Origin of the sequence: Burkholderia sp. 9775_39 (assembly GCF_015712225.1) — a bacterium.
Taxonomy (GTDB): Bacteria; Pseudomonadota; Gammaproteobacteria; order Burkholderiales; family Burkholderiaceae; genus Burkholderia; species Burkholderia cenocepacia.
On sequence record NZ_JACCQC010000018.1, the window covers coordinates 112,991 to 157,799 of the forward strand.

The 44,809-nt window shown below is 68.9% G+C and carries 42 protein-coding genes (1 of these 42 only partly in view); 18 read left to right on the top strand and 24 right to left on the bottom strand.

The window, feature by feature from the left end:
• Positions 1-1,601, bottom strand: partial view of a 3-hydroxyacyl-CoA dehydrogenase NAD-binding domain-containing protein gene (locus H0X90_RS23670; protein WP_077189759.1) — the 5' portion only. Its footprint begins 526 nt before the window's first position; the window shows 1,601 of its 2,127 coding nt (coding positions 1-1,601); the start codon lies at positions 1,599-1,601; its stop codon lies beyond the left edge, outside the window.
• A 159-nt stretch (positions 1,602-1,760) separates the two neighbouring features.
• Here H0X90_RS23670 and H0X90_RS23675 point away from each other — a divergent pair, with 159 nt between their 5' ends.
• Both H0X90_RS23675 and ggt read left to right on the top strand, forming a co-directional pair.
• Positions 1,761-2,723 carry a LysR family transcriptional regulator gene (locus tag H0X90_RS23675; protein ID WP_006485246.1) on the top strand — a complete coding sequence of 321 codons (963 nt, stop codon included), beginning with the start codon at positions 1,761-1,763 and terminating at the stop codon, positions 2,721-2,723.
• 83 nt (positions 2,724-2,806) lie between these two features.
• Positions 2,807-4,681: a gamma-glutamyltransferase gene (gene ggt / locus H0X90_RS23680; RefSeq protein ID WP_077189760.1), complete on the top strand. Its 1,875-nt coding sequence runs from the start codon at positions 2,807-2,809 to the stop codon at positions 4,679-4,681.
• 56 nt (positions 4,682-4,737) lie between these two features.
• Here the strand turns inward: ggt and H0X90_RS23685 are convergent, their stop codons facing one another.
• The 6 genes from H0X90_RS23685 to H0X90_RS23710 form a co-directional block, all read right to left on the bottom strand.
• Positions 4,738-5,700: an ABC transporter permease subunit gene (locus H0X90_RS23685; RefSeq protein WP_034201324.1), complete on the bottom strand. Its 963-nt coding sequence runs from the start codon at positions 5,698-5,700 to the stop codon at positions 4,738-4,740.
• Positions 5,700-6,497, bottom strand: coding sequence for a taurine ABC transporter ATP-binding protein (locus tag H0X90_RS23690; protein ID WP_006499066.1), 798 nt, complete (start codon positions 6,495-6,497; stop codon positions 5,700-5,702). Before H0X90_RS23690 ends, H0X90_RS23685 begins: the two co-directional genes overlap by 1 nt.
• A gap of 38 nt (positions 6,498-6,535) precedes the next feature.
• Positions 6,536-7,552 (bottom strand): taurine ABC transporter substrate-binding protein, encoded by a 1,017-nt coding sequence (gene tauA, locus H0X90_RS23695; RefSeq protein ID WP_006485234.1) that lies wholly within the window; start codon positions 7,550-7,552, stop codon positions 6,536-6,538.
• 260 nt (positions 7,553-7,812) lie between these two features.
• Positions 7,813-8,805 carry a lipoyl synthase gene (gene lipA / locus H0X90_RS23700; protein WP_006499067.1) on the bottom strand — a complete coding sequence of 331 codons (993 nt, stop codon included), beginning with the start codon at positions 8,803-8,805 and terminating at the stop codon, positions 7,813-7,815.
• A complete protein-coding gene (lipB, locus tag H0X90_RS23705; protein WP_077189761.1) occupies positions 8,798-9,553 on the bottom strand; it encodes a lipoyl(octanoyl) transferase LipB in 756 nt (251 codons plus the stop codon). The genes lipA and lipB overlap by 8 nt, the downstream gene beginning before the upstream one ends.
• Positions 9,554-9,637: 84 nt before the next feature.
• Complete coding sequence (locus H0X90_RS23710; protein ID WP_006485239.1) at positions 9,638-9,964, bottom strand: DUF2917 domain-containing protein; 327 nt, start codon at positions 9,962-9,964, stop codon at positions 9,638-9,640.
• A gap of 102 nt (positions 9,965-10,066) precedes the next feature.
• On the opposite strand from H0X90_RS23710, the gene H0X90_RS23715 reads away from it, so the two are divergent.
• Positions 10,067-11,056, top strand: a complete 990-nt coding sequence (locus H0X90_RS23715) for a transcriptional regulator GcvA (protein WP_006485238.1) — start codon at positions 10,067-10,069, stop codon at positions 11,054-11,056.
• 23 nt (positions 11,057-11,079) lie between these two features.
• Here the strand turns inward: H0X90_RS23715 and H0X90_RS23720 are convergent, their stop codons facing one another.
• The 10 genes from H0X90_RS23720 to H0X90_RS23765 form a co-directional block, all read right to left on the bottom strand.
• Positions 11,080-11,388, bottom strand: coding sequence for a YbeD family protein (locus tag H0X90_RS23720; RefSeq protein WP_011546305.1), 309 nt, complete (start codon positions 11,386-11,388; stop codon positions 11,080-11,082).
• The gene (locus tag H0X90_RS23725; protein ID WP_006485237.1) at positions 11,388-12,314 is read right to left on the bottom strand and encodes a D-amino acid aminotransferase; all 927 of its coding nucleotides are present in this window, start codon (positions 12,312-12,314) and stop codon (positions 11,388-11,390) included. The genes H0X90_RS23720 and H0X90_RS23725 overlap by 1 nt, the downstream gene beginning before the upstream one ends.
• A 48-nt stretch (positions 12,315-12,362) precedes the next feature.
• On the bottom strand, positions 12,363-13,673 hold the full coding sequence (locus H0X90_RS23730; RefSeq protein ID WP_006485243.1) for a D-alanyl-D-alanine carboxypeptidase family protein: 1,311 nt from the start codon (positions 13,671-13,673) through the stop codon (positions 12,363-12,365).
• A gap of 508 nt (positions 13,674-14,181) precedes the next feature.
• Positions 14,182-14,826, bottom strand: coding sequence for an alpha/beta hydrolase (locus tag H0X90_RS23735; protein WP_006485236.1), 645 nt, complete (start codon positions 14,824-14,826; stop codon positions 14,182-14,184).
• A gap of 13 nt (positions 14,827-14,839) precedes the next feature.
• On the bottom strand, positions 14,840-15,157 hold the full coding sequence (locus tag H0X90_RS23740) for a ferredoxin (RefSeq protein ID WP_006485233.1): 318 nt from the start codon (positions 15,155-15,157) through the stop codon (positions 14,840-14,842).
• A gap of 154 nt (positions 15,158-15,311) precedes the next feature.
• On the bottom strand, positions 15,312-16,463 hold the full coding sequence (locus H0X90_RS23745) for a VanZ family protein (protein WP_006499070.1): 1,152 nt from the start codon (positions 16,461-16,463) through the stop codon (positions 15,312-15,314).
• A gap of 19 nt (positions 16,464-16,482) precedes the next feature.
• Positions 16,483-17,106, bottom strand: coding sequence for an ABC-type transport auxiliary lipoprotein family protein (locus H0X90_RS23750; RefSeq protein ID WP_011546311.1), 624 nt, complete (start codon positions 17,104-17,106; stop codon positions 16,483-16,485).
• Between the two features lie 83 nt (positions 17,107-17,189).
• Positions 17,190-18,119, bottom strand: a complete 930-nt coding sequence (locus H0X90_RS23755) for an MlaD family protein (protein WP_058901839.1) — start codon at positions 18,117-18,119, stop codon at positions 17,190-17,192.
• A gap of 17 nt (positions 18,120-18,136) precedes the next feature.
• Entirely contained in the window at positions 18,137-19,051 is a 915-nt protein-coding gene (locus tag H0X90_RS23760) for an ABC transporter ATP-binding protein (protein ID WP_006481553.1), read from the bottom strand.
• Positions 19,048-20,241, bottom strand: coding sequence for an ABC transporter permease (locus H0X90_RS23765; protein ID WP_226244851.1), 1,194 nt, complete (start codon positions 20,239-20,241; stop codon positions 19,048-19,050). The genes H0X90_RS23760 and H0X90_RS23765 overlap by 4 nt, the downstream gene beginning before the upstream one ends.
• A 273-nt stretch (positions 20,242-20,514) precedes the next feature.
• On the opposite strand from H0X90_RS23765, the gene H0X90_RS23770 reads away from it, so the two are divergent.
• From H0X90_RS23770 to H0X90_RS23790, 5 genes are all read left to right on the top strand, one after another.
• Positions 20,515-22,584 (top strand): bifunctional 2',3'-cyclic-nucleotide 2'-phosphodiesterase/3'-nucleotidase, encoded by a 2,070-nt coding sequence (locus tag H0X90_RS23770; RefSeq protein ID WP_058901841.1) that lies wholly within the window; start codon positions 20,515-20,517, stop codon positions 22,582-22,584.
• 8 nt (positions 22,585-22,592) lie between these two features.
• The gene (locus tag H0X90_RS23775; RefSeq protein ID WP_034201318.1) at positions 22,593-23,438 is read left to right on the top strand and encodes a tetratricopeptide repeat protein; all 846 of its coding nucleotides are present in this window, start codon (positions 22,593-22,595) and stop codon (positions 23,436-23,438) included.
• 279 nt (positions 23,439-23,717) lie between these two features.
• Positions 23,718-24,638, top strand: coding sequence for a biotin--[acetyl-CoA-carboxylase] ligase (locus H0X90_RS23780; RefSeq protein ID WP_006482094.1), 921 nt, complete (start codon positions 23,718-23,720; stop codon positions 24,636-24,638).
• Positions 24,635-25,435: a type III pantothenate kinase gene (locus H0X90_RS23785; RefSeq protein WP_006482096.1), complete on the top strand. Its 801-nt coding sequence runs from the start codon at positions 24,635-24,637 to the stop codon at positions 25,433-25,435. The genes H0X90_RS23780 and H0X90_RS23785 overlap by 4 nt, the downstream gene beginning before the upstream one ends.
• Positions 25,436-25,632: 197 nt before the next feature.
• Positions 25,633-25,875, top strand: a complete 243-nt coding sequence (locus tag H0X90_RS23790) for a hypothetical protein (RefSeq protein WP_006482093.1) — start codon at positions 25,633-25,635, stop codon at positions 25,873-25,875.
• Positions 25,876-25,891: 16 nt separating this feature from the next.
• Here the strand turns inward: H0X90_RS23790 and rfaE2 are convergent, their stop codons facing one another.
• The 6 genes from rfaE2 to H0X90_RS23820 all read right to left on the bottom strand — a co-directional run bounded on the left by rfaE2 (position 25,892) and on the right by H0X90_RS23820 (position 31,911).
• Positions 25,892-26,377: a D-glycero-beta-D-manno-heptose 1-phosphate adenylyltransferase gene (gene rfaE2 / locus H0X90_RS23795; protein WP_006497810.1), complete on the bottom strand. Its 486-nt coding sequence runs from the start codon at positions 26,375-26,377 to the stop codon at positions 25,892-25,894.
• 161 nt (positions 26,378-26,538) lie between these two features.
• Positions 26,539-27,417 carry a diiron oxygenase gene (locus H0X90_RS23800; RefSeq protein WP_011353352.1) on the bottom strand — a complete coding sequence of 293 codons (879 nt, stop codon included), beginning with the start codon at positions 27,415-27,417 and terminating at the stop codon, positions 26,539-26,541.
• Positions 27,418-27,882: 465 nt separating this feature from the next.
• Positions 27,883-29,109, bottom strand: coding sequence for a patatin-like phospholipase family protein (locus H0X90_RS23805; RefSeq protein WP_006482098.1), 1,227 nt, complete (start codon positions 29,107-29,109; stop codon positions 27,883-27,885).
• Between the two features lie 24 nt (positions 29,110-29,133).
• Complete coding sequence (locus tag H0X90_RS23810; protein WP_034201316.1) at positions 29,134-29,877, bottom strand: PhaM family polyhydroxyalkanoate granule multifunctional regulatory protein; 744 nt, start codon at positions 29,875-29,877, stop codon at positions 29,134-29,136.
• Positions 29,878-29,958: 81 nt separating this feature from the next.
• Positions 29,959-30,786 (bottom strand): enoyl-CoA hydratase/isomerase family protein, encoded by an 828-nt coding sequence (locus H0X90_RS23815; RefSeq protein WP_006495425.1) that lies wholly within the window; start codon positions 30,784-30,786, stop codon positions 29,959-29,961.
• A gap of 132 nt (positions 30,787-30,918) precedes the next feature.
• On the bottom strand, positions 30,919-31,911 hold the full coding sequence (locus H0X90_RS23820) for a fumarylacetoacetate hydrolase family protein (protein WP_006495426.1): 993 nt from the start codon (positions 31,909-31,911) through the stop codon (positions 30,919-30,921).
• Positions 31,912-32,039: 128 nt separating this feature from the next.
• On the opposite strand from H0X90_RS23820, the gene H0X90_RS23825 reads away from it, so the two are divergent.
• The 6 genes from H0X90_RS23825 to H0X90_RS23850 all read left to right on the top strand — a co-directional run bounded on the left by H0X90_RS23825 (position 32,040) and on the right by H0X90_RS23850 (position 39,587).
• On the top strand, positions 32,040-32,906 hold the full coding sequence (locus tag H0X90_RS23825; RefSeq protein WP_077190364.1) for an IclR family transcriptional regulator: 867 nt from the start codon (positions 32,040-32,042) through the stop codon (positions 32,904-32,906).
• Between the two features lie 113 nt (positions 32,907-33,019).
• Positions 33,020-34,267, top strand: coding sequence for a DUF3108 domain-containing protein (locus tag H0X90_RS23830; RefSeq protein WP_077190366.1), 1,248 nt, complete (start codon positions 33,020-33,022; stop codon positions 34,265-34,267).
• A 265-nt stretch (positions 34,268-34,532) separates the two neighbouring features.
• On the top strand, positions 34,533-34,790 hold the full coding sequence (locus tag H0X90_RS23835; RefSeq protein WP_006477667.1) for a DUF3567 domain-containing protein: 258 nt from the start codon (positions 34,533-34,535) through the stop codon (positions 34,788-34,790).
• Between the two features lie 202 nt (positions 34,791-34,992).
• Positions 34,993-36,060, top strand: a complete 1,068-nt coding sequence (locus tag H0X90_RS23840) for a homocysteine S-methyltransferase family protein (RefSeq protein ID WP_077190367.1) — start codon at positions 34,993-34,995, stop codon at positions 36,058-36,060.
• A 42-nt stretch (positions 36,061-36,102) separates the two neighbouring features.
• Entirely contained in the window at positions 36,103-38,820 is a 2,718-nt protein-coding gene (gene metH, locus H0X90_RS23845; protein WP_006495430.1) for a methionine synthase, read from the top strand.
• A 179-nt stretch (positions 38,821-38,999) separates the two neighbouring features.
• Positions 39,000-39,587 carry a hypothetical protein gene (locus H0X90_RS23850; protein WP_077190369.1) on the top strand — a complete coding sequence of 196 codons (588 nt, stop codon included), beginning with the start codon at positions 39,000-39,002 and terminating at the stop codon, positions 39,585-39,587.
• A 307-nt stretch (positions 39,588-39,894) separates the two neighbouring features.
• Here H0X90_RS23850 and H0X90_RS23855 read toward each other — a convergent pair whose 3' ends face one another.
• Entirely contained in the window at positions 39,895-40,218 is a 324-nt protein-coding gene (locus H0X90_RS23855) for a DUF1840 domain-containing protein (RefSeq protein WP_006489103.1), read from the bottom strand.
• Positions 40,219-40,418: 200 nt separating this feature from the next.
• Between H0X90_RS23855 and argS the strand changes: the two genes are divergently transcribed.
• The 4 genes from argS (at position 40,419) to H0X90_RS23875 (ending at position 44,700) form a co-directional block, all read left to right on the top strand.
• Positions 40,419-42,200, top strand: a complete 1,782-nt coding sequence (gene argS, locus H0X90_RS23860) for an arginine--tRNA ligase (RefSeq protein WP_077190370.1) — start codon at positions 40,419-40,421, stop codon at positions 42,198-42,200.
• Between the two features lie 107 nt (positions 42,201-42,307).
• The gene (locus H0X90_RS23865; protein WP_034201311.1) at positions 42,308-43,198 is read left to right on the top strand and encodes an SPOR domain-containing protein; all 891 of its coding nucleotides are present in this window, start codon (positions 42,308-42,310) and stop codon (positions 43,196-43,198) included.
• A gap of 70 nt (positions 43,199-43,268) precedes the next feature.
• Positions 43,269-43,907 carry a thiol:disulfide interchange protein DsbA/DsbL gene (locus tag H0X90_RS23870; RefSeq protein WP_034201310.1) on the top strand — a complete coding sequence of 213 codons (639 nt, stop codon included), beginning with the start codon at positions 43,269-43,271 and terminating at the stop codon, positions 43,905-43,907.
• 19 nt (positions 43,908-43,926) lie between these two features.
• Positions 43,927-44,700 (top strand): SDR family oxidoreductase, encoded by a 774-nt coding sequence (locus H0X90_RS23875; protein WP_077190372.1) that lies wholly within the window; start codon positions 43,927-43,929, stop codon positions 44,698-44,700.
• Positions 44,701-44,809: the final 109 nt, after the last annotated feature.

Below are 44,809 nucleotides of genomic sequence, written 5' to 3' on the forward strand. Positions count from 1 at the left end.
CCGCCCGCGAGGTCGACGACCTGGAACGGCCCCATCGGGAAGCCGAATTCGCGCACCGCGCGATCGATCTGGTACGGCGACGCGCCGTCTTCCATCAGGTAGTCGGCCGCCGTCCGGTAGACGGCGAGGATCCGGTTGCCGATGAAGCCGTCGCATACGCCCGCGCGCACCGGCGTCTTCTTCAACTGCCGGGCCAGCGCGAACGCAGTCGCGACGACGTCCGGGCTCACGCGCGCCGGCACGACGATCTCGAGCAGCTTCATCACGTTGGCCGGCGAGAAGAAATGCAGGCCGATCACGTCGGCCGGCCGGTCGATGCTCGCGGCGAGCGCGTCGATGTCGAGATACGACGTGTTGGTCGCGAGCACCGCGCCCGGCTTGCACACGCGGGCGAGTTCGGCGAACACGCCCTGCTTCACGGCCATGTCCTCGAATACGGCTTCGATCACGACGTCGACCTGCGCGAGCGCGTCGTACGACGTGCTGCCCTTGAAGCGCGCGAGGCGGGCCGCGTGCGCGGCGGGCGTCATCCGCCCTTTCGCGACGAGGCCGTCGTACACCTTCTCGACGTGCGCCCGGCCGCGCGCGAGCGAGGCTTCGTCGCGCTCGATCATCGTCACCGGCAGCCCGGCGTCGAGCGCCGCGACCGCGATGCCCGCGCCCATCGTGCCGCCGCCGACCACGCCGATCCGCTCGACCGGCCGTGCGCTCGCGCGTCGCGCCTCGGGCGCCTTCGCCGCCTCGCGTTCCGCGAAGAACGCATGCACGAGGCCCGCGCGCTGCGGGCTGTCGAGACATTGCAGGAACAGGCTGCGTTCGAACTTCATTCCCGCGTCGAACGACTGCGTGAGCGCGGCCTCGACCGCGTCGACGATCTTCGCCGGCGAGAACAGGCCGCGCGACTTCTTCGGCAATTCGGCGCGGGCCGCGTCGATCGCCGCCTGCGCGGCCGTGCGGTCCGCCAGGCCCTGCGCATCGCGCGTGCGGCGCACCGGTGCGCCGAGCGACACGAGTTCCTGCGCATAGGCGAGCCCTTCGGCGAGCGTGTCGTCGCTGTGCGCGACGCGATCGACGAGGCCGAGCGCGAGCGCTTCCTCCGCGCTCGCATGGCGGCCCGTCAGCATCAGGTCGAGCGCGGCCTTCGCGCCGATCAGGCGCGGCGCGCGCTGCGTGCCGCCCGCGCCGGGCAGCAGGCCGAGCGTCACTTCGGGCAGCCCGAGTTTCGCGCCGGGCACCGCGAGCCGGTAATGCGCGGCCAGCGCGACTTCGAGGCCGCCGCCGAGCGTCGCGCCGTGCAGCGCGACCACGACCGGCTTCGTGCCGGACTCGATCCGCTCGCACACGTCGGGCAGCGACGGCGGCACCGGCGGCTTGCCGAATTCGCGGATGTCGGCGCCCGCGATGAAGTTGCGACCGGCGCCGACGATCAGCACCGCGCGGATCGCGTCGTCGGCCTGCGCGGCGTCGATCGCGTCGGCGAGGCCGCGCCGCACGTCGGCGGACAGCGCGTTCACGGGCGGATGGTCGATCGTGACGACGAGCACCTTGTCGCGCCGCTCGCGCGTGACGGTGCCGGTTGGGGGCGTGGCGGGGGAATTCATGGCGTCTCCTGTCGAAGCTGTCGATGCAGCAGGCATGACCCGATTCTCGATTGATCGAGATTCATTGACAATTCCCGCACGCCTTTACAAGCTGTCAAGTCTGACTTGACACTGGATGCTTTCCGACCGTTAAACGGGCCGGATCAGGAGAACACGGGCATGGACCTGAACGCGCTGACGCTGCTCGTCGAGATCCTCGACGCCGGCAATCTCAGCAAGGCCGCGCAGCGGCTCAAGATGAGCCGGGCGAACGTCAGCTACCGGCTCAACCAGCTCGAGCGCTCGATCGGCCAGCAGCTGGTGCGGCGCACGACGCGGCGCATGGAGCCGACCGAGATCGGGCTGAAGCTGTACGAACACGGCCGGCGCATCCGCAACGAACTGCTCGCCGCGCAGGAATCGGTGACGACGCTCGGGCAGGACCTGCAGGGCCGCGTGCGGCTGTCGGTGCCGAGCGGCTACGGGCAGATCGTGATGTCCGAATGGCTGCTCGCGTTCAAGCGGCGGCATCCGGGCATCGTGCTCGACGTGGTGTTCGAGAATCGCGTGGAAGACCTGATGCGCGACGAAGTCGACATCGCGATCCGCGTGATGTCCGAGCCGCCGCAGAACCTGGTCGCGCGCGACATGGGCGCGGTGCGCTACGTCGCGTGCGCGTCGCCCGCGTTCGCGGCCGCGCACGGGATGCCGGCGAGCCTCGGCGCGCTGGCCGCCGCGCCGGTCGTCACCGCGACGGTGATGGGCCGGCAGCTCCGCATCGCCGCGTATCTCGGCGACGAACGCCACGAGGTGCTGCTCGAACCGACGCTGATTTCGGAGAACTTCCTGTTCCTGCGCCAGGCGATCCTCGCGGGGATCGGCGTCGGCATCGTGCCCGACTACGTGATGCAGGACGACCTGCGGCACGGCGCCGTCGTCACGTCGCTCGACGCGTACCGGCTCAGCATCTTCGGCACCCACATGTACATGCTGTACATGCCGAATCGCCACCACACGCGCGCGACCTCGACGTTCATAGAGTTCATCCTCGAACAGGCCGGAAAGACCGGCCGGGGCGGGCCCGGCGGGATGCGTCAGGGTTTCCTGTCGGATGACAAGCCGCCGGGCGCGCGGCGACAATAGCGCGCCGGGGCGGGCAGCGCCGTTGCGCCCGCGCCGACGTCCACGCCGCCGTCTCCTTCGAATTCACTGCTGCCGAGGGTTCAATGTTCGACCGGATTCGTCCGTATTCGCGTCCCTGGACGCTGCTCGCCGCCGTCGCGCTCGTCGCGTTCAACGCCGGCTGCACGTCCCCGTCCGCGCCATCGGGCGCCGTCGTCCCGGTCACCGCCGCATCGGGCGCGGCCGTCCCGCTGCCGGGCGTTCACGCGCCCGAACTGTCGTCCGGCTGGACGGACAAGTCGGGCTGGACCTCGCAGCATTTCATGATCGCGGCCGCGAACCCGCTCGCGACGCAAGCCGGCTACGACATGCTGAAGGCCGGCGGCACCGCGATCGACGCGGCCATCGCGACGCAGATGGTGCTGGCGCTCGTCGAGCCGCAATCGTCGGGCATCGGCGGCGGCGCGTTCATGCTGTACTTCGACGGCCGTGCAACGCAGGCGTACGACGGCCGCGAAACCGCGCCGGCTGCCGCGACCGACCGGCTGTTCTACGGGCCGACCGGCCAGCCGATGAGCTTCTACGAAGGTGTGGTCGGCGGGCGCTCGGTCGGCACGCCGGGCGTGCTGCGCATGCTCGACGCCGCGCACCGCGCGCACGGCAAGCTGCCGTGGCGCCGGCTGTTCCAGCCGGCCATCCGGCTCGCCGAGCGCGGCTTCACGATCAGCCCGCGGCTCGCGATGCTGATCGCGAACGACAAGTACCTGAAGAACGACCCGGCGGCCCGCGCGTACTTCTACAACGCGGACGGCACCCCGAAGGCCGCCGGCACGGTGCTGAAGAACCCGGCGCTCGCGACCGTGCTGCGCCAGGTCGCCGACCGCGGCGCGAACGCGTTCTACAGCGGCGCGATCGCACGCGACATCGTCACGAAGGTGCGCAAGCACCCGACCAACCCGGGGCTGCTCTCGCTGCAGGATCTCGCGCGCTACAAGGCGAAGGTGCGCGCGCCGCTGTGCGCCGACTACCGGCGCTCGGTCGTGTGCGGGATGCCGCCGCCGTCGTCGGGCGGCCTCGCGATCGCGCAGATGCTCGGCATGCTCGAAGCGATGCCCGACTGGCAGCAGATCGGCGCGCAGAAGCCGGTGCGCAATGAGGTCGGCTACGAGCCGACGCCGTTCGCCGCGCACCTGTTCAGCGAAGCCGGGCGCCTCGCGTATGCGGACCGTGCACGCTACGTGGCCGATCCCGATTTCGTGCCGCTGCCGGGCGGCACCTGGGCGAGCCTCACCGACAAGACCTATCTCGCACAGCGCGCGCGGCTGATCGGCGACACCAGCATGGGCGTCGCGCAGGCCGGCACGCCGCAGGGCGCGACGCTCGCGATGGCCGATGACCGCAGCCCCGAATGGCCGTCGACCTCCGACATCGCGATCGTCGACCGCTACGGCCAGGCGCTGTCGATGACGACCAGCATCGAGGACGCGTTCGGCTCGCGGCTGATGGTGCGCGGCTTCATGCTGAACAACCAGCTCACCGATTTCTCGTTCGTGTCGAACGACAACGGCCGGCCGGTCGCGAACCGCGTGCAGCCGGGCAAGCGGCCGCGCTCGGCGATGTCGCCGGAGCTCGTGTTCGACAAGAAGACGAAGCAGGTGACGATGATCGTCGGCTCGGCCGGCGGCCCGGCGATCATCAATCACGTCGCGAAGACGCTGGTCGGCGTGCTCGACTGGGGCATGACGATGCAGCAGGCGATCGCGCTGCCGAACTTCGGGTCGATGAACGGGCCGACGCAGCTCGAACGGGGCCGCGTGTCGGACGCGCTCGTGGACGGGTTGAAGGGACGCGGGCACGACGTGCAGATCGTCGAGATGAACTCGGGGCTGCAGGGGATCCAGCGGCTGAACGTGCAGGGGCAGACGGTGTGGTTCGGCGGCGCGGACCCGCGACGGGAAGGGATCGCGATGGGCGATTGAGCGCGAAAGGCGCGGGCGGCGCGTACGCGCCCGTTGCCCGTGCCGTCAGCGTGACGTCACCCCCGCCCCTTCCACGGCACCACCCGCCGCTCGACCCACCGCATCGCGAGATCGAACAGCCACGCGATCGCGCCGATGAGCAGGATGCCCATCACGACGATGTCGGTGCGCAGGAAGCTCGACGCGTTGAGCACCATCTGCCCGAGCCCGGCCGTCGCGGCGACCATCTCGGCCGCGACGAGCGTCGTCCAGCCGAACCCGATCGCGATCCGCAGCCCGGTGAGGATTTCCGGCAGCGCGGCCGGCAGCACGACATGGCGCACGATCTGCGCGAAGCTGCCGCCGAGCGAATACGCGGCGTTGATCTGCTCGACGGTTGCGGCACGCACGCCGGCGCGCGCGGCCATCGCGATCGGCGCGAAGCACGCGAGAAAGATCACGACCAGCTTGGCCGTCTCGTCGATGCCGAACCAGATCACGACGAGCGGCAGATACGCGAGCGGCGGCAGCGGCCGGTAGAACTCCAGCAGCGGATCGAGCACGCCGCGTGCGATGCGGCTCACGCCCATCAGGATGCCGGCCGGCACGCCGATCGCGGTCGCGAGCGCGAACGCGCCGAACACGCGGGCCGCGCTCCACAACAGATGGTCGGACAACGGCAGGCCGCCCTGGATGCGGCCGTGCCACGCATCGACGAATGCGGTCCACACCGCTTCCGGCGCGGGCAGGAACAGCGGCGGCAGCCACTGCAGATGCGTCGCGACCCACCACAGCACGGCCAGCGCCGCGACCGTCGCGGCGCTCAACCCGGCCGTCTTCCCCTGCCCCGGCAACCGGTAACGGCGCGACGACGGCGCACGGCGCGGCGCCGCCCGACGCGGCGTGCGATCGTCCCGTTCGAAATCGGCGGCCGCACGATCGGCCGTCCAAGAATCCTGTGTGCTCATGCTGTCCTGCCTGTGCAAAGTGCTGTTCCGGCCGCGCCCCACGGCCACCCCGTGCCGTGCGAGTTCACTCATCACGCGGGCTCCGCCGCCGCCTCGTCGCGATGCAGGTACGCGATCAACCGCTCGCGCCACGCGATGAAGTCCGGCGACGACTTCACCGCGCGCGCATCGCGCGATTCGACGTAGCGCCGCGCGAACGGCAGCTCGAAGGTTTCGGCAATGCGACCGGGGCCCGGCGTCATCACGACGAGACGCGTCGCGAGGAACAACGCCTCCTCGACGTCGTGCGTGATGAAGAACACCGTCTTGCCGGTGCGCGCCCACACGTCGAGCACGAGCGCCTGCATCGTGCCGCGCGTCATCGCATCGAGCGCGCCCATCGGTTCGTCCATCAGCAGCACGCGCGGGTCGCTCGCGAGCGCACGCGCGATGCCGACCCGCTGCTGCATCCCGCCCGACAGCTCGTACACGCGCGCACGCGCATGACGCTCGAGGCCGACGAGTGTGAGCATCTCGCGCGCCCGTGCATCGCGTTCGGCCTTCGACACGCGCGCGAAGCGCAGTCCGAGCGCGACGTTGTCGAGCACGTCGAGCCACGGCAGCAGCGCGTATTTCTGGAACACGACGCCGCGATCGGCGCCGGGGCCCGTGACCGGCACGCCGTCGACCCGCACATCGCCCGTCGTCGGTGCGACGAAGCCGGCCATGCAGTTCAGCAGCGTGGTCTTGCCGCACCCGGACGCGCCGAGCGCGACGACGAATTCACCGGCATCGATGCGCAGGTCGACCTGCGCGAGCGCCTGCGTCGTCGGCCTGCCGCGTTCGCCCGGATAGGCGACCGATACCTGACGGACTTCCAGCGTGCTCATGATCGGGGCTCCGCGATGAGTGGGCTGAATGGCCGCGCTCAGCGCGCGGCCTTCTGCACGAACTGCGGATCGACGCCGGCCGAATAGTCGGACAGCACCGTCTGGATCGTGCCTTGCGATTTGAGGAACGTGGCCGTGGCCGCGAGCGACTTCGCGGCGCCCGATTGCGCGCCGCCGCCGAGCCACGTCGGCGATGCCTGCTCGGCCGCCGTCGGGAACGCGTAGAGCGCGAGGCTGGCCGGCACGTCCTGCGCGTTCGCGCCGGACACCTTCGCCACCGCCGCGACCTGCGGCGAGCCGACCTTCCACGCCGCCGCATGCGCGCGGTAGTCGGCGTCTGCCGCCGCGAGCACCTTCACGAAACGCGTGACGAACTCGGGGTTCTCGCGCGCGAACTTGCGGCTCACGACGAAGCCGTCGAAGGTCGCCTTGCCACTTTCCTTCGCAACCTGGCCGGACGTCGTCAGCACGGTGCCCGACTGCTTGACCTTCGCGAGCACCGGATCCCAGATATAGGTCGCGTCGATGTCGCCGCGCGCCCACGCCGCCGCGACTTCGGGCGGACGCAGGTTGACGATCTTCACGTCGTTCGGATTGACGCCCGCGGCCTGCAGCGCGACGAGCGTATGGAAGTGCGACGTCGACACGAACGGCACGCCGATCTTCTTGCCCTTCAACGCGGCGATGCTGGTCACGCCCGAGCCGTTGCGCGCGACGAGCGCCTCGGCATCGTTGATGTTGTCGAGCACCCAGAACAGCGAAATGTCGAGCCCCTGCGACAGGCCGGCCGCGATCGGGCTCGAGCCGGCTTCGCCGAGCTGCACGGAGCCCGACGCGAGCGCGCGGATCACGTCGGCGCCGCTGTCGAGCTTACGGAACGTGACCTTGTAGCCGGTCGCCTTTTCGACTTCACCGCTCGCCTGCGCGTAGCGCCACGGCACGACCATGTCCTGGTACGCGATCACGACTTCGCGCGATTCGGCGTGCGCCGCGCCGAGCGCGGCAAAGGCGGTCAGCGCGACGACGGCGCGGCGGATGAAGCTGAAACGGGACATGCGGCTCTCCTTCGGAATGCGGGCATTGCTGCGGGAGAGCCGACTTTACGGGCTTTGCGCGCGGCGGGAGCGAACTTATCCTGCGAAGCTATCGATGCCGTTTCAGCTTTGCTTTCCACGCTCGACCGGATTGCGCGTCCGGTCGGGTGCCGATTGCCGTGCGCGGGCGCGGGCAACCGCCGCGCCAACGAAAAAGCCCGCATTGCTGCGGGCTTTTTTCGACTGCTCGGGACTGCTGCAGATGGAGGCGTGTGCGATGCTCAGACCACCCCGGCCCCATGCGCCTGCAGATCGGCGTGATAGCTCGAACGCACCATCGCACCGACGGCCGCGTGCGTAAAGCCCATCTTGTACGCCTCTTCCTCGTACATCTTGAAGGTATCCGGATGCACGTACGCGCGCACCGGCAGGTGGTGCTCGGACGGCTGCAGGTACTGGCCGATCGTCAGCATGTCGACGTCGTGCGCGCGCAGGTCGCGCATCACCTGCAGGATTTCCTCTTCGGTTTCGCCCAGGCCGACCATCAGGCCCGACTTCGTCGCGACGTCCGGATGCAGCGCCTTGAAGTCCTTCAAGAGCTTCAGCGAATGCGCGTAGTCGGAACCCGGGCGCGCTTCCTTGTACAGGCGCGGCACCGTTTCGAGGTTGTGGTTCATCACGTCCGGCGGCGCGGCGTTCAGGATCGAGATCGCTCGGTCGAGACGGCCGCGGAAGTCCGGCGTCAGGATTTCGATGCGCGTGTCCGGCGACTGCTCGCGCACTTCGCGGATGCACTCGACGAAGTGAGCCGCACCGCCGTCGCGCAGGTCGTCGCGGTCGACGCTCGTGATCACCACGTACTTGAGCTTGAGCGCCGCGATCGTGCGCGCGAGGTTCTTCGGTTCATCCGCGTCGAGCGGATCGGGACGGCCGTGGCCGACGTCGCAGAACGGGCAGCGGCGCGTGCACTTGTCGCCCATGATCATGAACGTCGCGGTGCCCTTGCCGAAGCATTCGCCGATGTTCGGGCAGCTCGCCTCCTCGCACACGGTGTGCAGGTTGTGCTCGCGCAGGATCGTCTTGATCTCGTTGAAACGCGAGCTGCCGGTGGCCGCCTTCACGCGAATCCACTCGGGCTTCTTCAGCTTTTCGATCGGAATGACCTTGATCGGGATGCGCGCCGTCTTCGCCTGCGCCTTCTGCTTGGCGGTCGGATCGTAGGCAGGGGTCGCGGCCGTGTCGGCCGGTGCGGGAGAAGCGGTAACGTCAGTCATTCGATTGTTCCAGTGCGTGCGGCTTGTCGGCGGCCGCGGATGCGCCGTCGAGGTGGGCGATCAGACGGCGCACCAGCGTGCGGGCGACGTCGTTCCAGTCGGCGGCAACCTCGAGGCTCGCCATGTCGACGGTTTCCAGTCCGGCATAGCCGCACGGATTGATCGCAAGAAACGGGCGCAGATCCATCTTCACGTTCAGGCTCAGCCCGTGATAGCTGCAGCCGTTACGGATCTTCAGGCCGAGGGCCGCGATTTTCGCGCCCTCGTGCACGCCGGATGCCACGTAGATCCCCGGCGCGCCCGCCTTGCGGACCGAAGCGAGATTATACGCCGCGAGGGTTTCGATCACGGCCTCCTCGATCTTCGTCACGAGCGTGCGCACCATCAGCTTGCGCCGGCGCAGGTCCAGCAGCAGGTAGACGACGATCTGGCCGGGGCCGTGGTAAGTGATTTGTCCGCCGCGGTCGACCTTCACGAGCGGCACGCCGCTGTCGGCCACCAGCAGGTGCGCCGGGTCCCCGGCCTGGCCGAGCGTGTAGACGGGCGGATGCTCGACCACCCAGATCTCGTCGCCGGTGTCGGCCGTGCGCGTATCGGTGAACGCGCGCATCGCGTCGAAGCTCGCCTCGTACGCCTCGCTGCCCCGCCAGCGCACGGTGACCGGCTGGACCGGCTGATCCGGGGCTCCGGCGGACGATGCGGAAACGGCGACAGGCGTGGACACGATGGAAACCGGCGAAACGGACATGGGCGGTAGTTTACCGAAAACCCGTGGGTCTCGCCGGCCTGGGGAGGGGGACGGATCGCCGGTATCCGTCGGATGAAATGATGGTCAGACGGTGCGCCAGCCGTCATGGAACAGCGCGCTCACGCGTTGGCGCAGCCGGGTCAGCCCGCCGAGCGCGACTTCCCGCGGCGGCCGCGACACCGAGAACGCGACGCATGCGCCCTCGCGGCCTTCCGCGCTGAGCCACAGCCGCTCGCCGCGGCGCAGCTTCAGCGTCTCGCCGTCGGCCAGGAAGTAGTCGTCGACGTCGTTGCTGCGCGTCGCCCAGACCGGCCCGCACTGGACGACCAGCCGCGTGCTGCGTTGCACCCTCATCGGCACGGTCTCGCCCGGGGGAATTTCGAAGGTGATGCTTGAAGAGATTTCTTGCATGATCGACTCCGCCAATAAGTGCTCCGATGGCTACAATCGTAGTCACTCGAAGGCGTCCGACCAAACGACCAATTTTCACGTCGATGTGAGGAAAATTAGCAAATGGACCTCCGCCAGCTCCCCGCGCTGAACGCGATTCGCGCGTTTGAAGCCGCCGCGCGCCACGAGAACTTCTCGCGCGCCGCCGACGAGCTGTTCGTCACGCACGGCGCGGTCAGCCACCAGGTGCGCGCGCTCGAGGAAGAGCTCGGCGTGCAGCTGTTCACGCGCAACGGCAAGCGGCTGTGCCTGACCGACGCCGGCATGCGGTACGCGCAGCAGATCCGCACCGCGCTGATGGTGATCGCCGACGCGACGCGCGACGTGCGCGCGAGCGACCGCGACCGGCGGCTGGTGGTGTCGATGCTGTCGTCGTTCGCCGCGCGCTTCATCACGCCGCGCATCGGCACGTTCATCGAGCGGCATCCGGAAATCGACGTCGAACTGCAGTCGACCAACTCGCTCACCGATTTCGCGCGCGACGACGTCGATCTGGCGATCCGCTTCGGCTTCGGCAGCTATCCGGGGCTGCACGTGGAGCCGCTGTTCGAGGAGGTGTTCTTTCCGGCCTGCGCGCCGACGCTGAATGGCGGCAAGCTGCCGCAGACGCCCGCCGATCTCGTGCACTACCCACTGCTGCGCTCGGACGACGAGCTGTGGCGGCCATGGTTCGACGCGGCCGGGCTCGATACGCTGACCGAGCCGAAACGGGGGATCCTGTACCAGGATTCGTCGAACCTGCTGCTGGCCGCGATCGAGGGCCAGGGCATCGCGCTGGTGCGCCGCTCGCTCGCGGTCCACGACCTGCTCGACGGGCGCATCGTGCGCCTGTTCGACATCGACGGGCCGAGCCCGTGGCACTATTTTTTCGTGTGTCCGCCGCCGCTGCTCAACACGCCGCGCGTGCAGGCGTTCCGGACCTGGTTGTTCGAGGAGGTCGCCGAATACAAGCGGCTGTGCGACGAGCTGGACGCGCGGCGCGCGGCGGGAAAATGCCCCGCCGAGTGCGCGCTGGAGGGAGGATGGAAAGGGATCAGCGGCCGTTTGCGCTGATCCCGGGCCACCGGAACGGCCCCTTAGAGCACGACCTTGACCATCGGATGGCCGGTCAGCGCGCGGTAGATGTTGTCGAGCTGTTCCTGGCTCGTCGCGCGCACGGTGATCGTCAGGCCCGTGTAATTACCGCCGCTCGACGCGCGCTCCTCGATCTTCTCGACGTCGATCTCGTTGTCGTGAACGGCCACGACCTTGAAGATCGTGTCCTTGAACTCGGGATGCGCCTTGCCCATGATCTTGATCGGGAAATCGCACGGAAACTCCAGCAGCGACTCCTTCCGGGTCTCGATCGCGCCGGTGACCTCGACGGTTTTGGTCGGTTCGCTCATCATTTTCTCCGGGTTAGGTCAAACTGTTCAAACTCGCGTGCCTTCGCACGCTGGTACGCGTCATACAGCGCCGCGAACACGGGGCCCGGCTTGCCGCCCTGCACGGGCAGATCGTCGAGCGACGTCACAGGCAGGATTTCCTTCGTGGCCGACGTCAGCATGATCTCGTCGGCCGAGCGCAGTTCGACCTCGCTGATCTCGCGCGCGACGAACCGGATCCCGCATTCGTCGGCCAGCTGCTCGACCAGCGCGTAGCGGATCCCTTCGAGGATCTTGTTGCTGCGCGGCGGCGCGAACAGTTCGCCGTTCTTCACGATCCACACGTTCGACGACGAGCCTTCCGTCACGTTTTCGTCGCGCAGCTGGATCGTCTCGAACGCATCGCGCTCGGCCGCATGCTGCGCCATCAACACGTTGCCGAGCAGCGAGATCGACTTGATGTCGCAATGCAGCCAGCGACGGTCCTCGGCCGTCACGCAGCGCACGCCCTTCGCGCGCTCCTCTTCCGACGGCAGGCGCAGCGGGCTCGTCATCGCGAACACCGTCGGCACCGCGTTCGCCGGGAACGCGTGGCCGCGCTTCGCGACGCCGCGCGTCACCTGCAGGTAGACGAGCGCGTTGCCGTCGCCGAGGCCTTCGGCATTCGCCGCGACCACCCGCTCGATCAACGCGCGCCAGCCCGCCGCATCGTGCGGGTTGTCGATGCCGATCTTCTTCAGGCTGCGCGCGAGCCGGTCCAGATGCTGTTCGATCCGGAACGGCACGTGCGCGCCGTCGTGCGCATAAACGGGGACGACTTCATACACGCCGTCGCCGAAGATGAATCCGCGGTCGAGCACCGGCACACGGGCTTCGGACAGCGGCACCAGTTCCTCCTGCGCCGAGACGCTGAGGTAGACGATCGGTTCGAATTCGGCTTGGCTCATGGCTATGACAGATGGGGATGAAGTCGTGAAAACAAAGGCCCGTCGTGCTTACTTCTTCTTGCTGAACATCAGCAGGATCGAGTCCCAGATACGTCCGAAGATACCCGCTTCCGGCACGGCCTGCAGCGCGACGACCGGGAATTCGGACAGCGTCTTGCCGTCGGCGACGATCTTCACGGTGCCGACCTGCTGGCCTTCCGCGAGCGGCGCGATCAGCGGCGCGTTCACGTCGACTTCGGTCTTGACCTTGTCGCCGAGGCCGCGCGGCACAGTCGCCCACTGGTCGCCCTTCACGCCGACCTGCACGGTGTTGTCCTTGCCCTTGTAGATGCGCGGCGTCGAGATCGCCTGGCCGCCCTTGAACAGGCGCACCGAATCGAACGCGCTGTAGCCGTAGTTCAGCATCTTCATGCTGTCCTGCGTGCGGTCGTTTTCCTTCTGCTCGCCCATCATCACCGACACGAGACGGCGCTGGCCGTCGACACCGGGGATCGCGCGCTTCGCCGATGCGATCAGGCAGAAGCCGGCCGCCTGCGTATGGCCCGTCTTCAGGCCGTCGACCGTCGGGTCGAGCCACAGCAGCCGGTTGCGGTTGCCCTGGCGGATGTTGTTGTACTTGAATTCCTTCTCCGAGAAGATGCCGTAGTACTGCGGAAAATCGCGGATCAGGTGCGCGGACAGCTTCGCGAGGTCGCCGGCCGTCGTGTAGTGGTTCGGGTCGGGCATGCCGTTCACGTCGGCGAAGTGCGTGCCCTTCATGCCGAGACGCGCCGCCTCGTCGTTCATCAGCGTGACGAATTGCCCTTCGCTGCCGCCGACGAGTTCGGCCAGCGCGATCGCGGCATCGTTGCCCGACTGGATGATCATCCCGTACACGAGGTCGTGCACGGACACCGGCTTGTTCGCCTCGATGAACATGCGCGACTCGTCGCGGCCGACGCGGCGTACCGCGTCGCTCGGCGTGACGATCTGCTCCATCGAGATCTTCTTCTTGTCGAGCGCCTCGAACACGAGGTACGCGGTCATCAGCTTCGTCAGCGACGCCGGCTCGACGCGTTCATCCGCATTGCCCGATGCGAGCACCGTGTTGCTCGTCGCGTCGACGAGCACCCACGAGCGCGCGTTCACGCCCGGCGGCGGCACCGCGCCCGGCATGTAGGTCGCGGGCGCGCCGGTGAACTGCTCGGCGGCCGGCGCCGCATGCGCGGCCTTGGCCTTGGCGGCCGGCTTCGCCTCGGCGACGACGATCGTCGATGCGAGCGCGACGGGCAGCATCACGCCGAGCGCGACGTTGCGCGCGGCGGTGCCGAAGGCGATGGAGGAAGCGAGGGACTTGAGGCCTTGGGAAGACAGACGCATGATCGATTCAGGCTGATGGCAGAAAGTGCGGTGCGAAACGCGCAGGGTTGAACGGCAAGGCGGCGGGCGTGTCGGGCACTCGCCCGACACCGTCGGGCGACGCGAAACGCGCCGGTTGGACTCGTGCGGACGCGTTCGGTTCGCGGCCGTCGCGAGCGGGCGGACAGGCGGCGAAACGAGCGCGGCATGGGCCCAGCCGGGCCGCGGGCGACGCGGAATGCGGCCATTATACGTGGCCGCGAACGGCGTTTTCGCGAACCTGGCAGCGGACGCCCGCATACCGGCTGCGAGAGCATAGCGTGGAGACGCGGCGGGCACGTGCGCTCGAAGCCGCGCGAAAGGCATGCGCAGGCGGTGTGCAAGTCGGGTTGCACCGCGATGCCGTAGGCGGCGCACCGCGCTGTGCGGCGCGCTGTCACGTGAAGTTTCGGGAAGGGTCGCGCATCGTCCGGCCGGGGCCGATGCGCGGTACGGGCCGCCGGCGCCTACGCCGACGCCCGCATGGCGGCTAGCGCCACGCGTCGACGATGATGCGCTTCAGCACATGCAGCTTGCGATGGAGGAAATGCTCGGCGCCGGGGATCACGACGACGGGCAGCTCCTGCGGCCGCGCCCAGTCGTACACCGATGCGATCGGCACCGTGTCGTCGGTTTCGCCGTGGATCACGAGCGTGTTCTCGGGCACGTCGGCCACTTGCCAGCGGCTCGCGGCCGTGCCGACGAACACCATCCGCTCGATCGTCTCGCCCGCATCGCGCAACCGCTTCGCGACGTGCGACAGCACGAAGGTGCCGAACGAGAAGCCCGCGAGCACGAGCGGCAGGTCCGCATACGCGGGCTGCGCGCGCATGTGCGCGAGCACCGCGAGGAGATCGTCGGCCTCGCCCGTGCCGTTGTCGTGCACGCCTTCGGTCGCGCCGACGCCACGGAAATTCGACCGGTAGACGACGTAGTTCAACTGCACGAGCGTGCGCGCGAGCGTCTGCGCGACCTTGTTGTCCATCGTGCCGCCGAACAGCGGATGCGGATGCGCGACGAGCGCGATGCCGCGTGGCGCGGCGCCGCCTTCGCGCACGGCGTCGGGCAGGTCGACCGCGATTTCGATCTGGCCGATCGGGCCCGCGATCAGCGATTTCTGCGTATGAACGTTCATTCGGCCGGCCCGCTCAGATCTTCAGGCGATCGACGACCTTGCCGTCGCGCAGATGCGATTCGACGATCTCGTCGATGTCGGCCTGATCGACGTACGTGTACCACGTCCCCTCCGGATACACGACCATCACCGGCCCTTCCTCGCAGCGGTCGAGGCAGCCGGCCTTGTTGATGCGGACCTTGCCCGGCCCCGCGAGGCCGAGTTCCTTCACGCGCTTTTTCGCGTATTCCTGCATGGTCTGTGCATCGCATTGCGCGCAGCTCGGACGTTCGGCGCCCGGGTCGCGCTGGTTCAGGCAGAAGAAGACGTGGTGCTGGTAGTAGGAATCCATGATGGTGACGAGCGGCCCGGCACGAGGCCGTGCGGAAAGAGGGGCGATGGATTGCCGTTGCGCGAGGCGGCAACGGAGGATGCGGACGATTATAGCGACCGGCGCACGCGGCTGCCCGCGGCACGGCCGCCGCCGCACGGCCCGGACTGCGGCGTCAGCGGCGCAGCGCGGCCGGCAGCCACGCGTGCTCGACGCGCTGGCCGAGCCAGATCAGCGCCGCGTAGGGCCAGATCCACGCGAGCCAGCGCGCGAGGCTGTTGAAGTGCACGTAGCGCCCCTGCCGCCAGCCCGACAGCGTGAAGTCGAAGAACGGATTGACCGGCAGCAGGTTCACGAGCGCGACGCCGGCCAGCAGCGCGAGCGCCGCGAGCAGCGCGCGCCACGTCGCCGGCACGCGCAAGGCGACGAGCGCCGCCGCGAAGCCGAGCTCGATGCCGAGCCGCGCGCCGGGCGTCGCCCACACGACGACGAGGCCGGTGGCCGACTGCATGAAGGTCGCCGCGGCCTTCAGCACGAGCGTGGCGACCACCAGCGCGACCAGCAGCCGGATGCGCGGCGCGTGCGGGCGCATCGCGAGCGACGCGATCGCCAGCGCGGCGAACAGCATCAGCCCGCCGAGCATGGCTTCCCACGCCGAATCGGACAGCCAGCCGTCGACCCGCTCGGGCCATTCGCTGACGCGCCAGGCGGCCGGCAGCCACGCGAGCACCGCGTCCTGCATCGACGCGTCGGCGCGCTCCCACAGCGCGGCCGGCCAGTCGCCGATGCCGAACAGGAACGGCGACGGAAACACGATCGCGAACGGCCACAGCGCGGCGAGCAGCAGCGGCGTCGACCCATCGGCTTCCAGCCACGCGAAGCGCAGCCGGCGCAACACGCCGCGGTCGAGCAGCGCGCCGGTGGCCGGCGCCGCGAGCGCCGCGCCCAGCAGCGCGCCGAACGCGTTGGCGCCGAGATCGAGGTTCGACGCGACACGCGTCGGCAAATAGGTCTGCAGCGCTTCCATCGCGCCCGACAGCAGCACGCCGAGCACGCCCGCGATCAGCGTCGCGGCCACGCCGCGCCAGCGCGGATGCAGCGCGAGCACGCCGAGCGCGCCGAACGGCAGATAACCGAGCACGTTCGTGACCACGTCGAACGTCGTCACGTAGCGCTGCATCGGCGCGAACAGGTAATCGAACGGGCCGATGCCGAGCGCCGCCCAGCCTTCGAACGGATACAGCGACGCATAGACGATCAGCGCCGCATAGGCGGCAAATGCCTGCCGTGCGAGCGGTGACGCGCGATGCGGGCCCGGCACGTTCATCGCGGCTGCACGGCCTGCGTCACGGCGTGCCCGCGTACGCCTGCACGCCGACCCACGCGGCGATCTGCGACACGAGTTCGTCGCTGGCCGCCGCGAGCGCGCGCGCACCGCCGGCGGCGTCGGGCGTGCTCGACGGCGCGCGCGCGACGAACGTGCGCTGGCCGAGCACCTTGCCGTCGAGCATCAGCGTCGCGCGCGCGGTCACCGCGCCGTGGCTTTGCGACTGGCCGTCGAAGACCTGTTCGAATTCGCTGAGGTCGACCTTGAGGGTCGGCGCACGCACGCCGTCGGCGCCTTCGAGCACCGTGCCACGCGACGACAGCGCGCCGCGCAGCCGCTGCGTGAGCAGTTGCGCGGGCGGCGCGGTCCAGCGGCTGTCGCGATAGACGGCCACGTGCTGCGCATCCGCGTACGCGAGCCGGTACGCGAACTTGTCCGAGTCGAGCGCGTCGGGCGCGGCGACGTCGAGCACCTTCAGCGCGGGGCCCGAACCGGTGGTCGTCACCGACGACGCAGGCCCGAGGTCGTAGCGGATGTTCGACAGCACCGCGTCGTTGCCGGCGCAGCCGGCCGCCAGTGCGAGCGTCAGCACGGCCAGCGCGGCCGCGGCCGGGCGCAGCGCGCGGTCAAGGATTCGTGGCATGGCGTATTCCTGCATGATGTTTCCGGTTTCGATGGGCGTCATGACCCGGCCGTTTCCGGCTGGACCCTCGATGGGTTTGCGCTTCACTTCTCGGCCGTGGCACCCGGCCACACGAAGCCTGCTTCGCCGGGCCCCGGCGCCGCGCCGGGCGAACCGAACAACAGACTGCGCGGGTTGCGGCCGAGTTCACCGGCGACGTCCTTCAATTGCCGCGACGCGTCGCCGACGCTGTCGGCCAGCGCATTGAAGCGCGGCAGCGTGTCGTACTGCACGCGCGCATTGAGGCCGTTCAGCGCGACGCCGACCTGCTCGGCGGCCGTGCCGGCCTTGTTCAGGTTCGACACGAGGGGCCCGTTCGGCTGCATCAGCGTGTTCGCCGACGCCATCGCGCGGTTCACCTCGTGCATCGTCTCCGGCAGCGCGGTGACCGCCGGGCCGAGCTGCTTCGTCAGCGTCGCGGCGCCGTCGGCCGCGTGCTGCAGGCTTTCGGCGGTCGCGCGCAACTGCTCGCGCATCTCGGGCGACATCAGCGCGTTCGCGCTCTTCGCGGCCAGTTCGAGCTGCCGCAGCAGCACGTCGCCGCGCTCCTGGATCTGGTCGAACAGGCTCGGCCGCATCGGGATCTGCGCGATCGCCTTCGGCGACGACGGCAGCGGCGACAGATCGCGCCCCGTATCCTCCAACTGCACGAATGCGATGCCCGTCACGCCCTGGAAGCCGAGGCTGCCGTAGGTCGACTGCGTGATCGGCGCGTCGTGATCGACGAGAATGCGGATCCGGATCTGACCCGGATGCGTGCGATCGAAGCCGATCGACTGCACCTTGCCGACGTCGAGGCCGCGAAAGCGCACGGCCGCGTCCGGGAACAGCCCCGTCACGTTGGTGCGCGCGAGCAGGTCGTACGGCACGCGCACGGTGCGGTCGACGTTGAACCAGAACACGGTGCCCGCGATCGCGAGCGTCAGCGCGATCGTGAACAGGCCGGCCCAGAACGCATGTGATTTGTTTTCCATTCGCGGGTTCCTTGCTTCTACAGCTCGACGCTCGACAGCGCCGGTTCGAGGGCCGCCTTCGGCAGCTTCGCGCGCCGCTCGGGCGGCAGCGCCTGCAATGCGCGGCGCCCGCGCAGCCCCAGGAAATATTCGTGGATGAACGGATGGTCGACGTTCGCGGCCTCCTCGACGGGCGCGGCGACCAGCACCTTGCGGTCGGCCAGCACCGCGACGCGCGTCGACAGCGCGACCATCGTGTCGAGGTCGTGCGTCACCATCACGACGGTCAGCCCGAGCGTGCGGTGCAGTGTCGCGATCAGCTCGACGAATTCGTCGGACGCCTGCGGATCGAGGCCGGCCGTCGGCTCGTCGAGGAACAGCAGCTCGGGCTCCAGCGCGATCGCGCGCGCGATGCCGACCCGCTTGACCATCCCGCCCGACAGCGCGGCCGGCATCTTCGACGCGTGCTTGCACGGCAGCCCGACCATCTCGAGCTTCAGCATCACGATGTCGTGCAGCAGGTCCGGCGGCACGCGGCCGAGCTCGCGCAGCGGCTGCGCGACGTTGTCGAACACCGTCATCGACGAGAACAGCGCGCCCTGCTGGAACAGCATCCCCGAGCGCGTGCGCATCATCCGCGCGCTGGCGTCGTCGATCGTCGCCGTATCCTCGCCGAACACCTTGATCGTGCCCGACGTCGGCCGCTCCAGGCCGAGGATCTGGCGCACGAGCGTCGTCTTGCCGGAGCCCGAGCCGCCGACGATCGACACGATCTCGCCGCGCCGCACGTCGAAGTCGAGCTTCTGGTGAATGATGTTGCGCCCGTAGCGCTTGGTCAGGTTGCGCACCTCGATCACGAGGTCGCCGGCATCGCCGGCCACGTCGGGCCGGGCGCCGACCGACCCGGCGCCGATGGCCGCGGCATGCGCGGTCGTTTCGTTCGATGCGTTCATCCGAGCCCCACGTTCTGGAACAGGATCGCGAACACCGCGTCGGCGAGGATCACGACCGTGATCGACGACACCACCGACGTGGTCGTGCCTTCGCCGAGGCTCTGCGAGTTCGCCTTGATCCGGAAGCCGAAATGGCACGCGACCAGCGCGATCAGCATGCCGAACACGACGCCCTTGCCGAGGCCGATGTACAGGTTCGCGATCGGCACCACGCCCGGCAGCGAGCGCACGAAGTAATTGACGTCGATGCCGAGCACGAACTTCGCGGCGATCGCGCCGCCCGTCAGCGCGATGATGTTGGTCCACATCACGAGCAGCGGCATCGCGACGCCGAGCGCGAGCACGCGCGGCAGGACCAGCCGCAGCCCGTGCGGGATGCCCATCACGCGCATCGCGTCGAGTTCCTCGGTCACGCGCATCACGCCGATCTGCGCGGTGATCGCCGAGCCCGAGCGGCCCGCGACGAGAATCGCCGACAGCACGGGGCCGAGCTCGCGAATCACCGACAGCCCGAGGATGTTCACGATGTAGCGGTTCGCACCGAACGTCTGCAACTGCTGCGCGGACAGGTAGCTCAGCACGATGCCGATCAGGAACGCGACGAGCGCGGTGATCGGCAGCGCCTGCGCGCCGGCGCTGTAGATGTTCGCCGAGGTTTCCCTCCACGGCATCGTCTGCGGGCGGCGCAGCACCGACAGCGCATCGAGGATCACGAGGCCGAACATCGCGATGCCGCCCTGCAGGTGTTCGCCGAACGAGAAGATCGCCTGGCCGAGCCGCGTGACGGGATCGACGCGCACCACGCGCTCGGGCGCCTCGCGTTCACTGTCGAGCCGCTCGATGCGCTCGAAGATCGTGCGCTGCGTGGCGCTCAGCGCGACGCCGGCCGGCAGCTTGCGGCCCCATACGCGCCACAGCGCCTGGCCGCCGACGTGGTCGAGCCGCTCGATGCCGGACAGATCCCATTCGCTCACGCGCCCGGTGGCGATGCTCGCGACGCGGCGCGCCACGGCGCCGCGATTGCGCGCGAGCGCGAGCGCGGTCCACTGGCCGGTCAGGCGCACCGTCTGGCCCTGGCCGCCGACGTCGACCGACAGGCCGGGAGGAGTCTCGAAGTCCAAGGGCAGGTTGTTTGCAAAAGGATGACAGCGGCCATTGTAGCGAACCGCCCGGCGCCGCGACGTGAGGATTTCCGTGTGGGCGGCGAGCTCGGGGCGCGAGCGGGGGCGCGCAGCCGGGGCCGCCGCGCTCGGCGCGCGTGGTCGAGAGCGCCGGGCCGGGGCGCCGGCCGATCAGCCCGAAGCCGCCACGAGCCTGCCCGCCGCCGGCATCGCGACCTTTCATTGTTCCGTCACGTTTCCTTTCGATACTCTCACGCGCCGCACATCAGGCCGTCGGCGCGCCGCGCCGCCATTCGTGCGTATCTCGCGTTTCATAAAACAGAACACCGAACAGGACAACCGATGCGTCTCCCCCCGCTTTCCCGCCGCCACGTACCGGCCGCCGCCGCGCTCGCCAGCCTCGCCTTCGTCCTCGCCGGCTGCGGCGGCGACGACGTCACCGCCACGCCGCCGTCGCAGCCCGAGGCCCAGGCGCCCGTCGGCACGACGGCCACGCTCGCGCTGCTCGAGACGACCGACCTGCACACCAACGTGCTGTCGTACGACTATTTCAAGCTCGCCGCCGACAATTCGCTCGGCTTCGAGCGCGTGTCGACGCTGATCGCGCAGGCGCGCAAGCAGTACCCGAACACGCTGCTGCTCGACAACGGCGACACGATCCAGGGCACCGCGCTGTCGGACTACCAGGCGCTCGTGAAGCCGGTCGGCTGCGACCAGACGCTCGCGATCTACAAGGTGATGAACGCCGCGAAATTCGACGGCGGCGGGATCGGCAACCACGAGTTCAACTACGGGCTGCCGTACCTGTCGCAGGTGACCGGCAACACCTTCGAGGTCGACGGGCTGCCCGCGCCCGCCCAGCAGAAGAAGTGCGCGGGCCCGAACTTCCCGCAGGTGCTCGCGAACGTGATCAGCGCGAAGACCAACGCGCCGCTGTTCACGCCGTACACGATCCTGACGCGCACGGTGACGGCCACGACGCCGGACGGCAAGACGGTCAGCGCGCCCGTGAAGATCGGCATCATCGGCTTCACGCCGCCCGCGATCATGAACTGGGACAAGCGCTGGCTCGACGGCAAGGTCTATACGACCGGGCTGAAGGAAGCGGCCGAGAAGTACATCCCGGAAATGCGCGCGAAGGGCGCCGATCTCGTCGTCGCGATCTCGCACGGCGGCCTCGACAATTCCGCGTATTCGCCGACGATGGAAAACGGCAGCTGGTGGCTGTCGAAGGTGTCCGGCATCGACGCGATGCTGATCGGCCACTCGCACCAGGTGTTCCCGGACGCGAACAGCACCGTGTCGCAGTTCAACCTGCCGGGCGTCGACAAGGTCAAGGGCACCGTCAACGGCGTGCCGACCGTGATGGCCAACTACTGGGGCAAGCATCTCGGCGTGATCAAGCTCGGCCTGAAGTTCGACGGCAAGACGTGGATCGTCGACAAGTCGCAGACGACCGTCGAGGCACGGCCGATCCAGAACGCCGACAAGAGCTACGTCGCGGCCGACCCGTCGGTGTCCGCCGCGATCGCGGCCGAGCACCAGGCGACGATCGACTACGTGAAGACGCCGATCGGCTCGACCGACTACCGGATGAACTCGTACTTCGCGGACGTCGGCGATCCGGGCGCGATCCAGATCGTCAACGAGGCGCAGGCCGACTACGTGAAGACCTACGTGCAGGCGAACCTGCCGCAATACGCGTCGCTGCCGGTGCTGTCGGTCAGCGCGCCGTTCAAGAGCGGCTTCGGCGGCGGTACCGACTACACCGACGTCGCGCCGGGCGCGCTCGCGATCAACAACGCGGCCGACCTGTACCTGTATCCGAACACCGTGTACGCGGTGAAGGTGAGCGGCGCCGACGTGAAGAACTGGCTGGAGACGGCCGCCAAGCGCTTCAACCGGATCGACCCGACCAAGGCGACCGTGCAGCCGCTCGTCAGCACCTTCCCCGGCTACAACTTCGACATGTTCACGTCGGCCGACCTCGCGTATGAAATCGACGTCACGCAGCCGGTCGGCAGCCGGATCAGGAACCTGACGTACAAGGGCGCGCCGATCGACCCGAACGCGCAGTTCATCGTCGCGACCAACAACTACCGCGCGAGCGGCGGCGGCAATTTCCCGGGCCTCGACGGCAGCAAGACGATCTTCGCGTCGCCCGATGCGAACCGCGACGTGCTGATCGCGTTCATCAAGAAGCGCGGCGCGATCACGCGTGCGGCCGACGGCGCGCAACGCAGCTGGCGCTTCACGAAACTCGCGAGCTCGGTCGCGCACGTGCAGTTCGCGTCCGCGCCGAACCGCCTCGGCGATGCGGCGGCGGCCGGCCTGACCGGCATCACGCAGGTCGCGGCCGACGACGGCTCGGGCAAGAACCTCGCGACCTACGAGATCGACCTCACGCAATGAGACACGCGATGCAACCGATCCGGACGATGCGGCCCGCCGAAACCGGCTTCGCCGCCGCCGCGCGGCGCGTGCTGCGCGCGAAACTCCCGCCCGCCGCGCTGCTCGCGGCGGCGGCCGTGACCGTCGCGGCCGTCGTCACGATGACCGGCCTGCGCGGCGCCGGCCCCGCGCCGAGCGCCGCGCAGCTCGACGAATGGCAGGCGATGGTCACGCAGGCGAACGAGCCGCATGCGCTGGCCCAGTTGCGCACGCTCGCGCGCCGCGGCTCGGGCGCCGCGCAGGCGGCGCTCGGCATCGCGCTCGTCGATGCGCACGAGCCGGAGCTGCGCGATGAGGGGCGCGGCTGGCTGGAAACCGCCGCGGCGGCCGCCGGCAAGGCCGACGCGCCGGCTGCGCGGCGCGCGCAGCTCGCGCTCGGCAAGGCGTTGCTGCTCGGCAGCGGCGACCTCCCGAAAGACTATGCACGCGCCCGCGCGCTGCTCGGCGCAGCCGCCGAACAGGGCGACCCGGCCGCCGCGTATTACCTCGGGCTGATCTACCGCAGCGGCTACGGCATCGCGGCCGACCCGGTGCAGGCCGCGCACTGGTTCGACATCGCGTCGCGCGCGGACATCCCGGCCGCCGACTTCATGCTCGCGAACGCGTACCGCGACGGCAGCGGCGTGCCGCGCGACGAAGCGCGCGCGCTCGCGCTGTATCGCCGGGCCGCCGAACACGAGTTGCCCGAAGCCGTGCAGACGCTTGCGATGGCTTATCGCAACGGCGAACTCGGGCTTCGGCCCGACGCGGACGAGTTCCACGCGCAGTGGATCGAGACCGCGCATGCGCTGAAGCACCCGGTCGTCGCGCCGTGATGGCCGTTCGGCCAGGGGACGCGCGAGCGTGACCTGGCCGAACGGTGGTTGCTTCGCATGCGTCGGCCGCGCGGCGTCGGCGGCGCACCGATCCTCGTTTCGACCCGCCAAGGCCCGGCGCTGAAGGGCAAGACGCTGCTCGCGTGCGAGATGACGTCGGAAGCGGGCATCGAGGCGCTGGAGCGGATAGCGATGCCGCGCCAAGCCCGCCGTGTCGTCCCGCAGGTTGCGTGCGCCGTCCGGCGCGCGCCAACGCCCCCTGTCGCTACAATAGGCGCCATGAACGCCCCCACCTCCTCCGACACGCCCGAATCCGGCGACGCGCACATCGCGCGCAACCGGCTCGAGGCGCACCTGGACGCCACGCCGCGCGCGTGGCCGCTCGACATCGTCGCCGCCACCGGCTCGACCAACGCCGACGTCGCGACCCGGCTCAAGGCGCTGCCGCGCACCGCGAGCGCGTTGCCCGCGCCGCTCGTGCGCGTCGCGTTCGAGCAGACGGCCGGCCGCGGCCGGCAGGGCCGCCCGTGGTTCGCGCAGCCCGGCAATGCGCTGCTGTGCTCGGTCGGCTGCATCGTGCCGCGCGCCATCGATGCGCTCGGCGGCCTCAGCATCGCGATCGGCGTCGCGCTCGCCGAAGGGCTGGCCACGCTGCCGCTCGACGCCCGCATGCGGGTCGCGCTCAAATGGCCGAACGACCTGCTGCTGACGACCGACGACGACGGCACGCCGCGTATCGTCGGCAAGCTCGCCGGGATCCTGATCGAAACCGTCTGGACCACTGCCGACGCCACCGCGGTCGTGATCGGCTTCGGCATCAACGTGCGCGGCGCGGAAGCCGTGGCCGCGCAGGTCGACGCGCTGCGCGCGCGCGAAGCGACGCTCGCGAGCGGGCTGCCGCCCGCCGCGCTGTCGATCGCGTGCGCGTCGGCGAACCTCACCGATACGCTCGCCGCGTCGCTGAACGCGCTCACGCCCGCGCTCGCACAGTTCGGCACCGACGGCCTCGCGCCGTTCCTGCCGCGCTGGCACGCGCTGCACGCGTACGCCGGCCGCGAAGTCGTGCTGCTCGAACAGGGCGTCGAACGGGCGCGCGGCATCGCGACGGGCATCGACGCGACCGGCCAGTTGCTGCTCGACACGCCGAACGGCGTACAGACGATCGCGGCCGGCGACGTGTCGCTGCGCGAAGCGCAATGAGCGAACCGCACCTGCTGATCGACGCCGGCAACAGCCGGATCAAGTGGGCGCTCGCCGACGCGCGGCGCACGCTCGTCGACACGGGCGCGTTCGGCCACACGCGCGACGGCGGCGCCGATCCCGATTGGTCGCGCCTGCCGCGGCCGCGCGGCGCATGGATCTCGAACGTCGCGGGCGCCGACGTGGCCGCGCGGATCGATGCGCTGCTCGACGCGCGCTGGCCGGGCCTGCCGCGCACGACGATCCGCTCGCGGCCCGCGCAATGCGGCGTGACGAACGGCTATACGACACCCGAGCAGCTCGGCAGCGACCGGTGGGCCGGCCTGATCGGCGCGCACGCGGCGTTTCCGGGCGAGCATCTGCTGATCGCGACGTTCGGCACCGCGACGACGCTCGAGGCACTGCGCGCGGACGGCTGCTTCACGGGCGGACTGATCGCGCCGGGCTGGGCGCTGATGATGCGCGCGCTCGGCACGCACACCGCGCAGTTGCCGACGCTGACCACCGACATCGCCAGCGGCCTGCTCGCGGGCGCGCAGGCCGAACCGTTCCAGGTCGATACGCCGCGCTCGCTGTCGGCCGGGTGCCTGTACGCGCAAGCCGGTCTGATCGAACGCGCGTGGCGCGATCTCGTCGCGGCGTGGCAGGCGCCCGTGCGGCTCGTGCTGGCAGGCGGCGCGGCGGACGACGTCGCGCGTGCGCTGACGATCGCGCATACCCGGCACGACACGCTGATCCTGTCCGGGCTCGCGCTGATCGCCGCGGACGCGGCCGACCCGGCAACGGCGCCGGATTGATGCAAAGGCGCCGGCATCGCGCCGGCGCGTGACGACGCAAGCCCAAACGGGCCGGCTTCACGCCGACGATGCCATCCGCGCGGTGCCGCGCCAGCGGCCCGCACGGACGATCCACGGAAGCCATGAAAAAAGCCGGCCCTGCGGCCGGCTCGACTGAACGACGTGAACCACGTCAATGACGACAAGGAGTTTCGACGATGCTGCGCTGGCTGATCGCTGTTCTCTTTCTCGCCAACATGCTCGCGTTCGTGGTGGCGCGCGGCGTGTTCGGGCCGCTGCCGGCGGCCGGCCCGCGCGAACCCGGCGTGCTGTCGCGGCAGGTACGGCCCGACGCGCTGCATGTGACGCCGCTCCTGCGGGCGACCGATCAGCCCGTCGTCGGCGGCCCGATCGCGGCGCCAGCCGTCACGACCGCACCGCTCGCGGCGTCCGCCCCGTGACGACGCCGCGTCGCGCTCAGGGCTGTTGCGCGCGCACCTTCTTCAGCAACGCGGTGGTCGAGCGATCGTGCTCGAACGGGATCGCCAGCGCACGGCCGCCCCAGCCGCGCACGAGCGCCGATTCCGGCAGCGCATCCATGTCGTAATCGCCGCCCTTCACGAGGATGTCCGGACGGACGGCCTCGATCAGCGACACCGGCGTCTTTTCCGCGAACGTCACGACCCAGTCGACGCTTTCCAGCGCCGCCAGCAATGCCGCGCGATCCTCTTCGCGGTTGATCGGCCGGTCGTCGCCCTTGCCGAGCATGCGCACCGACGCATCGCTGTTCACGCCGACGATCAGACAGGCGCCGAGCGCTTTCGCATCGGCGAGATACGTGACGTGGCCACGGTGCAGGATGTCGAATACGCCGTTGGTGAACACGACGGGCGACGGCAGCGACGCGCGCAGCGCGACGAGGGCATCACGGGTGATCAGCTTGCGTTCGAAAGTGGCGGACATGATGAAGAGCGGACGGAATGGACAACGGCTCGCGCGACGGCGGCACCCGATAAAAAGCCCGCCGGACCGGCCGGGCGGGCTTCATGCGATGAACGCGACACGGTGCCGCGCGCCGGGCGCGAATCGGGTACGACTCGCGCCGACGGCGGCCCCTGCCGGCCTCAGGCCGGCTGCGCGGCCGACGACGGGCCGCTTTCTGCCTGCAGGCGGCCGGTGACTTCCTTGCGGTAGCGGTTCAATTCCTGCGCGGTCGCGAACGTGCGCTCGAACAGGATCGACAGGTTGTGCAGGATCCGCTCGACGACCTTCTTCTCCCACTCGCCGTCGAACCGGATCTGCTCGTCGAGCCAGCGCTCGAGCCATTCCGGATCCGGCAGACGCGACTGCACGGTGTCGCGCGGGAACAGCGCCTGGTTCACGTGCAGGTTGGTCGGGTGCAGCGGCTTCTCGGTGCGGCGCGCCGACGCCATCAGCACGCCGATCTTCGCGAATGCGGCACGGGCGACGTCGCCGCAGTTGTTCAACGCCTTCTTCATGTAGCGCAGGTACGCGCCGCCATGACGCGCTTCGTCGCGCGAAATCGTTTCGTAGATCTGCTTGATGACGGGCTCGGTGTGCCAGTCGGCCGCGCAGCGGTACCAGTGGTTCAGGCGGATCTCGCCGCAGAAGTGCAGCATCAGCGTCTCGAGCGGCGGCGCCGGATCGAACTGGAAGCGCACCGCGTGCAGTTCCTCTTCGGTCGGCACCATCTCGGGCTTGAAGCGGCGCAGGTATTCCATCAGCACCAGCGAATGCTTCTGCTCCTCGAAGAACCACACGCTCATGAACGCGGAAAAGTCGCTGTCGTGCTGGTTGTCGCGCAGGAACATTTCCGTCGCGGGCAGCGCCGACCATTCGGTGATCGCGTTCATCTTGATCGTCTTCGCCTGCTCGTCGGTGAGCAGCGAAGCGTCGAACTTGTCCCACGGAATGTCCTTCTCCATGTCCCAACGGACAGCTTCGAGCGACCTGTAAAGTTCCGGATAAAGCATGGTGTTCATGATGGTCCCACCCCTGTTCTGCGCAATGCGACTTCTCTAAACGTGACTGTTGCCGCGCAAGCACGCCACGCGCGCTTTTTGCAGCCAAGACTCTAATTTTACGCGGGAAACCGGCCCGCCGGACGCTGATTCCTCGTCCGGCTGCCTGGCGGCCGCGTTGCCGCCGTTGGGCATGCCGCAACCCCGCTCCGTTCGGACGGAGCCGGCCGCGCTTGCCTGAGTGGGGGCCGGCGCTGGCCGGCTCAGTGGCGCGCCCGTCCCCTGCCCCAGGCGGGTCCCCGAAAGGTCCCGTGCGGATGCCGGATCGGCGGGCTGCTCGATATGGTGTATACGGCGGCGGCCATGATAGCACGCGTGCATGACGGTTCCGAGACGCTCGCCCCGTCGCGTGCCGCCAGCCACGGTGCGGCGATCGGTCGCGGCCGACCGTCGCGAAAACGCAACCTTACATTGCGCCTGCGCGTGTCAGACCCGTATTTCGCCGGTCGCGAGACCGTCTTCCGGCGGCGTGCCGGCCGCCGGCGCACTGCTGCCGTCGGCCTGCGCGATCCAGCCGGCGAGCGTCTCGCGCTGCGCCCGGCCGTCGCGGTAGCCGAGTTCGATCAGCTCGCGCGTGAAGGCTTCCTCGAACAGCAGATAGCTCGCGAACGACGCGCCGGCCGGCTGGCTGCCGCCGATCGCACCGAGCAGCCCGCGCATCGTCGCCGGCATCTGCTTCAGGTGTTTCGCGGCGATCAGCTCGATGCGCTCGGACGGCGCGATCGCGAGCACGTCGACGTGCCGCCAGCCGCTGTCGACCTCGACCTGGTGCGGCAGATGCTCGATCATCCGGTTGATGTGCTCGATCCGTTCGATGTCCGAGCCGATCGAGTCGAGGAACACGCTCGCGAGCACCTGCTGACCGATCTGCGCGAGCGTCGGATAACCACGGGCCCGTCCCGCGCCGTTCGCGGCCGGAATCTCGGGCCGCGGATCGGCCGCGCCGATGACGACGATCCGGTCCGCGCCGAAGTGGATCGCCGGCGACAGCGGCGCGATCTGCCGGATCGAGCCGTCGCCGAAGTACTCGATCTGCCCGTCGAGCACGAGCGGCACCGCAGGGAACACGAACGGAATGGCCGACGACGCGAGCAGGTGCGACGCCGACAGGTCGACGAGCCGCGCGGTGCGCTGCGCGCGCCGCCACGCCTGGATCGGCTGGGCGGCCTGGTAGAAGGTGAGGTGCCGGCCGCTCGAATAGCTGAGCGCGGTGATCGCGAGCGCGTGCAGCAGGCGCGCCTCGAGCATCTGCTCGATCCGGTGGAAGCTCAGCTCGCGCTGCAGCAGGTGCGCGAGCGGCGTGTTGTCGAGCAGCCCGCGCGGCGAGCGGCGCGCCGCCCAGCCGAACGTCATCGTCGCGAGCCAGCGCGCGCCGGCGGCCGCGATGCCGAGCCAGTCGGTGCGATACACGTAATCGGCGCGCAGCGGCTCCCAGAATTCGAGCAGGCGGCGCACGCCATGGGAAAAGTCGTCCGCGTGGCTCGCGATCGACGTCGCGTTGATCGCGCCGGCCGACGAGCCGCACACGATCGCGAACGGCAGCGTGTGCCGCTGCGGATCGGCCTCGCGCGCGATCTCGGCCAGCGCCTTCAGCACGCCGACCTGGTATGCGGCGCGCGCGCCGCCTCCCATCAGAACGAGCGCGAGTCGCATGATCGACCTGCTACCTGCGCCGCATCACGTCGAGCGCTTCGGCGGACGCGTTTCGGGCGACGAAGCGGCCGCCGCGCGCGCCGCGGCCGAACCGGACGGCTTCGCGCGCTTCGCGGCGGGCTTGCGCGGCGCGGCAGCGACCCCGGCCGGCTTCGCGGCCGGCTCCGGCGCGGCGGCGTCCGGCGGCGCGGCGCCCGGCGCGGCAGGCTGCATGCCCGGCTGCGCCATCGCGAGGCTCGCGAGCTGATTGAATTGCGTCTGCAGCAGGTTCCACCAGCCGGCCGGATCGAACGGCTGCTGCGCGGGGTCGCCCGCCGGCGCATCCCCCGCGGACGCCGCGGCATCGGGCGCGGGCTCGCCCGCCGACGCGGGCTTCGCGGCCTGGGCGGCGGCCACGGCCGCTTCCTCGGCCGCCGACATCGAGCTTTGCGCGAACGCGCCGAACGCACGCAGCGTCGCGAGCGTCGCGCGCTGCACCTCGAGCGCCTGGATCGCGGACTGCAGCATCCCGAGATTGAGCTTCAGCCATTGCTCGACCGCGCGCAGATCGGTGATCCGCTTGTCGAGCTCCTCGACGTTCGTGAGCGGCGACATCATGTCGGACATGCTCGACAGCGACGGCGGCAGCCCGTGCGTGGCGCCCGGAAACGGCGCCATCCCGCCGAACGGCGACATCCGGATCATGTCCCACATCCGGTCCATCATGTCGGCGGGCTGGAACCCGGCAAAGCCGGCGAAAGGGTTGGCGCCGGAGGCATCGGTCGTCATACGGGCATCCTGGTTGACTGGGGGAGCGAGGCGGCCGCCGTGCGTCGCGCAGCCGCGCGTGATTCGATCATAGCGCGCACGTCAGAACGGCGCGTCGCCGGGGAACGCGGGCGGGCGCCGCTCGCGCAGCGAACGGATGCCCTCCTGCACGTCGGGCCCCGAAAAACCCATGAATTCGAGCGCGAGCGACGTATCGAAGGTCGGGCCGGCCGTGCGCAGCCAGTTGTTCAGCGCGTACTTGGTCCAGCGGATCGCCGACTGCGAACCGTGCGCGAGCCGCTCGGCCACTTCGTATGCCTTCGGCAGCAGGTCGGCCGGCTCGACCGCGAGCGACACCAGGCCGATCCGCTCGGCCTCCTCGCCGCTCACGGGCTCGCACAGCATCAGGTAGTACTTCGCCTTCGCCATCCCGCACAAGAGCGGCCACACGATCGCCGCGTGGTCGCCGGCCGCGACGCCGAGCCGCGTGTGGCCGTCGATGATGCGCGCATCCTTCGCGGCGATCGAGATGTCGGCGAGCAGCCCGGCGACGAGCCCCGCGCCGACGGCCGGGCCATGCATCGCCGACACGATCGGCTTGCTGCAATTGATCACGTTGTAGACGAGGTCGCGCGCCTCGCGCCACACGCGGGCGCGCACGTCGAAATCGTTCGCCATGTCCTCGACGAGCGCGAGATCGCCGCCCGCCGAAAAGCCCTTGCCTTCGCCGCGGATCACCGCGACGCGCGTGTCGGGATCGCGATCGACGTCGCGCCAGATGTCGGCGAGCTCGCGATGCATGCGCGCGTTCGCGGTCGCGAGGCCGCTGCGGTTCGCGCCCTCGCCGCTCATCACGATGTCGAGCACGCCATGGTCGCGGCGCGTCACCTTCAGTGCTTCGTAACCGCCGTACGCGGCAAGATCGGCCATCTGCTGCTCCTTGTGCGAGGCGCTCGAACGCCTGAATCGAGTGTAGCCAAGCCCGCGCGGTCAAACATCGGGCGAAACCCGGCGCGCGGGCCGAAGCCGGGTTTCGCCGCTGCGTTGCTTGCCCCGCGCCGCTTACGCCGCGCCGTCGGGCGGCGCGACCGACTGCTCGATCGCGCCGAAGATCGACTTGCCGGCCGCGTCGAACATCTCGATGCGCACGGTGTCGCCGTAGCGCATGAATTCGGTCTGCGGCGCGCCGTGCTCGATCGTCTCGAGGCAGCGCTTCTCGGCGATGCAGCAGTAGCCGCGCTTCGCGTCCTTGTTCGAGACCGTACCGGAGCCGACGATCGAGCCGGCACGCAGGTTGCGCGTCTTCGCCGCGTGCGCGATCAACTGGCCGAAGTGGAACACCATGTCGGTGCCCGCATCGGGCTGGCCGACCTTCTTGCCGTTCCAGTGGACGATCATCGGGCGGTGCACGCGGCCTTCGCGCCACGCGTCGCCGAGCTCGTCGGGCGTGACGGCGACCGGCGCGAACACGGTGGCCGGCTTGCTCTGGAAGAAGCCGAAACCCTTCGCGAGTTCGGCCGGAATCAGGTTGCGCAGCGACACGTCGTTCACGAGCGTGACGAGCCGCACGGCCTTCAGCGCGTCGTCGGGCGACGCGCTCATCGGCACGTCGCCGGTGATCACCGCGACTTCCGCCTCGAAATCGATGCCCCATTCCTCGGACGGGCACACGACGTCGTCGCGCGCGCCCAGGAAATCGTCGCTGCCGCCCTGGTACATCAGCGGATCGGTCCAGAACTCGGGCGGCATCTCCGCGCCGCGCGCACGGCGCACGAGCTCGACGTGATTCACGTACGCGGAGCCGTCGGCCCACTGGAACGCGCGCGGCAGCGGCGCCATGCAGTTGGCCGGGTCGAACGCGAACGCGTTGCGCGCGCGGCCGTGGTTCAGCGCGTCGTACAGGTCGCGCAGTTGCGGCGCGTAGAACGCCCAGTCGTCGAGGACGCGCTGCAGCGTCGGCGCGATCGCATCGGCAATCGCCGCGGTGTGCAGGTCGCGCGACACGACGATCAGCTGGCCGTCGCGCGTGCCGTCCTTCAGCGAAGCAAGTTTCATAGGGGGATCTGCCGTTGTAGTGACGATGGAGGGAATCTATTTTACGATGGTGAATCCCTGCGGCGCGCCGCGATCGCGCACGCCGTTTTCGCCCCGTTTCCTGTCGCCTTTTCGCGCACCCGCTGCCCATGCCCGCCAGCCCGCTTCCCGACGACGATCTCGCCGACTCCGATACCGACGACGCCGCCTCCGGCGAAGCCGGCGAGAAGGTCCGCTCCGGCATCCAGTCGATCGAGGTCGGCTTCCGCCTGCTCGACGTGCTGACGAGCGAGCCGCGCGCGATGATGCTGCGCGATCTCGCGCAGCGCGCGGGCATGAGCCCGGCGAAGGCGCATCGCTATCTGGTCAGCTTCTCGCGGCTCGGCGTCGTGTCGCAGGACCCGGTCTCGGGCCGCTACGAGCTGGGCGGCTTCGCGCTGCAGATGGGGCTCGCGCGGCTCGCGCGCGTCGACGGCGTGAAGCTCGCGCGGATCGCGCTCACCGAATTCCGCGACCGCCTCGACCAGACGGTCGGTATCGCGGTGTGGGGCAACCAGGGGCCGACGATCGTGCACTGGATGGAATCGAGCCATCCGGCGAAGGCGTCGCTGAAGCTCGGCGACGTGATGCCGCTGCTCGGCTCCGCGACGGGCCTGCTGTTCGCCGCATACCTGCCGCGCAGCAAGACCGCCGCGATGCTGGAGCGCGAACTCGCCGATACGCGCCGCTCGCCGCACCACGGCGGCCCGCGCACGCTCGACGAAGTCGAGACGGTGCTCGCCGACGTGCGCCAGCACCAGGCCGCGCGCGTCGAAGGGATGCTGCTGCCGACGATCCATGCGTTCTGCATGCCGGTGTTCGACGCGGTCGGCGAACTCGCGCTCGCGATCGTCGCGCTCGGCCAGGAAGGCTCGTTCGACATCGCATGGGGCGGCGAGATCGACACCGCGCTGCGCGCCTGCGCGCAGAAACTGTCTTACGAACTCGGCTATAGTCCCGACGCACGCGACGCCTGACGCATCCGGTTCACGCCACGTCACGCATCGCGAACGCGCGGCGCATCCGACGGTCCGATTCCTGTGGCGCGCGCCGCGCCCGACGTCACGCCAGCGCCCCCGACCCTGTTCCGATGCCCATGCAGCCTGCCGATCTTCGCCCGCGTCACGCCCTGCCCCGCCGCTGGCTGCGCGTGGGCGTCGCGCTCGTCGCCGTGCTGGTGCTGCATGCGCTCGCCGGGTTCTGGCTGATGCGCAACCGCGAATCGTTCACGCCGCCGCCGGCCACGGAGATCCCGGTGCAGATCGAGCTGCTGAAACCGCAACCGATCGAGCGTCAGCCGGCCCCGCCGGCGCCGAAACCGGTCGAACGTCCGGCCGCGCCCAAGGCCGCCCCGCCGAAATCCGCGCCGTCGCAGGAGCCGGTCCTCACGTCGACGCAGACGGCCGAGCACGGCGAACCGCCGGCGGCGGCCGCGTCCGCTGCGAGCGGCACACCGGGGGCTTCGGGCGCCTCGGCCGCGCACGCCGCGTCGGCCGCGGGCGCCAGCGCCGCGACACCCGGCCCCGCGACGAGCGGCGTGAAGTTCGCCGCGCCGCCGTCCGGCGACCTGCAGTACGACACGTTCTACAACGGCATGCAGAACATGATCGGCACGATCCACTGGCGCACCGACGGGCACACGTACGACCTGTCGGTGTCGATGCCCGTGCCGTTCGTCGGCCCGTTCACCTATCGCAGCGAAGGCCGCATCGATGCGTTCGGCGTCGCGCCCGACCGTTACGTCGAGAAGCGCGGCAAGCGGCCCGAAGACATCGCGATCTTCAACCGCGAGATCCGGCAAGTCGTGTTCACGCGCACGCCGAACAACGCGCCGCTGCCCGACGGCGTGCAGGACCGCTTCAGCATGCTGATGCAGTTGTCGGGGCTCGTGCGCGGCAATCCCGCCGCCTACAAGCCGGGCGTCACGCAGCAGTTCTTCGTGATCGACAACAACAGCGGCGAGACCTGGCCGATCACCGTGATCGGCGACGAGCAGGTGCAGACGCAGGCCGGCATCATCGCGGCGCGGCACTTCATGCGCCTGCCGCGCCGCGACGGCGACACGCGCCGCATCGACATGTGGCTCGCGCCGTCGCTCGGCTGGCTGCCCGCGCGACTCGTGCAGAGCGAGCCGAACGGGGCGCAGATCGAGCTGCTGTGGCACGGCCGCCTCGCCGCACCGAGCGTGCCTGCCGATGTCGCCCCGTCCGGCGGCGCAACGAACGCGCCTGCCGCGGCTCCGACACCCGATGCATCGCCTGCGCCGCCTGCGGAACCGGCACCATCGGCACCGCCCGCGACGATGCAACCACCGGCCTCGTCGACTGTCACACAGTGAACGCGAATGAATGCAGGCCAATCGGCAATTTCGACCGATTACAGATTTCCCGGAAATGGCCGATGACACTCTTTAACAACTATTTAACAACTATTTCAGTCCACCGGCTCACAATGAGAAACGTTTGATAGACATCGGCTTCTAACCGATACACCCCACGCAAACGGGAGAACGGGGTGTGCAGCGCAAGCCCCTTGAAACCGGCAAGGCTCGCCCCACCTAGGGGACAACAAGGCCAGATGCCACTGCGAAGAGGAGTGCCGCCATGCAAATGATCTACAACAGCCCCAACTACTGCGTCGTCGAATTTGCGCCGCAGGCCGGCCATCACCTGATGAATGCCGGCGGATACGAAATCGTCGACAAGAACGCGCAGCGCGAAATCTTCATCGACGGCGAACTTGCCGAACGATTCCGCGCGCACGTGAAGCAGCTGATCGAGGATGAACCGTCGCTCGACGAAGTCGACGAATTCCTCGGACAATTCGACAGTCTGATGATGATGCCCGTCGTGCTGCACTGACGACTCGCGGCCCGGCGCGTCACGCGGCCGGGCCATTCGCCGCGCATCGACGCGGCGCCGCGTGCACTCCGATCCTGCCCCCGTCCGGTTCGCCTGCGGGGGCTTTCATTTGACGGGCCGTCCGGCCGGCGCGGCGAGGGTCGGCGACCGCTTGACGCACCGGCTACAATGACGGTTTTCCGTCTTCGCCGGTCTTCCGCCCATGTCTGCGACTCCCCTCGCCGCTTCCACCCCGCTCGACGCGCGCTACACGCGCGGCGCCGCCCTGCCCGCGCTGCTGAAATCGCGCATCCTGATCCTCGACGGCGCGATGGGCACGATGATCCAGCGCTACAAGCTCGACGAAGCCGCGTATCGCGGCGAGCGCTTCAAGGATTTCCCGCGCGACGTCAAGGGCAACAACGAGCTGCTGTCGCTCACGCAGCCGCAGATCATCCGCGAGATCCACGATCAGTACTTCGCGGCCGGCGCCGACATCGTCGAAACCAACACGTTCGGCGCGACGACCGTCGCGCAGGCCGACTACGGGATGGAAGATCTCGTCGTCGAGATGAACGTCGCATCGGCGAAGCTCGCGCGCGAATCGGCCGCGAAATACGCGACGCCGGACAAGCCGCGCTTCGTCGCCGGCGCGATCGGACCGACGCCGAAGACGGCCAGCATCTCGCCGGACGTCAACGATCCGGGCGCCCGCAACGTCACGTTCGACGAGCTGCGCACGGCGTACTACCAGCAGGCGAAGGCGCTGCTCGACGGCGGCGTCGACCTGTTCCTCGTCGAGACGATCTTCGACACGCTGAACGCCAAGGCCGCGCTGTTCGCGCTCGACGAGCTGTTCGAGGACACCGGCGAGCGCCTGCCGATCATGATCTCGGGCACCGTCACCGATGCGTCGGGCCGGATCCTGTCGGGCCAGACCGTCGAGGCGTTCTGGAATTCGCTGCGCCACGCGAAGCCGCTCACGTTCGGCCTGAACTGCGCGCTCGGCGCGGCGCTGATGCGCCCGTACATCGCCGAGCTCGCGAAGCTGTGCGACACCTACGTGTCGTGCTACCCGAACGCGGGCCTGCCGAACCCGATGAGCGACACCGGTTTCGACGAAACCCCCGATGTCACGTCGGGCCTGCTGAAGGAGTTCGCGCAGGCCGGGCTCGTGAACCTCGCGGGCGGCTGCTGCGGCACGACGCCCGAGCACATCGCCGAGATCGCGAAGGCGCTCGCCGGCGTGAAGCCGCGCCGCTGGCCGAACCAGTACAGCGACAACGCCTGACCCGACCGCCCCACGTCCTTCCTCAAAAGAATTCGCACCGCCATGACCGATCACATGATGCGCCTTGCCGGCCTCGAGCCGTTCAACGTCACGCCCGGGACGCTCTTCATCAACGTCGGTGAACGCACCAACGTCACCGGCTCGAAGGCGTTCGCACGGATGATCCTCAACGGCCAGTTCGACGAGGCGCTCGCCGTCGCGCGCCAGCAGGTCGAGAACGGCGCACAGGTGATCGACGTCAACATGGACGAGGCGATGCTCGATTCGAAGGCGGCGATGGTGCGCTTCCTGAACCTGATCGCGTCGGAGCCGGACATCGCGCGCGTGCCGATCATGATCGACTCGTCGAAGTGGGACGTGATCGAAGCCGGCCTCAAGTGCGTGCAGGGCAAGGCGATCGTGAACTCGATCTCGCTGAAGGAAGGCGAGGACGCGTTCCGCCACCACGCGAACCTGATCCGCCGCTACGGCGCGGCCGCGGTCGTGATGGCGTTCGACGAGACCGGCCAGGCCGATACCTACGCGCGCAAGACCGAGATCTGCAAGCGCTCGTACGACTTCCTCGTGAACGAAGTCGGCTTCCCGCCGGAAGACATCATCTTCGACCCGAACATCTTCGCGGTCGCGACGGGCATCGAGGAGCACAACAACTACGCGGTCGACTTCATCGAGGCGACCCGCTGGATCAAGCAGAACCTGCCGCATGCGAAGGTGAGCGGCGGCGTGTCGAACGTGTCGTTCTCGTTCCGCGGCAACGACCCGGTGCGCGAGGCGATCCACACCGTGTTCCTGTATCACGCGATCCAGGCCGGGATGGACATGGGCATCGTGAACGCGGGCCAGCTCGGCGTGTACGCCGATCTCGACGCGGAGCTGCGCGAGCGCGTCGAGGACGTGATCCTGAACCGCCGCGCGGATTCGACCGATCGCCTGCTCGAGATCGCCGACAAGTTCAAGGTGGGCGGCGCGAAGAAGGAAGAGAACCTCGAGTGGCGCAACCAGCCGGTCGAGAAGCGGCTCTCGCACGCGCTGGTGCACGGCATCACGACCTTCATCGTCGAGGATACCGAAGAAGTGCGCGCGAAGATCGCCGCGGCCGGCGGCCGTCCGATCAACGTGATCGAAGGCCCGCTGATGGACGGGATGAACATCGTCGGCGACCTGTTCGGCCAGGGCAAGATGTTCCTGCCGCAGGTCGTGAAGTCGGCGCGCGTGATGAAGCAGGCGGTCGCGCACCTGATCCCGTTCATCGAGGAAGAAAAGCGGCTGCTCGCGGAAGCGGGCGGCGACGTGCGCGCGAAGGGCAAGATCGTCATCGCGACCGTGAAGGGCGACGTGCACGACATCGGCAAGAACATCGTGTCGGTCGTGCTCCAGTGCAACAACTTCGAAGTGGTCAACATGGGCGTGATGGTCCCGTGCAACGAGATCCTGGCGAAGGCGAAGGTCGAAGGCGCGGACATCATCGGGCTGTCGGGCCTCATCACGCCGAGCCTCGAGGAAATGGCGTACGTCGCGTCCGAAATGCAGCGCGACGACTACTTCCGCGTGAAGAAGATTCCGCTGCTGATCGGCGGCGCCACGACGTCGCGCGTGCACACGGCGGTGAAGATCGCGCCGCACTACGAAGGCCCGGTCGTCTACGTGCCGGATGCGTCGCGCTCGGTGTCGGTCGCGTCGAACCTGCTGTCCGACGAAGGCGCGGCGAAGTATCTCGACGAGCTGAAGTCCGACTACGAACGCATCCGCGACCAGCACGCGAACCGCAAGCAGCAGCCGATGGTCACGCTCGCCGACGCGCGCGCGAACAAGACCAAGATCGACTGGGCCGGCTACCAGCCGGTCAAGCCGAAGTTCATCGGCCGCCGCGTGTTCAGGAACTACGACCTGAACGAGCTCGCGAACTACATCGACTGGGGTCCGTTCTTCCAGACCTGGGATCTCGCGGGCCCGTATCCGGCGATCCTGAACGACGAGATCGTCGGCGAATCGGCGCGGCGCGTGTTCTCCGACGCCAAGTCGATGCTCGCGCGCCTGATCCAGGGCCGCTGGCTGACCGCGAACGGCGTGATCGCGCTGCTGCCGGCGAACACCGTCAACGACGACGACATCGAGATCTACAGCGACGAGTCGCGCTCCGAGGTGCTGCTCACGTGGCGCAACCTGCGCCAGCAGAGCGTGCGCCCGGTGGTCGACGGCGTGATGCGGCCGAACCGCTCGCTCGCCGATTTCATCGCGCCGAAGGAATCGGGTGTGGCCGACTACATCGGGATGTTCGCGGTGACGGCCGGCCTCGGCGTCGACGCGAAGGAAAAGCAGTTCGAAGCCGACCACGACGACTACAGCGCGATCATGCTGAAGGCGCTCGCCGACCGTTTCGCCGAAGCGTTCGCCGAAGCGATGCACGCGCGCGTGCGGCGCGAGCTGTGGGGCTATGCGAGCGGCGAGACGCTCGACAACGACGCGCTGATCGCCGAGAAGTACGCGGGCATCCGCCCGGCGCCCGGCTACCCGGCCTGCCCGGACCACCTCGTGAAGCGCGACATGTTCGACGTGCTGCACGCGGACGAGATCGGCATGAGCGTGACCGACTCGCTGGCGATGCTGCCGGCCGCGAGCGTGTCGGGCTTCTACCTCGCGCATCCGGACAGCCGCTACTTCTCGGTCGGCAAAATCGGGCAGGATCAGCTCGAGGACTATGCGCGGCGCATGGCGCTGTCGCTCGACGACGCACGTCGCGCGCTCGCGCCGCAACTGTAACCGCGTCGACCTACCGTTTCCATCGCCACGCGCCCCGATCCAGGGGCGCGTCGCACAACAGCTCAATTCATCAGGATACCTAATCTCAATAATCAAGATCGAAGCCGCTGTAACGCCGAGCTTTCGGGCCAACGCGCGTGGGCGACATGACGCGCCCTTCTCTCTAAATCATTCCCGCCATGTCGACCTTCGAGATCCGGATCACCGAAACGCCAGCGGACAGCGCAAGCCCGTTCCCGCCGACGATTTACCGCGGCGAGCGCTGGGATCTGGACCATCTGCGTCCATTGACCTTCGCCTTCGATCTGGAAACCGGCTTCGATGTGACGGTTCTTGTCCTGTTCTCGTGTCACTGCTTCACACGCAGCTTCAAATGGGACGGACGCAGCCGCGACACCATTCCGGACGGCGAGATCTACGACGACGGCCGCGAGACACGCGTGCTTTGCGCGGACCGGTATCGCGCGTCACGGGAGTTGTTGCGCGGCGTGATCGTGGGGCTGGCGACGCGCCGGATCGTCGTCGCGGATGAACGGCAACCCAATTTCGTCACGGTGGAGGCGGTCGCATCGGACGGCACGCAACGCGTGTATGCCGTGTTCTTCGAGGTGTCGAAGGACCGGATCAGGAAACGCCGGCTCATCCTGCGCGTACAGTCGGCCTACATGCTGGACGGCGGCCTGAACCGGCGCCAGCGGGAAGCCCGGAAAGTCGCGTTGCGCACGTTGCTGCGCGCGAGCCTGGAAGGCCGCAAGATCCGGGCGTAGAAAAACCAACGGCCGCCTTTCGGCAGCCGTCGCATGCGGGATTCTCTTTCCGTCTTTCGACGAAATACCCACTCCAGGTGGGACCCGGTTGTCCGGGCGGCGCTATGTTTTCGCACCCGCTTTCACATAGTCTTGCGTTGAATTATAAGGAATTTCATCTTTCGGTCAAGGCAAGTGCCACGCTGCCGCCCCGATTTCGCGCCCGCCTTCCGCTGAGCGCAACTTTCATCAGACAAAAGAAAAAGCCCGCTCGAAAGCGGGCTTTTTCCTGTCTGGCGAACCTTTCGATCCGCCAAGCAAGGGAAGCTCAGAAGCCCCAGTGGACGTCGGCCTGGCCGGCCTTCGCTTCGCGCAGCATCGTCAGGAACGGCGCGACGCGCTGGGCCAGGCTCGGCGGCACTTCGTGGTGCGCGTGGTCGGCTTCGTCCTCATGGAAATGGCCGGCGTGCTCGGCGCGTTCCTGCTTCGCCTGCGCGACCGCGCCTTCCAGCTTGGCGATCGCGTGGTCCAGTTCGTCGTGCGTAATCACACCGCGCTCGCCCAGCTGCTTGCCGACGAGACCCAGCACATACACGGCGAAATCCTTCAGCACGTCGAGATCCTGTGCCGCCTTGCTCTTGAACGTAATCATGACAATTCCCTTTTCATCTTGTTGTGCCTGCGCGGCGCGGTTGGGGAACGCCGGCAGACCGGCGTCCGGCCTCGCGGACGCGGGCCGCCTGAGCGGCATATTAGCACCTGTTAAAATTCTGCGATCCCTGAAACGCGCGCTTAAAAAGCGTGCCGGCGGGCCGGCGTTTCCGGCCGCCACCAACGAAGCCTTCTACCAGCATGCTGCCAGCACACAAACAGACCCTCGAAGCCCTGCTCGCGGATAGCGTCAAGCAGGTCGCACACGCGCTGAAAGGCGCCGACGCAGCATTCGTCGCCCCGGCCATCACGCTGGAGCGCCCGAAGGTCGCCGCGCACGGCGACGTCGCGTGCAACGTCGCGATGCAGCTCGCGAAGCCGCTCGGCACGAACCCGCGCCAGCTCGCCGAGCAGATCGTCGCCGCCCTCACCGCGCAGCCGGCCGCGCAAGGCCTCGTCGAAGCCGCCGAGATCGCCGGCCCCGGCTTCATCAACCTGCGCCTGTCGGCCGCCGCGAAGCAGGCCGTGATCGCCGCCGTGTTCGACCAGGGCCGCGCGTTCGGCACGTCGGATCGCGAGAAGGGCAAGCAGGTGCTGCTCGAATTCGTGTCGGCCAACCCGACCGGCCCGCTGCACGTCGGCCACGGCCGCCAGGCCGCGCTCGGCGACGTGCTCGCGAACGTGATCGCGAGCCAGGGCTACGCGGTGCACCGCGAGTTCTACTACAACGACGCGGGCGTGCAGATCGGCAACCTGGCGATCTCGACGCAGGCGCGCGCGCGCGGCCTGAAGCCGGGCGACGCGGGCTGGCCGGAAGCCGCGTACAACGGCGAGTACATCGCCGACATCGCGCGCGACTACCTGAACTGCGAAACGGTCGCCGCCTCGGACGGCGAGCCGGTCAAGGGCACGGGCGACGTCGAGGATCTCGACGCGATCCGCAAGTTCGCGGTCACCTACCTGCGTCGCGAGCAGGACATGGACCTGCAGGCGTTCGGCGTGAAATTCGACCAGTACTACCTCGAATCGTCGCTGTACAGCGAAGGTCGCGTCGAGAAGACGGTCGACGCGCTGGTCAAGGCCGGCATGACCTACGAGCAGGACGGCGCGCTGTGGCTGCGCACGACCGACGAAGGCGACGACAAGGATCGCGTGATGCGCAAGTCGGACGGCACGTACACGTACTTCGTGCCGGACGTCGCGTACCACGTGACGAAGTGGGAGCGCGGCTTCACGAAGGTGATCAACATCCAGGGTTCGGACCACCACGGCACGATCGCGCGCGTGCGCGCCGGCCTGCAGGGGCTGCACATCGGGATCCCGAAGGGCTATCCCGACTACGTGCTGCACAAGATGGTCACGGTGATGCGCGACGGCCAGGAAGTGAAGATCTCGAAACGCGCGGGCAGCTACGTGACGGTGCGCGACCTGATCGAATGGTCGGGCGGCGCGGCGGCGGGCCAGGAAGCGGCCCCCGACCTGATCGACGAGGCGACCATCACGCGCGGCCGCGACGCGGTGCGTTTCTTCCTGATCTCGCGCAAGGCCGATACCGAGTTCGTGTTCGACATCGACCTCGCGCTGAAACAGAACGACGAAAACCCGGTCTATTACGTCCAGTACGCGCATGCGCGGATCTGCTCGGTGCTCAACGAACTGAAGTCGCGCTACAACGTCGACGTCGCGCAACTGCCGGGCGCCGACCTGTCGCAACTGACGAGCGCGCAGGCGACATCGCTGATGCAGAAGCTGGCCGAGTATCCGGACATGCTCACGCACGCGGCGAACGAGCTGGCGCCGCACGCAGTCGCGTTCTACCTGCGCGATCTCGCTGGCGAATTCCACTCGTTCTACAATGCGGAGCGCGTGCTGGTCGACGACGCAGCGCCGCGCAATGCGCGCGCCGCGCTGCTCGCCGCGACCCGGCAGGTGCTCGAGAACGGCCTGGCGGTGCTCGGCGTGTCCGCACCCGCCAAGATGTAAGGATGTAAGCGCGGCCCCGAACCGGGCAGCGAATGGCCGCGGCAGCGCCCGCCGCAGGAGAGCCTGCCTCGGCCTTTTCACGATTCTTTTTGCAGGTGACTCAAGCAATGGCACAACCACGCCGAACTTCGAAGCAATCGAAACAAGCCGGAGGGACATTTCTTGGAATCGTGCTGGGCCTGATCGTCGGCCTCGCGATCGCCGTGGTGGTGGCGCTCTATATCACGCGTTCGCCGTCGCCGTTCGTATCGAAGGTCGCGCCGCCGCCGGCCGACAACGGCGCAAGCCAGCCGCAGCAGTTCGATCCGAACCGCGCGCTGCAGGGCAAGACGCCTGGCCAGCCGGTGCCGCAGGCCGCGCAGCCCGCCCCGCCGAACACGGCGCCGGGCCAGGCCGCGAACCAGACCCAGGGCGGCCTGCTGCCCGAACCGCAGATCGTCGAAGTGCCGCCGTCGGGTAACACGAACGGCGCGACCGGCTCGAGCAACACCACCGCGTCGAACACTCCGTCGTCGGGCAACGGCGTCGCCGTCGCGCCGAAGCCGGCCGACACCACGCCGCCGCCGAAGAAGACGCAACAGGCGCAGCAACAGCAGCAAGGCGGCGAGGACGACCTCGCCCGCTTCGCCGCGCAGAAGCAGGCGCAGCAGGCCGCCGCGCAAAAGCAGCAGCAACAGCAGCAGGCCGCGAACACGCCGAAGCCGACCTCGTCGGCCACGGCCGCAGCGGCAGCGAAGCCGCCGACCGCGAACGACGCGAACACCGGCTACTTCCTGCAGGTCGGCGCATACAAGACGGAAGGCGATGCCGAGCAGCAGCGCGCGCGCCTCGGCTTCCAGGGCTTCGAATCGAAGGTGTCGAAGCGCGACGTCAGCGGCGTGACCTATTTCCGCGTGCGCGTCGGCCCGTTCTCGAAGTTCGAGGATATGAACTCGGCCCGTCAGCGCCTGTCCGATGCAGGTGTCGACACGGCGGTGATCCGCTTCACGAAGCAGTAAGCCAACCGGCCGAGCCCACGCAGAACCCGCTACGTTCCGTAACCCGAGCAACTGATTCGACGTTCACAACATGAAAAAACTGCTTAGCACGCTCCTTCTGTCCCTGGGCCTGGCCGCCGGCCTCGCACAGGCTTCGCCCGCCGCACCGGCCGCCGGCAAGGACTTCGAGGTGATGAAGTCGCCGCAGCCGGTATCCGCGCCGGCCGGCAAGGTCGAGGTGATCGAGTTCTTCTGGTACGGCTGCCCGCACTGCTACGAATTCGAGCCGACGATCGAGGCCTGGGTGAAGAAGCAGGGCAACAACATCGACTTCAAGCGCGTGCCGGTCGCATTCCGTGACGATTTCGTCCCGCACTCGAAGCTGTACTACGCGGTGTCCGCGCTCGGCATCTCCGAGAAGGTCACGCCGGCGATCTTCAACGCGATCCACAAGCAGAAGAACTACCTGCTGACGCCGCAGGCGCAGGCCGACTTCCTGGCCACGCAGGGCGTCGACAAGAAGAAGTTCATGGACGCGTACAACTCGTTCAGCGTGCAGGGCGAGGTGAACCAGTCGGCCAAGCTGCTGAAGGACTACGCGATCGACGGCGTGCCGACGGTCGTCGTCCAAGGCAAGTACAAGACGGGCCCCGCTTACACGAACAGCATCCCGGGTACCGCCCAGGTGCTCGACTTCCTCGTGAAGCAGGTCCAGGACAAGAAGCTCTGATCCCCGCCCGCGCGCCGGCATGACTACTCCGCTGAAGGTCTTCATCACCGGCGCGTCGAGCGGCCTCGGCCTCGCGATGGCCGAGGAATACGCCCGCCAGGGCGCCACGCTCGCGCTCGTCGCGCGGCGCACCGATGCACTCGATGCGTTCGCGCGGCGTTTCCCGAAGCTGTCCATCTCCGTCTATTCCGCCGACGTGCGCGACGCCGATGCGCTCGCGACGGCCGCCGCGTCGTTCATCGCGAGGCACGGCTGCCCGGACGTCGTGATCGCGAACGCAGGCATCAGCCAGGGCGCCGTCACGGGCCAGGGCGATCTCGCGGCGTTCCGCGACGTGATGGACATCAACTACTACGGGATGGTCGCGACGTTCGAGCCGTTCGTCGGCCCGATGACGGCCGCGCGCCACGGCACGCTGGTCGGCGTCGCGAGCGTCGCCGGCGTGCGCGGGCTGCCCGGCTCCGGCGCGTACAGCGCGTCGAAGTCGGCCGCGATCAAGTATCTCGAAGCGCTGCGCGTCGAGCTGCGTCCGGCCGGCGTCGGCGTCGTGACGATCGCGCCCGGCTACATTCGCACGCCGATGACCGCGCACAACCCGTACCGGATGCCGTTCCTGATGGACGCCGACCGCTTCGCCGCACGGGCGGCGCAGGCGATCGCCCGGCAGCACGCGTTCCGCGTGATTCCGTGGCAGATGGGCGTCGTCGCGAAGGTGCTGCACGTGCTGCCGCGCTGGCTGTACGACCGCCTGTTCGAAAAGGCGCCGCGCAAGCCGAAGGCCGGCGCGCACTGACGATCCGCCGACGCGGCCCGCGCGACGCGCGCCGGGCCGTATCGCTGCGCCGGAGCGTCGACGCGCCGGTTTTGCGACACCTGCCGCGGCACCTTCGCCGCACCCCGCC

What these genes read in the sequence shown, in the direction of transcription:
- H0X90_RS23675 (WP_006485246.1), top strand. Translation starts at nt 1,761, where the DNA reads ATGGACCTGAACGCGCTGACGCTGCTCGTCGAGATCCTCGACGCCGGC.
- ggt (WP_077189760.1), top strand. Translation starts at nt 2,807, where the DNA reads ATGTTCGACCGGATTCGTCCGTATTCGCGTCCCTGGACGCTGCTCGCC.
- H0X90_RS23685 (WP_034201324.1), bottom strand. Translation starts at nt 5,700, where the DNA reads ATGAGTGAACTCGCACGGCACGGGGTGGCCGTGGGGCGCGGCCGGAAC.
- H0X90_RS23690 (WP_006499066.1), bottom strand. Translation starts at nt 6,497, where the DNA reads ATGAGCACGCTGGAAGTCCGTCAGGTATCGGTCGCCTATCCGGGCGAA.
- tauA (WP_006485234.1), bottom strand. Translation starts at nt 7,552, where the DNA reads ATGTCCCGTTTCAGCTTCATCCGCCGCGCCGTCGTCGCGCTGACCGCC.
- lipA (WP_006499067.1), bottom strand. Translation starts at nt 8,805, where the DNA reads ATGACTGACGTTACCGCTTCTCCCGCACCGGCCGACACGGCCGCGACC.
- lipB (WP_077189761.1), bottom strand. Translation starts at nt 9,553, where the DNA reads ATGTCCGTTTCGCCGGTTTCCATCGTGTCCACGCCTGTCGCCGTTTCC.
- H0X90_RS23710 (WP_006485239.1), bottom strand. Translation starts at nt 9,964, where the DNA reads ATGCAAGAAATCTCTTCAAGCATCACCTTCGAAATTCCCCCGGGCGAG.
- H0X90_RS23715 (WP_006485238.1), top strand. Translation starts at nt 10,067, where the DNA reads ATGGACCTCCGCCAGCTCCCCGCGCTGAACGCGATTCGCGCGTTTGAA.
- H0X90_RS23720 (WP_011546305.1), bottom strand. Translation starts at nt 11,388, where the DNA reads ATGAGCGAACCGACCAAAACCGTCGAGGTCACCGGCGCGATCGAGACC.
- H0X90_RS23725 (WP_006485237.1), bottom strand. Translation starts at nt 12,314, where the DNA reads ATGAGCCAAGCCGAATTCGAACCGATCGTCTACCTCAGCGTCTCGGCG.
- H0X90_RS23730 (WP_006485243.1), bottom strand. Translation starts at nt 13,673, where the DNA reads ATGCGTCTGTCTTCCCAAGGCCTCAAGTCCCTCGCTTCCTCCATCGCC.
- H0X90_RS23735 (WP_006485236.1), bottom strand. Translation starts at nt 14,826, where the DNA reads ATGAACGTTCATACGCAGAAATCGCTGATCGCGGGCCCGATCGGCCAG.
- H0X90_RS23740 (WP_006485233.1), bottom strand. Translation starts at nt 15,157, where the DNA reads ATGGATTCCTACTACCAGCACCACGTCTTCTTCTGCCTGAACCAGCGC.
- H0X90_RS23745 (WP_006499070.1), bottom strand. Translation starts at nt 16,463, where the DNA reads ATGAACGTGCCGGGCCCGCATCGCGCGTCACCGCTCGCACGGCAGGCA.
- H0X90_RS23750 (WP_011546311.1), bottom strand. Translation starts at nt 17,106, where the DNA reads ATGCCACGAATCCTTGACCGCGCGCTGCGCCCGGCCGCGGCCGCGCTG.
- H0X90_RS23755 (WP_058901839.1), bottom strand. Translation starts at nt 18,119, where the DNA reads ATGGAAAACAAATCACATGCGTTCTGGGCCGGCCTGTTCACGATCGCG.
- H0X90_RS23760 (WP_006481553.1), bottom strand. Translation starts at nt 19,051, where the DNA reads ATGAACGCATCGAACGAAACGACCGCGCATGCCGCGGCCATCGGCGCC.
- H0X90_RS23770 (WP_058901841.1), top strand. Translation starts at nt 20,515, where the DNA reads ATGCGTCTCCCCCCGCTTTCCCGCCGCCACGTACCGGCCGCCGCCGCG.
- H0X90_RS23775 (WP_034201318.1), top strand. Translation starts at nt 22,593, where the DNA reads ATGCAACCGATCCGGACGATGCGGCCCGCCGAAACCGGCTTCGCCGCC.
- H0X90_RS23780 (WP_006482094.1), top strand. Translation starts at nt 23,718, where the DNA reads ATGAACGCCCCCACCTCCTCCGACACGCCCGAATCCGGCGACGCGCAC.
- H0X90_RS23785 (WP_006482096.1), top strand. Translation starts at nt 24,635, where the DNA reads ATGAGCGAACCGCACCTGCTGATCGACGCCGGCAACAGCCGGATCAAG.
- H0X90_RS23790 (WP_006482093.1), top strand. Translation starts at nt 25,633, where the DNA reads ATGCTGCGCTGGCTGATCGCTGTTCTCTTTCTCGCCAACATGCTCGCG.
- rfaE2 (WP_006497810.1), bottom strand. Translation starts at nt 26,377, where the DNA reads ATGTCCGCCACTTTCGAACGCAAGCTGATCACCCGTGATGCCCTCGTC.
- H0X90_RS23800 (WP_011353352.1), bottom strand. Translation starts at nt 27,417, where the DNA reads ATGAACACCATGCTTTATCCGGAACTTTACAGGTCGCTCGAAGCTGTC.
- H0X90_RS23805 (WP_006482098.1), bottom strand. Translation starts at nt 29,109, where the DNA reads ATGCGACTCGCGCTCGTTCTGATGGGAGGCGGCGCGCGCGCCGCATAC.
- H0X90_RS23810 (WP_034201316.1), bottom strand. Translation starts at nt 29,877, where the DNA reads ATGACGACCGATGCCTCCGGCGCCAACCCTTTCGCCGGCTTTGCCGGG.
- H0X90_RS23815 (WP_006495425.1), bottom strand. Translation starts at nt 30,786, where the DNA reads ATGGCCGATCTTGCCGCGTACGGCGGTTACGAAGCACTGAAGGTGACG.
- H0X90_RS23820 (WP_006495426.1), bottom strand. Translation starts at nt 31,911, where the DNA reads ATGAAACTTGCTTCGCTGAAGGACGGCACGCGCGACGGCCAGCTGATC.
- H0X90_RS23825 (WP_077190364.1), top strand. Translation starts at nt 32,040, where the DNA reads ATGCCCGCCAGCCCGCTTCCCGACGACGATCTCGCCGACTCCGATACC.
- H0X90_RS23830 (WP_077190366.1), top strand. Translation starts at nt 33,020, where the DNA reads ATGCCCATGCAGCCTGCCGATCTTCGCCCGCGTCACGCCCTGCCCCGC.
- H0X90_RS23835 (WP_006477667.1), top strand. Translation starts at nt 34,533, where the DNA reads ATGCAAATGATCTACAACAGCCCCAACTACTGCGTCGTCGAATTTGCG.
- H0X90_RS23840 (WP_077190367.1), top strand. Translation starts at nt 34,993, where the DNA reads ATGTCTGCGACTCCCCTCGCCGCTTCCACCCCGCTCGACGCGCGCTAC.
- metH (WP_006495430.1), top strand. Translation starts at nt 36,103, where the DNA reads ATGACCGATCACATGATGCGCCTTGCCGGCCTCGAGCCGTTCAACGTC.
- H0X90_RS23850 (WP_077190369.1), top strand. Translation starts at nt 39,000, where the DNA reads ATGTCGACCTTCGAGATCCGGATCACCGAAACGCCAGCGGACAGCGCA.
- H0X90_RS23855 (WP_006489103.1), bottom strand. Translation starts at nt 40,218, where the DNA reads ATGATTACGTTCAAGAGCAAGGCGGCACAGGATCTCGACGTGCTGAAG.
- argS (WP_077190370.1), top strand. Translation starts at nt 40,419, where the DNA reads ATGCTGCCAGCACACAAACAGACCCTCGAAGCCCTGCTCGCGGATAGC.
- H0X90_RS23865 (WP_034201311.1), top strand. Translation starts at nt 42,308, where the DNA reads ATGGCACAACCACGCCGAACTTCGAAGCAATCGAAACAAGCCGGAGGG.
- H0X90_RS23870 (WP_034201310.1), top strand. Translation starts at nt 43,269, where the DNA reads ATGAAAAAACTGCTTAGCACGCTCCTTCTGTCCCTGGGCCTGGCCGCC.
- H0X90_RS23875 (WP_077190372.1), top strand. Translation starts at nt 43,927, where the DNA reads ATGACTACTCCGCTGAAGGTCTTCATCACCGGCGCGTCGAGCGGCCTC.